The sequence below is a fragment of the Hyphomicrobiales bacterium genome (assembly GCA_039989895.1).
GTDB lineage: Bacteria > Pseudomonadota > Alphaproteobacteria > Rhizobiales > JACESI01 > JACESI01.
In genome coordinates this window covers 1-57,671 of record JBDXGY010000004.1, presented here as the reverse complement: position 1 = coordinate 57,671, position 57,671 = coordinate 1, and the positions used below count along the sequence as shown (strand labels likewise).

The 57,671-nt window shown below is 46.5% G+C and carries 52 protein-coding genes (1 of these 52 running past the window's edge); 34 read left to right on the top strand and 18 right to left on the bottom strand.

Annotated elements, in window-relative coordinates; all coding sequences use genetic code 11:
- A protein-coding gene (gene miaA, locus ABJ081_03640) for a tRNA (adenosine(37)-N6)-dimethylallyltransferase MiaA (protein MEP6355753.1) crosses the window boundary here: on the top strand, positions 1–878 show its 3' portion. 37 nt of this gene lie to the left of the window's left edge; the window shows 878 of its 915 coding nt (coding positions 38–915); its start codon lies off the left edge, out of view; the stop codon is at positions 876–878.
- Here miaA and ABJ081_03635 read toward each other — a convergent pair.
- Positions 875–1,393: a cytochrome P460 family protein gene (locus tag ABJ081_03635; GenBank protein MEP6355752.1), complete on the bottom strand. Its 519-nt coding sequence runs from the start codon at positions 1,391–1,393 to the stop codon at positions 875–877. The two genes, miaA and ABJ081_03635, sit on opposite strands and share 4 nt — an antisense overlap.
- Before the next feature lie 159 nt (positions 1,394–1,552).
- Between ABJ081_03635 and ABJ081_03630 the strand changes: the two genes are divergently transcribed.
- The 4 genes from ABJ081_03630 to ABJ081_03615 all read left to right on the top strand — a co-directional run bounded on the left by ABJ081_03630 (position 1,553) and on the right by ABJ081_03615 (position 5,275).
- Entirely contained in the window at positions 1,553–2,017 is a 465-nt protein-coding gene (locus tag ABJ081_03630; protein ID MEP6355751.1) for a MarR family transcriptional regulator, read from the top strand.
- A gap of 182 nt (positions 2,018–2,199) precedes the next feature.
- Positions 2,200–2,622 (top strand): L,D-transpeptidase, encoded by a 423-nt coding sequence (locus ABJ081_03625; GenBank protein ID MEP6355750.1) that lies wholly within the window; start codon positions 2,200–2,202, stop codon positions 2,620–2,622.
- A gap of 354 nt (positions 2,623–2,976) precedes the next feature.
- A complete protein-coding gene (locus tag ABJ081_03620) occupies positions 2,977–4,731 on the top strand; it encodes an acetolactate synthase 3 large subunit (protein MEP6355749.1) in 1,755 nt (584 codons plus the stop codon).
- 22 nt (positions 4,732–4,753) lie between these two features.
- Positions 4,754–5,275, top strand: coding sequence for a hypothetical protein (locus tag ABJ081_03615; protein MEP6355748.1), 522 nt, complete (start codon positions 4,754–4,756; stop codon positions 5,273–5,275).
- A gap of 28 nt (positions 5,276–5,303) precedes the next feature.
- Here ABJ081_03615 and ABJ081_03610 read toward each other — a convergent pair whose 3' ends face one another.
- Positions 5,304–7,058, bottom strand: a complete 1,755-nt coding sequence (locus ABJ081_03610; GenBank protein ID MEP6355747.1) for a methyl-accepting chemotaxis protein — start codon at positions 7,056–7,058, stop codon at positions 5,304–5,306.
- Positions 7,059–7,347: 289 nt separating this feature from the next.
- Between ABJ081_03610 and ABJ081_03605 the strand changes: the two genes are divergently transcribed.
- From ABJ081_03605 to ABJ081_03570, 8 genes are all read left to right on the top strand, one after another.
- The gene (locus ABJ081_03605) at positions 7,348–8,250 is read left to right on the top strand and encodes a DMT family transporter (protein ID MEP6355746.1); all 903 of its coding nucleotides are present in this window, start codon (positions 7,348–7,350) and stop codon (positions 8,248–8,250) included.
- A 1-nt stretch (position 8,251) separates the two neighbouring features.
- A complete protein-coding gene (gene ilvN / locus ABJ081_03600; protein MEP6355745.1) occupies positions 8,252–8,833 on the top strand; it encodes an acetolactate synthase small subunit in 582 nt (193 codons plus the stop codon).
- Positions 8,834–8,907: 74 nt separating this feature from the next.
- On the top strand, positions 8,908–9,651 hold the full coding sequence (locus ABJ081_03595) for a pyridoxine 5'-phosphate synthase (protein ID MEP6355744.1): 744 nt from the start codon (positions 8,908–8,910) through the stop codon (positions 9,649–9,651).
- Positions 9,652–9,759: 108 nt separating this feature from the next.
- Complete coding sequence (locus tag ABJ081_03590) at positions 9,760–10,425, top strand: TetR/AcrR family transcriptional regulator (protein MEP6355743.1); 666 nt, start codon at positions 9,760–9,762, stop codon at positions 10,423–10,425.
- 11 nt (positions 10,426–10,436) lie between these two features.
- The gene (gene ilvC, locus ABJ081_03585) at positions 10,437–11,456 is read left to right on the top strand and encodes a ketol-acid reductoisomerase (protein MEP6355742.1); all 1,020 of its coding nucleotides are present in this window, start codon (positions 10,437–10,439) and stop codon (positions 11,454–11,456) included.
- A 150-nt stretch (positions 11,457–11,606) separates the two neighbouring features.
- Positions 11,607–12,017, top strand: a complete 411-nt coding sequence (locus ABJ081_03580; protein ID MEP6355741.1) for a hypothetical protein — start codon at positions 11,607–11,609, stop codon at positions 12,015–12,017.
- Between the two features lie 92 nt (positions 12,018–12,109).
- The gene (locus tag ABJ081_03575; protein ID MEP6355740.1) at positions 12,110–13,357 is read left to right on the top strand and encodes a sodium:proton antiporter; all 1,248 of its coding nucleotides are present in this window, start codon (positions 12,110–12,112) and stop codon (positions 13,355–13,357) included.
- A 4-nt stretch (positions 13,358–13,361) separates the two neighbouring features.
- Positions 13,362–14,285 (top strand): PhzF family phenazine biosynthesis protein, encoded by a 924-nt coding sequence (locus ABJ081_03570; protein ID MEP6355739.1) that lies wholly within the window; start codon positions 13,362–13,364, stop codon positions 14,283–14,285.
- Between the two features lie 42 nt (positions 14,286–14,327).
- Here the strand turns inward: ABJ081_03570 and ABJ081_03565 are convergent, their stop codons facing one another.
- The gene (locus tag ABJ081_03565; GenBank protein ID MEP6355738.1) at positions 14,328–14,603 is read right to left on the bottom strand and encodes a hypothetical protein; all 276 of its coding nucleotides are present in this window, start codon (positions 14,601–14,603) and stop codon (positions 14,328–14,330) included.
- Between the two features lie 540 nt (positions 14,604–15,143).
- Here ABJ081_03565 and ABJ081_03560 point away from each other — a divergent pair.
- Both ABJ081_03560 and ABJ081_03555 read left to right on the top strand, forming a co-directional pair.
- A complete protein-coding gene (locus tag ABJ081_03560) occupies positions 15,144–16,694 on the top strand; it encodes a 2-isopropylmalate synthase (GenBank protein MEP6355737.1) in 1,551 nt (516 codons plus the stop codon).
- A gap of 145 nt (positions 16,695–16,839) precedes the next feature.
- Positions 16,840–18,372: a hypothetical protein gene (locus ABJ081_03555; protein MEP6355736.1), complete on the top strand. Its 1,533-nt coding sequence runs from the start codon at positions 16,840–16,842 to the stop codon at positions 18,370–18,372.
- Between the two features lie 31 nt (positions 18,373–18,403).
- On the opposite strand, the gene ABJ081_03550 is transcribed toward ABJ081_03555, so the two are convergent.
- On the bottom strand, positions 18,404–19,666 hold the full coding sequence (locus tag ABJ081_03550; protein ID MEP6355735.1) for an ROK family protein: 1,263 nt from the start codon (positions 19,664–19,666) through the stop codon (positions 18,404–18,406).
- Positions 19,667–19,820: 154 nt separating this feature from the next.
- Here ABJ081_03550 and pgi point away from each other — a divergent pair, with 154 nt between their 5' ends.
- Entirely contained in the window at positions 19,821–21,446 is a 1,626-nt protein-coding gene (pgi, locus tag ABJ081_03545) for a glucose-6-phosphate isomerase (protein ID MEP6355734.1), read from the top strand.
- A gap of 3 nt (positions 21,447–21,449) precedes the next feature.
- On the opposite strand, the gene ABJ081_03540 is transcribed toward pgi, so the two are convergent.
- A complete protein-coding gene (locus tag ABJ081_03540) occupies positions 21,450–22,421 on the bottom strand; it encodes a DMT family transporter (protein MEP6355733.1) in 972 nt (323 codons plus the stop codon).
- A gap of 108 nt (positions 22,422–22,529) precedes the next feature.
- Between ABJ081_03540 and ABJ081_03535 the strand changes: the two genes are divergently transcribed.
- Together ABJ081_03535 and thiD are read left to right on the top strand one after the other, a co-directional pair.
- Positions 22,530–24,848, top strand: coding sequence for a xanthine dehydrogenase family protein molybdopterin-binding subunit (locus tag ABJ081_03535; GenBank protein ID MEP6355732.1), 2,319 nt, complete (start codon positions 22,530–22,532; stop codon positions 24,846–24,848).
- The gene (gene thiD, locus ABJ081_03530; protein MEP6355731.1) at positions 24,845–25,642 is read left to right on the top strand and encodes a bifunctional hydroxymethylpyrimidine kinase/phosphomethylpyrimidine kinase; all 798 of its coding nucleotides are present in this window, start codon (positions 24,845–24,847) and stop codon (positions 25,640–25,642) included. Before ABJ081_03535 ends, thiD begins: the two co-directional genes overlap by 4 nt.
- Positions 25,643–25,667: 25 nt before the next feature.
- Here thiD and ABJ081_03525 read toward each other — a convergent pair whose 3' ends face one another.
- A complete protein-coding gene (locus ABJ081_03525; protein ID MEP6355730.1) occupies positions 25,668–26,447 on the bottom strand; it encodes an SDR family oxidoreductase in 780 nt (259 codons plus the stop codon).
- A gap of 149 nt (positions 26,448–26,596) precedes the next feature.
- Between ABJ081_03525 and ABJ081_03520 the strand changes: the two genes are divergently transcribed.
- From ABJ081_03520 to ABJ081_03510, 3 genes are read left to right on the top strand one after another with little or no spacing between them, the layout of a single operon-like run.
- Entirely contained in the window at positions 26,597–27,433 is an 837-nt protein-coding gene (locus ABJ081_03520; GenBank protein MEP6355729.1) for a UDP-2,3-diacylglucosamine diphosphatase, read from the top strand.
- Between the two features lie 43 nt (positions 27,434–27,476).
- On the top strand, positions 27,477–28,505 hold the full coding sequence (locus tag ABJ081_03515; GenBank protein MEP6355728.1) for a glycosyltransferase family 1 protein: 1,029 nt from the start codon (positions 27,477–27,479) through the stop codon (positions 28,503–28,505).
- A gap of 11 nt (positions 28,506–28,516) precedes the next feature.
- The gene (locus ABJ081_03510; GenBank protein ID MEP6355727.1) at positions 28,517–29,509 is read left to right on the top strand and encodes a threonine/serine dehydratase; all 993 of its coding nucleotides are present in this window, start codon (positions 28,517–28,519) and stop codon (positions 29,507–29,509) included.
- On the opposite strand, the gene ABJ081_03505 is transcribed toward ABJ081_03510, so the two are convergent.
- On the bottom strand, positions 29,506–30,531 hold the full coding sequence (locus ABJ081_03505) for a protein phosphatase CheZ (GenBank protein MEP6355726.1): 1,026 nt from the start codon (positions 30,529–30,531) through the stop codon (positions 29,506–29,508). The two genes, ABJ081_03510 and ABJ081_03505, sit on opposite strands and share 4 nt — an antisense overlap.
- A 113-nt stretch (positions 30,532–30,644) precedes the next feature.
- On the opposite strand from ABJ081_03505, the gene ABJ081_03500 reads away from it, so the two are divergent.
- The gene (locus ABJ081_03500; GenBank protein MEP6355725.1) at positions 30,645–31,805 is read left to right on the top strand and encodes an MFS transporter; all 1,161 of its coding nucleotides are present in this window, start codon (positions 30,645–30,647) and stop codon (positions 31,803–31,805) included.
- Here the strand turns inward: ABJ081_03500 and dgcA are convergent.
- Positions 31,775–32,761: an N-acetyl-D-Glu racemase DgcA gene (gene dgcA / locus ABJ081_03495; GenBank protein ID MEP6355724.1), complete on the bottom strand. Its 987-nt coding sequence runs from the start codon at positions 32,759–32,761 to the stop codon at positions 31,775–31,777. The two genes, ABJ081_03500 and dgcA, sit on opposite strands and share 31 nt — an antisense overlap.
- Positions 32,762–32,943: 182 nt before the next feature.
- Between dgcA and ABJ081_03490 the strand changes: the two genes are divergently transcribed.
- From ABJ081_03490 to ABJ081_03475, 4 genes are read left to right on the top strand one after another with little or no spacing between them, the layout of a single operon-like run.
- The gene (locus ABJ081_03490) at positions 32,944–34,092 is read left to right on the top strand and encodes an ABC transporter permease (protein MEP6355723.1); all 1,149 of its coding nucleotides are present in this window, start codon (positions 32,944–32,946) and stop codon (positions 34,090–34,092) included.
- 2 nt (positions 34,093–34,094) lie between these two features.
- Entirely contained in the window at positions 34,095–34,883 is a 789-nt protein-coding gene (locus tag ABJ081_03485) for an ABC transporter ATP-binding protein (GenBank protein MEP6355722.1), read from the top strand.
- A 29-nt stretch (positions 34,884–34,912) separates the two neighbouring features.
- Positions 34,913–36,385, top strand: a complete 1,473-nt coding sequence (locus ABJ081_03480; protein ID MEP6355721.1) for an MlaD family protein — start codon at positions 34,913–34,915, stop codon at positions 36,383–36,385.
- A gap of 27 nt (positions 36,386–36,412) precedes the next feature.
- The gene (locus tag ABJ081_03475) at positions 36,413–37,033 is read left to right on the top strand and encodes an ABC-type transport auxiliary lipoprotein family protein (GenBank protein ID MEP6355720.1); all 621 of its coding nucleotides are present in this window, start codon (positions 36,413–36,415) and stop codon (positions 37,031–37,033) included.
- 153 nt (positions 37,034–37,186) lie between these two features.
- Here ABJ081_03475 and ABJ081_03470 read toward each other — a convergent pair whose 3' ends face one another.
- Positions 37,187–41,521, bottom strand: coding sequence for a hypothetical protein (locus ABJ081_03470; protein MEP6355719.1), 4,335 nt, complete (start codon positions 41,519–41,521; stop codon positions 37,187–37,189).
- Positions 41,522–42,000: 479 nt separating this feature from the next.
- On the opposite strand from ABJ081_03470, the gene ABJ081_03465 reads away from it, so the two are divergent.
- From ABJ081_03465 to ABJ081_03445, 5 genes are all read left to right on the top strand, one after another.
- Positions 42,001–42,372: an Hpt domain-containing protein gene (locus ABJ081_03465; GenBank protein ID MEP6355718.1), complete on the top strand. Its 372-nt coding sequence runs from the start codon at positions 42,001–42,003 to the stop codon at positions 42,370–42,372.
- Positions 42,373–42,515: 143 nt separating this feature from the next.
- A complete protein-coding gene (locus ABJ081_03460) occupies positions 42,516–42,836 on the top strand; it encodes a 2Fe-2S iron-sulfur cluster-binding protein (protein ID MEP6355717.1) in 321 nt (106 codons plus the stop codon).
- Positions 42,837–42,852: 16 nt separating this feature from the next.
- A complete protein-coding gene (locus ABJ081_03455) occupies positions 42,853–43,875 on the top strand; it encodes an NAD(P)/FAD-dependent oxidoreductase (GenBank protein ID MEP6355716.1) in 1,023 nt (340 codons plus the stop codon).
- A 310-nt stretch (positions 43,876–44,185) separates the two neighbouring features.
- The gene (locus tag ABJ081_03450; GenBank protein ID MEP6355715.1) at positions 44,186–44,806 is read left to right on the top strand and encodes a cytochrome P460 family protein; all 621 of its coding nucleotides are present in this window, start codon (positions 44,186–44,188) and stop codon (positions 44,804–44,806) included.
- 112 nt (positions 44,807–44,918) lie between these two features.
- Positions 44,919–45,551: a hypothetical protein gene (locus tag ABJ081_03445; GenBank protein MEP6355714.1), complete on the top strand. Its 633-nt coding sequence runs from the start codon at positions 44,919–44,921 to the stop codon at positions 45,549–45,551.
- Positions 45,552–45,675: 124 nt separating this feature from the next.
- On the opposite strand, the gene ABJ081_03440 is transcribed toward ABJ081_03445, so the two are convergent.
- The 5 genes from ABJ081_03440 to ABJ081_03420 form a co-directional block, all read right to left on the bottom strand.
- On the bottom strand, positions 45,676–45,924 hold the full coding sequence (locus ABJ081_03440; protein MEP6355713.1) for a carboxymuconolactone decarboxylase family protein: 249 nt from the start codon (positions 45,922–45,924) through the stop codon (positions 45,676–45,678).
- A 181-nt stretch (positions 45,925–46,105) separates the two neighbouring features.
- Positions 46,106–46,717: a DUF922 domain-containing protein gene (locus ABJ081_03435; GenBank protein MEP6355712.1), complete on the bottom strand. Its 612-nt coding sequence runs from the start codon at positions 46,715–46,717 to the stop codon at positions 46,106–46,108.
- A gap of 145 nt (positions 46,718–46,862) precedes the next feature.
- Positions 46,863–47,936, bottom strand: coding sequence for a TIGR01620 family protein (locus ABJ081_03430; protein MEP6355711.1), 1,074 nt, complete (start codon positions 47,934–47,936; stop codon positions 46,863–46,865).
- Positions 47,933–49,387, bottom strand: a complete 1,455-nt coding sequence (locus ABJ081_03425; protein ID MEP6355710.1) for a YcjX family protein — start codon at positions 49,385–49,387, stop codon at positions 47,933–47,935. The genes ABJ081_03430 and ABJ081_03425 overlap by 4 nt, the downstream gene beginning before the upstream one ends.
- A 26-nt stretch (positions 49,388–49,413) precedes the next feature.
- Positions 49,414–49,944, bottom strand: coding sequence for a histidine phosphatase family protein (locus ABJ081_03420; protein MEP6355709.1), 531 nt, complete (start codon positions 49,942–49,944; stop codon positions 49,414–49,416).
- Between the two features lie 308 nt (positions 49,945–50,252).
- On the opposite strand from ABJ081_03420, the gene ABJ081_03415 reads away from it, so the two are divergent.
- From ABJ081_03415 to ABJ081_03405, 3 genes are read left to right on the top strand one after another with little or no spacing between them, the layout of a single operon-like run.
- Positions 50,253–51,644 carry a flagellar hook-basal body complex protein gene (locus tag ABJ081_03415; GenBank protein MEP6355708.1) on the top strand — a complete coding sequence of 464 codons (1,392 nt, stop codon included), beginning with the start codon at positions 50,253–50,255 and terminating at the stop codon, positions 51,642–51,644.
- A gap of 58 nt (positions 51,645–51,702) precedes the next feature.
- Positions 51,703–53,544, top strand: coding sequence for a flagellar hook-associated protein FlgK (gene flgK, locus ABJ081_03410; protein MEP6355707.1), 1,842 nt, complete (start codon positions 51,703–51,705; stop codon positions 53,542–53,544).
- 6 nt (positions 53,545–53,550) lie between these two features.
- Positions 53,551–55,071 (top strand): hypothetical protein, encoded by a 1,521-nt coding sequence (locus tag ABJ081_03405; GenBank protein ID MEP6355706.1) that lies wholly within the window; start codon positions 53,551–53,553, stop codon positions 55,069–55,071.
- A gap of 108 nt (positions 55,072–55,179) precedes the next feature.
- Here the strand turns inward: ABJ081_03405 and flaF are convergent, their stop codons facing one another.
- From flaF to ABJ081_03385, 4 genes are all read right to left on the bottom strand, one after another.
- On the bottom strand, positions 55,180–55,545 hold the full coding sequence (gene flaF, locus ABJ081_03400; GenBank protein MEP6355705.1) for a flagellar biosynthesis regulator FlaF: 366 nt from the start codon (positions 55,543–55,545) through the stop codon (positions 55,180–55,182).
- Complete coding sequence (gene flbT / locus ABJ081_03395) at positions 55,505–55,921, bottom strand: flagellar biosynthesis repressor FlbT (protein MEP6355704.1); 417 nt, start codon at positions 55,919–55,921, stop codon at positions 55,505–55,507. Before flbT ends, flaF begins: the two co-directional genes overlap by 41 nt.
- Before the next feature lie 224 nt (positions 55,922–56,145).
- Positions 56,146–57,303 (bottom strand): flagellin, encoded by a 1,158-nt coding sequence (locus tag ABJ081_03390; GenBank protein MEP6355703.1) that lies wholly within the window; start codon positions 57,301–57,303, stop codon positions 56,146–56,148.
- Between the two features lie 200 nt (positions 57,304–57,503).
- Positions 57,504–57,671 (bottom strand): flagellin (locus ABJ081_03385; GenBank protein MEP6355702.1); only part of this gene is annotated, 168 nt, incomplete at its 5' end.

Below are 57,671 nucleotides of genomic sequence, written 5' to 3'. Positions count from 1 at the left end.
CGAGCGGCAAGTCGTCATTGGCATTATTTGAAGCCGATCGCGTAAAGCGTGCAGGTTTGTGTCCAATTATAGTCAATGCGGATTCTATGCAAGTTTATCGTGAATTGCGCATTATTAGCGCGCGACCAAGCGTAGACGATGAAGCGCAGGTGAAGCATGTACTTTATGGATTCGTGTCCTCAAAGGAAGTTTTTAATACTGGCCGCTGGCTGGATGAAATGGGCGAGCTTCTGGCGGGTTTGGCTGAAGATGAACTGCCGATCATTGTTGGCGGAACAGGGCTTTATTTTAAGGCGTTGCTTGAAGGATTTGCGCGCATTCCCGACATAGCTGATGAGGTGCGTGCTGGCTTAAGGGCGCTCTTTTTAGAAGAGAATGCGGAAAAAATGCATCAAAGGCTGGCGGCTGTTGACCCCCAAATGGCTGATAGCTTAAAGCCGACGGATGCCCAGCGCATTTTGCGGGCTCTTGAAGTCTATGAGGCTACAGGCAAATCGATTTTGCATTGGCAACAAGAGGCGCAAGCTTCGCCACTTTTATCAGCGAAAGACTGCCGCAAAATTATTGCCTTGCCTGAGCGCGATGTTCTTTATGAGCGTATTAATGCTCGCTTTGACGCGATGGTGGGTGAGGGCGCGCTTGAGGAGGTTGCAGCGCTTGCCAAATTGCAGCTGGATTGGGACCTGCCAGCTATGAAGGCAATTGGCGTGCCGCAATTTATGGCCCATCTTGAGGGCACAATGCCGTTGGAGGATGCTATTCTTGATGCAAAACAAGAAAGCCGCCGATACGCCAAGAGGCAAATGACATGGCTACGCAATCAGATGGGAGAAGATTGGCAGCGTATCGACGTTGATGATGAAAACAAGCGGAACTAGCGACCTATATGCTGGCCAATATGTTCGAATGAGAAGAGATGGTCTTGTTCTGCCAATGGCGCATGACAGGCTCGGCAGCTATTGAGGTCTTTTTTTGCATCAGTTCCATCAGGTTTAAAGGCTGCAAAATCCCAGTCACCGTTTTTATGTTCTTCGCTGAAATCCTTGCCCCAGCCTTCCTGTTTTTCCATAACTGCTATGATAGCAAGTTTGCCACGGATGCGTTGGCCAAGTTGGCTTTCTATGACATCACCATTTTCGTCTTTTTTTGCTTTATAAACTTCGCCGATGACGATTGACCCATTAGGAAACTTGCCAGAAGCATCCCGACCCTTCATGGCAATATCATTGGCATATAGATGAATTATCTGGTCGTCATTTTGGACTCTATCCAGATTGAGATAATTCGTGAAAGTGGATTGATAGTCAGCAGGCAATGCAATTTTTGTCTCTTCTGCCTGTGCTGTTGTGCTCATAATCAGTGCTGCTAATGCGCTTACAATTGATAACTTCATTTTTTATTATCTTTCTTTGTCGGTGGTTGCATTTTACCGTTATTTTATATTGAGCGATTATATCGTGTGCGATATATTAGGGAAGGTTTGGCTCTATTGTCAATGATGATATAGGCAATTCAACCGTGATGATTGAATTATATTTTTTGGAAGAGGCCTATGCCGCGAACTGTTCTCAACGACGATCTACCTAAAAGCGCAAAAGAGCTTATTTGTTTTTCTATCTATTCCGCAGGCCATGCTTTTAATCGGGCTTATGCGCCTTTGCTTAAGAAGCTTAATCTTACTTATCCGCAATATATTACTTTGACCGTGTTGTGGGAAAAGGATGGCGTGAGCGTTGGCGAACTTTGTGAATATCTCAAATTGGAATCAAGCACTCTTACACCTCTTCTTAAACGCCTTGAAGGTTTGGGTTATGTTGAGAGAAGGCGCGGCAAAACAGATGAGAGACAGGTGTTTGTGTTTTTGACGCATAGCGGATCAGCGCTCGAGAAAGAGGCTGGAGATATTACCAAATGCATCATTGGTCAAACGGGCTATGATTTTGAAACCCTTGATGAGATGGTGAGCTTAATTACATCCCTCAGAGATAATATTATGAGCGCGAAACCAGACGGGTGAGGCTTGGAAGCGCTTAGATGGAATGAATTTAAGCATATCTTGAATAAACACTTAGTCTTCGTGAATTCATTTTTCAGGAGCTAAGTATAAAAAAATAATTTTTGTGTAAGTCTATATTTAAAATGATTTTTATGCATTATTGTATGTGTGGCGGATGTAGTAAGCGTAGTTTTGAGGTTGATATGAGATTATTTATTATAGCATTCATGATTGTATTTGGTTTTATGAGCGCTCCTTCTTGGGCGGCGAGAGTAGAAGCTAAAATTGATCTTTCACAGCAAAAGATGAAAGTTTATCACGGGGGGAAACTGAAATATTCATTTTCTATCTCTTCTGGTAAAAAAGGATTTAGAACACCAACAGGACGATGGGGTGTTACGCGGATGCATAGAAAGTACTTTTCTAAAAAGTATCACGGTGCACCAATGCCAAATTCGATCTTCTTTTATCGCGGTTATGCAATTCATGGCACCAATCAAGTAAGCCGTTTGGGTCGGACTGCATCACACGGTTGTATCCGTTTGGCGCCAGGTAATGCACGTGCCTTGTTCAATCTGGTAAAAGCTAATGGTCGCCATAATTTTCGGGTAAATATTACTCACTAGTGTTGTCTTGCATCAGAGGTTTCATTTGATGCAGTTGAACAAACTCTTGACACATATCCTTGTGGGGATTAACCCTTTGTGTAACGTGAAACTTGAGTAGATCAGATGACTAATTTTATTCTTGTGGTGATTAAGCACATTGCCGGAGAAGCTTTTTAAGCTTCTCGGAACGGTGATGTGCGGAAAACAGGCTCCCAAAAGGGAGCCTTTTTTGTTGCTTGCCTATTGAATGAGATGAGCATTGAATGGAATAAAGAAAGTGGCGCACGGGAGCGCTGAGGGAGAATGAAGATGAGTGCCGATACTGCGATGAGCGATGCCATTTTAGCTGGGGCTGCGGGTTCTGGCGTCGAAATGACTGGTGCTGAAATGGTGCTGCAGGCATTTCGCGATAATGGTGTGGAGCATATTTTCGGTTACCCCGGTGGTGCTGTGCTTCCGATCTATGATGAGATTTGCCAGCAAGACGATATTGAACACATATTGGTGCGCCACGAGCAGGGCGCAGGGCATGCGGCGGAAGGCTATGCGCGCTCAACGGGAAAAGCCGGTGTAGCGCTGGTGACTTCAGGGCCCGGTGCAACGAATATGGTGACCGCACTGACAGATGCGATGATGGATAGTATTCCGCTTGTTTGCATCACAGGTCAGGTGCCAACCCATCTCATCGGTAATGATGCATTTCAAGAGTGCGATACTGTTGGCATCACGCGTCCTTGCACCAAGCACAATTGGCTGGTGAAAAATGTCGATGATTTGCCTGGTATCTTGCATGAAGCCTTTTATGTTGCAACGACCGGACGGCCTGGTCCTGTTGTGGTTGATATTCCAAAAGATGTGCAATTTGCCAGTGGGCTTTATACAAGCGGCCAGCGGCGCTATCATAAAAGCTATAAACCACAGCTTGAAGGTGATGCAAATGCGATCCGCGCGGCTGTTCAAGCAATGGCTTCAGCGAAGATGCCTGTGCTTTATACCGGTGGCGGGGTTATCAATTCCGGCGACGGCGCAACAGCAAAATTGCGTGAGTTAGTTGAGCTGACGGGTTTCCCCGTCACATCCACATTGATGGGCCTTGGCGCTTATCCGGCCTCCGGTGACAACTGGCTTGGTATGCTTGGTATGCACGGCACTTATGAAGCCAATATGGTGATGCATGATTGCGATGTGATGGTTTGTATCGGTGCGCGTTTTGATGACCGCATCACAGGACGCACAGATGCGTTCTCGCCAAATTCCTTGAAGATCCATATTGATATGGATCCTTCATCGATCAACAAGAATATCATGGTTGATATTCCAATCGTTGGCGATGTTGAATATGTGCTGGCGGCTATGATCCATATTTGGAAAGAAGAGCAGCGAAAAGTCGATGCTGCCGCTTTAAAAAGCTGGTGGAAACAAATTGATAAATGGCGTGCGCGCAAGTGTTTGAATTACAAGTCAAACAGCGATGTTATTATGCCGCAATATGCCATCGAGCGACTTTACGAAATGAGCAAGGGGCATGACACCTATATCACCACGGAAGTGGGCCAACACCAGATGTGGGCTGCGCAGTATTTTGGTTTTGAAGAACCAAACCGCTGGATGACATCAGGTGGTCTTGGCACGATGGGCTATGGTTTCCCAGCTGCCATGGGTGTGCAAGTCGCGCATCCTGATAGCTTAGTTATTGATATTGCTGGTGATGCGTCCATTCAAATGCTGCTTCAAGAAATGTCGACCTGTGTCCAGTTTGATTTGCCGGTGAAGATTTTCATCCTCAATAATCAGTACATGGGCATGGTGCGCCAATGGCAGCAGCTTCTACATGGTAATCGCCTGTCCAATTCATACAGCAATGCGCTGCCTGATTTTGTGAAGCTTGCTGAAGCCTATGGCGGCGTTGGTATGTCTTGTGACAAGCCGGATGAGCTGGATGATAAAATTAAAGAGATGATTGACTGCGATAAGCCTGTCATTTTCGATTGTCGTGTTGCTAATCTTACCAATTGTTTCCCGATGATCCCGTCTGGCAAAGCGCATAATGAAATGCTGCTCAGCGATGAGGTGAATGACGAAGACATCGACAAGGCAATTGATGAAGGCGGTGCAACACTGGTTTAAGTGTGTCGTGCGGGAGAGCTTGATGAAACATCCCATAAGAAATTATTCAATATTGATCGTGCTTGTGGGTGTTGCTTATTTGCTGGCCTCCTATCTTGCACCTGTATCAAAACGTGTGTTAGTGCCGACGACCAATGTCACCATAGTCCCGCCTGCGAACTATAAAGTGTCATTCAGGTTTCCTGGTGTTGAAGATGTCAAAACGGATGGCTCCTTTACGGTGAACTCTTTCCCGATACAAGCAGTTGGATCTCTTGGGGAAATGTTTGCATCTGTTGAACGCGCAACGCCGACGCTCAACAATAGAGGTATTGTTGTTGAGGGTACCGAGACGATTACTTGGAACGATAATGAGATGATCTTGTTTCGAGGTACACAGAAGGATGACGCCGGTGTTCTTTATGAAAAATGGATTGCCGTTTATATAAAAGAACGCCCGATCATGGTCGCCTTTCAAGAACCTCGTCCGGGCAAGCTATCAAAACAGCAAGTGATCGATGCTTTTGCGTCTGTGATTGTTGGTGATGATTTTGGTGAGAGATAGGGTGCTTAAATACCTTGCAGCACTTCCCTTAAGCTGTTTTGATAGAATTTAGGTATTCTTGAATTTCCCCATTAAGATGGGTTGACTCACCATCTAACTGTTGCGCTGCTCCCATAACATCTATTGCTGATTTACCTGTCTCATCAGCTGATGTCGTTACTTCGCCCATGGTTGATGCGATTTCGTGAGCGCTGTTTGATACCTGCAAAACGTTGCCGTTAATTTCTTCAATGGCGAGGCCTTGCTGTTCAACGGCAACCGTTATTGTTTCAATTGCGTCGTTTGCATTGGTGATGCGACCAACAATATCTTCAATAGCGGTGGCGGTTTTCTCTGTCATATTCTGCATGGTACCGATTTGGCTTGTGATTTGTTCTGTCGCCTCGGCTGTCTGATTGGCGAGTTGTTTCACTTCTGCGGCAACAACAGCAAAGCCTTTGCCTGCATCACCGGCACGGGCTGCTTCAATTGTCGCATTGAGGGCAAGCATGTTTGTCTGCTCTGTGATTGAGCTGATCATTTCGACGACATCATTCACTTTTTTTGCGTTTAGAACCATTGTGGCAGTTTGTTCTTTAACGTCTTGTGCGCCGGAAACGGCTTCTTTTGTAACAGAGGTTGCGCGTTGTGTTTGCGCTCCAATTTCTCTGGTTGACGCGCTGAGTTGTTCAACTGCTGAACTTACCGATTGAGCATTGTTTGACGCCGTTTCGGTCATGGAAAGGATTTGTTCGCTTTGGGCTTTCGTTTGTTGTGACGCACTGGACATGGTTTCTGCCGTGCCATTTAACTGTTCGGTGGCATCTGCAACAGTGCTTAAAATATTGCCGATATTTTGATCAAAGGCATTGTTTAACTGTACAATTTTATTTGAGCGTTCTATGCTTACCTGTTGTGTTTCAGTTGCTTCTGCTTCAAGGCGTCGAGCGTCAATAAGTTTGAGGCGGAATTCTTCCAAACCCTTTGCAATGCTGCCGATCTCATCATGGGATGTAGCGGTGACCTTTTCCCCAAGTTCACCTGCTGACAAACCGTTGATTGATACGACAATATTTTTCAATGGTTTTGATATGCCTATGCGGATCATCAAAGTTGCAATGATTAAGATGCTTGCGGTGAGTGACAGAGATACAATGATAAGCCAATATTCTGTTTGGTGTTCATGTTCCTCAGCTTTTAATGCTGCCTCACTGGTAAAGACTGCTATTTCATCGAGAGCTTTTTTTATTTCATGGTCAATCTTCTCTGCTTCAGCGTCGATTTTCTCACCATATTTTAGAGCTTTTTTGATATCATCTGTAGCGAGTATTTTGACGAGATCATGAACATGAGTTTCAAAAACATCATGTTCTTTTTCAATCTGTTTTAATAAGGTCAAAAATGCTTTGAGTTTTGCTTCAACTTTAGGAGTATTGGCATGTGAGAGGATGGCTTGTGTGAGATGCTCTGCTTCAATAAGTTCGTGTTTTACTTTTTTCCCATATGAGAAGAAAGCTGTCTTGGCTTTTTCAAAATGGGTCTTGTCTACCGTGAAAAGGCGAGATTCTGCTGTGTATTTAAGCATCCGTTCAAGTTGAATGGTCTGTTCAAGTTGATTGGTGGCTGCTTCGGTGACGTGTGTGGTAAGTGGAATGTCTTCTTCTGCGATAGCCGTAAGTTCAATGCCTATTAATTTGACTTGGCTGTATGAAAATAACGCAAGGCCAATTAAAGCTATTAGGCCTAATCCAACGACTAGATAAATTTTTGTACTAATCCCGATCTTAGAGAAGAAGTTTTGCATATTTATCTTTCGTTTATCTGTTACTTTAAGCGTTAAATGAATGTGGCTTTGCCAGCTGTATTCGCATGCTCAACGAAAGTTCTTATTAATTCTTTAAAATATTTGTTCATTCGGCAAAAATTGATTTGTTTCCAGATGAATTCGCTATAGCCGTATTTTATTAGACTGCGAGTGCTGGAATTATGCGCAATAATGAGACTGGCAGCTTTATGGTGGATGTCACTGAATGTTGTCTGGATTTATTTTTTCAATGCTCTGCCCATAGAACGCTGTTGCAGGAGAGATCACCGTGACAAGACGGACACCTCAGGTTTACGATTATCTGCTTCTGTTTGCGTTGGCATCGGTATGGGGAGGGGCCTTTGTCTTGACCAAAATAGCGGTCGATGAAATTCCACCTGCAACCCAAACGGTCTATCGCCTTTTTCTTTCGGTGGGCTTGCTTTGGGCGATTTTCTTGTGGTTGAAGCAGGCTTTGCCGCGTGACTTTAAAACCCATGTTCTTTTGTTGTTGGCAGGATTGCTGAACACGGCAATGCCTTTTTTCTTTATTGCGTGGGGGCAACAGGTGGTCGCGCCAGGGCTAACTTCTGTTTTGATGGCTTTTATGCCACTGGTGACGCTTATCGTCGCCCATTTTTTTACTGATGATGAAAAGTTTTCCTTACCGAAGGTGGTTGGTGTTTTTTTGGGGATCATCGGTGTCGCCGTATTGGTTGGTCCTTCTATTCTCGTCGGCTTTGGAGGTGATATCTTGCACCAAGGCGCTATTCTTTTGGCTGCTGGCTGTTATGCGGGGAATGCGGTTGTGACCAAGTTTTTGCTTCATCTCACCAAGACGCAATTGATTACACTGAGCATCACCTATGGGTTTGTGCCTATGGTTTTATTTGCTTGGTTGATTGAGGGACCTTTTACGCTGGGTTATAGTTTTGCGCCGCTGGCGGCTGTTGCTCTACTTGCTATTTTCCAAACGGTTCTGGCGTCTTTTTTGATGGTTATGCTGATCAACAGGCAGGGTGCTAACTTCTTCAGTCAGATTAATTTGTTGATCCCGCTGTTTGGAGTTTTCTGGGCCTTCTTGATTTTTTCTGAACAACCCTCCATTAACTCAGGGCTAGCGCTTTTAATTATTCTTTTAGGCGTCTTTGTCGCAAGCAGACGTTTTAAACCAGATTCAACAGGGGCATAATATGTCTAAATCAGAACCGAAATCAGCTTACTTCCTCGTGGACAAACCTGAAGTTGAAGTGACGCATACACTTTCAATTCTTGTGGATGATGAGCCAGGGGTTCTGGCACGCGTGATTGGATTGTTTTCAGGACGTGGTTACAATATTGAGAGCTTGACCGTGTCTGAGACAGAACACGAAAGCCAATTATCTCGCATCACCATCGTGACCAAGGGAACACTGGGCGTGCTTGAGCAGATTAAAAGTCAGCTTGCGCGCATTGTGCCGGTTCATGCGGTCAAAGATTTGACGGCTATTGCTCACGAACGAGGCCATGACAAACCGCTTGAACGGGAATTAGCGCTTGTGAAGGTTAAGAGCAACGGTGAAAATCGTCTTGAAGCCTTGCACATTGCGGCGGCCTTCAAAGCAGAGGTTGTGGATGCGACGAGGGACCATTTCATTTTTCAAATGACGGGCCGCTCACCGCGCGTGGCTCAGTTTGTTGAGGTTATGGCCCCGCTTGGGCTTGTTGAAGTGTGTAAGACCGGTGTCGCGGCTGTCAGTCGTGGGGCAGGGGGCATGATGGATGACGAGGCATAGAATAAAGCTTTGATATTTTTAGATGTGAGACACGGCCGCTTGCCGCTGATATCATCTCTGTGAAGGGCCTTTGAATGCGTACCGAATTATCTGTTAATGTGAATGCTATAGCCTTTTTGCGTAACAGGCGGGAACTGCCGTGGCCGAGCGTAGTTGATTTAAGCCGCATCGCATTGGAAACGGGTGCTTGTGGTATCACAGTTCACCCGAGACCCGATGAGCGTCACATTAAACGTCATGATGTTGATGATTTGGCAGCGCTGTTGAGTGAACCGCAATTTGCCAATAAAGAATTTAATATCGAAGGCTATCCCGATGAGCGGTTTTTGGCATTGTGCGAGCTTATCAAACCGCAGCAAGTGACTTTTGTTCCGGATGATCCAGCACAGGCAACATCGGATCACGGCTGGGATATTCCTGCCAATCAAGCTTTACTTGAAGAGACGGTTGCGCGCATGAAAGAGCAGGGCATGCGGGTGGCTTTGTTTATCAATCCTGATGAGAGCATTCCAGAACATGCGAAAGCAGTGGGTGCTGACCGGGTTGAGCTCTTTACTGGGGCTTATGGGTTGGCAGTCTTTGGTAGCTTAGAGGCTATGAAGGCTGTCAGTATATTAGCAAGTACAGCACGTATTGCGCATGCGCTAGGGCTTGGAGTTAATGCTGGCCATGATTTGACGGTTGCGAATGTGCCGACACTCGTTGAGGCAGCTCCGATGATTGCAGAGCTTTCTATTGGTCATGGGTTGACGGCTGATGCTTTGACTTATGGTATGGCAGCTACGGTTAAACGCTTTTTGAAATCTTGCGGACAATAAGACGACACAAAAGACAAATCAGAAGAGAGTCCAACGTGTAGAAATTTTCACTTGCGTCACTGTTTGGAGTGGGTTAGAAATCGTACTGTACCGTACGGTACTGATATTGTGAGTGACCCCTTGAATATAGCCACACCCAGTTTTGAGCAGGAATTATCGAAGCGGCAACGTGAAGTGCTGGCGGCAGCGCTTGATTTGATGGTTGAGGCAGGGGATGCATTGACAATGAATGCGGTAGCAAGCCGCGCCAATTGTTCAAAAGAGACATTGTATAAATGGTTCGGTGACCGCGATGGTCTGTTGACCGCAATCGTACAATGGCAAGCCTCAAAAGTTAAAATCGACTTGCCCAAGGGCGAAGGCCTGACGTTGAAAGGCTTGCGTGAAAGCTTAGAGCAGTTTGCTGCTCGCTGGCTTGCTGTTTTATCGAGTGATGTTTCCATTGCCTTAAACCGTACAGCGGTAAGCCATGCGGTTTCTTCAAAGAGTGATCTTGGCACCATTGTTTTGACCAATGGGCCTTTTGCTATGGCGCATCGTTTAAAGCCCGTTTTAGAGATGGGACAGCAAGCCGAGCTTTTGGAATTTGACAATATCGATGAAGCGTTTCGTGCGTTTTTCGGTCTTGTTGTCCGTGACATGCAAATACGTGCACTGCTGGGGGATGAAGTCACACCCTCTTTGGTTGATATAGACCAAGATGCTGCGCGCGCCACAAATCAATTTTTTGCGCTTTATGGCGCATCGAATTTTACAGAACTACACGCCAAATAGGGAGAATAACCATGCGCGTTTATTATGATCAGGATGCTGATCTCAATCTTATCAAGTCAAAAAAAGTCGCGATCATCGGCTATGGTTCACAAGGTCGTGCCCATGCGATGAATCTTAAAGATTCCGGTGTTGCCGGTATCATTGTGGCTCTTCGTGAGGGCTCTACGACAGCACTTAAAGCAGAAGCCGATGGCTTCACAGTCATGAATGTGGCTGACGCTGCAGCTGCTTCCGATCTTATGATGATGGCCGCTCCTGATGAGCTTCAAGCTGATATTTATAACGACCATATTGCCGCGAACATCAAAGATGGTTCTGCCGTGGCATTTGCTCATGGTTTGAATGTTCACTTTGGGCTTATCGAAGCGAAAGACACAATTGATGTGATGATGATCGCACCAAAAGGCCCGGGCCACACAGTGCGCGGCGAATATGAAAAAGGCGGCGGCGTGCCATGTCTTGTTGCGGTTGATCAAGATGCAACTGGCAATGCGCTTGATCTTGCGCTTTCCTATGCCTCAGGCGTTGGCGGCGGTCGTTCTGGCATTATTGAGACAACATTTAAAGAAGAGTGCGAAACTGACTTGTTCGGTGAGCAGGCCGTTCTTTGTGGTGGTTTGGTTGAACTTATCCGCGCTGGCTTTGAAACGCTGGTTGAAGGTGGTTACGCGCCAGAAATGGCTTATTTCGAATGCTTGCACGAAGTGAAGCTTATCGTTGACCTTATCTATGAAGGCGGCATTGCCAACATGAACTACTCAATCTCAAACACAGCTGAGTGGGGCGAATATATGTCTGGTCCGCGCGTTGTGACACCGGAAACAAAAGCCGAGATGAAGCGCATTTTGACAGACATTCAAACGGGTAAATTCACCTCTGAGTGGATGCAGGAATGTAAAGCTGGTCAGGCACGTTTCAAAGGTATTCGTCGTTTGAACGATAGCCACCAGATTGAAGAAGTTGGTGAGAAATTGCGTGGCATGATGCCATGGATTAAATCCAACGCTTTGGTTGATAAGTCTAAAAACTAGTTCTTTTATAGGATTATCGTTGAAAAGGCCGGCTTTTGTCGGCCTTTTTGTTGGATGGCAAGATTACATTAAGTCGAAATTAAACGTTTTCAGTAATAATTTACCATCGATTTTGCAATATTCCCCTTAAAAGAGCGGTAGGGTTATCAGATGTCCCAACCAGAAGAAAAAAGAACAAGCCAACGTACACGTACTTTGAAAAAGGGTACGATTTTGTTCAATAACCGCTATTCGTCAGCGAGTTGTATGATCCGTAATGAATCTGAGGCGGGTCTGCTTTTAAAGATATATGACAACCATCTGATTCCATCGCATTTTGAATTAAATGTTCATCCCAACCCTCTTAGCCGATCCGTCCAGGTTATGTGGCGTACTGAAGAGTTTATGGGTGTGAAATTTACTGATATTCTAGAAGGGGATGCACCGAGTGTGCCGGATGATATCAATCAATCAGATGTTGTCCCTGAGCCGACGCCGCCTGAGCCGCAGCCTATTGATGGCGAGCCATGGAAAGGCCAAGAGCGACGGATAAGTAATGTTCCTGATCGCCGTGGTTCATAAAAAGTCTATTTTTCACCAGAGGCGATCTTTATAATTGCGTGATGCTCAATCGCGAACTATCACTGTTGTATTGATATTTCTGCGGGGTCGCCATGCTTACATTATTTGAAATTATTGCTCTTATTTTAGTCGTCTCAGCTTGTCTAAGCTGGTTTAATAACGCCTTCATCAAGTTGCCGCATACGATTGGCTTGCTGGTGATGGCGCTGGTTACCTCTTTTCTTTTGCTTGGACTTGAAGCGCTCTTGCCGCAACTTGGTGTGACGGATGCGGTGCAAGCGGCAATCGGGCAGATAGATTTCTTTGAAACTGTGATGAACGGCATGTTGGCTTTTCTGCTTTTTGCCGGTGCGTTGCATGTGAATTTGAATTTGATGCGGGAGCAAAAATGGCCGATTGGCCTGATGGCGACATTTGGCGTTGTCCTATCTACTTTCATTGTTGGTACATTATTTTATTTCGCAGCAAGCCTGTTTGGCGTGCCTATATCGTTTGCATGGGCGCTTGTGTTCGGTGCGTTAATCAGCCCGACCGATCCGGTGGCCGTGCTTTCGCTTTTAAAGTCGATCACTATTCCCGACACGCTTGAGGCCAAGATTGCCGGTGAAAGCTTGTTCAATGATGGTGTAGGTGTCGTTGTTTTTACCATTATTGTGGCGGTCGCGGTTGGCGCCGACGGCGGCAATATTGATGCGCTTCATATCGCGGAGCTTTTCTTTGTTGAAGCGGTTGGCGGGGCGGTTGTTGGTCTCGTTATCGGCTATCTCGTTTATAAAATGATGGCGAAAATTGATCACGAGATGGTTGAGGTTCTTTTGACGCTGGGTCTTGTGGCGGGCGTCTATGCACTTTGTTTGCGGCTTCATTTGTCTGGACCGATTGCGGTTGTGGTTGCGGGGCTTTTCATTGGCAACCAAGGGGCCGAGCGTGCCATGAGCGAAGACACGCGCGATGCTTTGTTCAGCTTTTGGGAAATGATTGATGAGATATTGAATTCCGTTCTCTTCCTTCTTATCGGTCTTGAAATTCTGGTGATCCAGATTGATCCTTCATTCGCGTGGGTTGCCGTTGCAAGCATTCCAATTGTTTTGTTCGCACGTTTTGCGGCGGTCTCTATACCGATTGTCACTTTGTCGCTCGGTTTTGCGTTTTCGCGTGGAGTGATTCCGGTGCTGACATGGGGCGGCGTGCGCGGTGGTATTTCAGTGGCGCTTGCCTTGTCCTTACCGGCGGTTGCCGCGAAACCTCTTATTATGACAGCGACTTATGCGGTGGTGATCTTCTCAATCATTGTGCAAGGGCTGACGATAAAAGAAGTTGTGCGGCGAACGGTTGGATAAGCTAATGAATGAGGTGAGGGAGCGCCCATACGCCATTCTGGATGTGTTCACCGAAATACCGTTTAAAGGAAACCCACTAGCTGTGGTGCTTGATGGGCAAGGGCTTTCAGATGAGATGATGCAGGTGATTGCGGCGGAGTTTAATCTCTCCGAGACTGTGTTTGTCTTTCCGCCACATGATGCATCGAATGCCGCGTCTATCAGAATTTTTACACCAAGCGCTGAATTACCTTTCGCGGGACACCCAACGGTTGGCACGGCTGTGCTCTTAGCCAAACAGAAAATCGGCGCCGTTGATTTGCCAACGGATGTGGCCATCGCTTTAGAAGAAAAAGTAGGGTTGGTGCGCACTGGTGTGGTGGTGAAACCGGGTAAGCTTGGTCATGCAATATTCACGCTTCCAGATAGTCCTGCAGCAGTGGCACCTGCCGTCTCGCGGGTGCATATTGCTGAAGCGCTTGGTATTCATGAAGATGATATTGGCTTTGATAAATATCAACCGGGCGTTTATAGCGCAGGTGTTCCTTTTACGCTGGTGCCTTTGGGTAGCCTCAATGCGATAAAGCAGATCAAGCCCAATCCAGCGGCGTGGGAGAGAGCCTTTGAAACGGCGGAGCGGGACAATGCTTTTGTTTATGCGCGTGGTGGTGAAAGCGACAATGCGGCGTTTCATGCACGCATGTTTTGGCCGAAAGCTGGTATTGCCGAAGACCCAGCAACTGGATCTGCGGTTGCTGCTCTCGCAGGTGCTATCATGGAATTTGAAAACCTGTCTGACGGTCACTATTCTTTCTTGATTGAGCAGGGCTTTGAGATGGGGCGGGCGTCTGACATTATGCTTGAGATTGATGTTGAGGACGGCGATTTTTTCGCCGCCCGCATAGGAGGATCAGCGGTTATTGTGGCTGAGGGTACTCTTTATGCCTGAAGCTGGCTGTGCTCTTGAAATCGGCTCTTGGTTTCAAGTCTTTTAGGAACCTATCAATGCTTTGATGTCTTTGACATCTTGCATGCAGCCTTCTGCATCACCTTGTGAATTACGTGCTATTGCGGATTTGCGAAGAGCATCGACCTTGAACATGATCGCCGGTCTTAATTTCGTATTCTCAAGGAGAGAATTAATCGATTGCAATTCTGCTGTGCAGCTTGGTTCTCGTGAATGAATTGGCGTTGTAAAGGCTGCAATTGATAGTGCTGCGGCGGTGATTGCTGAGCCAACAAGTGGGTTTTTTGCAATTTTATACATTGTCTATTCCTTCTTTTTGATGGGCGAGCCTCTCTAGGGGCTCTAACCGCACATTGTTTTGCGGTGTTGCGCTAGGAAGCCTTTTGCGTGTGGCGGGCACGGGGCTGCAATGTGTTGCTGATTTGGCAATTAGAAGGATTGCGATCTCTTTTGATTAATGGAGATTTTTTGCGTGAGGTTGATAAGAAATGTTCACGCCTTAACGATTTCGTTGTCTTTTCGGGTTCAACTGGGTATAGAATTTGGCAATGAGACGTTGATGAGGACCAGCCTGTGGCTTGTTTGAACTTTAAATCAGAACTGTTGGATGGCGCGTTATTAACGCGTTCAAACGCGTTTTCACGTTCTCTACGCCTTCAAAACCTCCTCCTTATGCGCCCCTGAGCGCCGGCAGTCAGCTTTTTAAGAGGACAAGCTCTCAGGGGATAAAATTCACTGGCGAGTTTGTGTGCGAAATGCCACTTTTCACCAGCCTTCATCCAATGTATTAGACTTTAACGCTCGGTGATAAATGAGCGTGGACTAGCAGGAAATAATCCGATGACGCAGAATAGCGCTGACAACCGTATTTTTATTTTTGACACAACCTTGCGAGATGGCGAACAATCGCCGGGCGCAACCATGACACTGGAAGAAAAACTTCAGGTGGCTGAACTACTCGACGAGATGGGGGTCGATATTATTGAGGCAGGGTTTCCTATTGCCTCTGATGGTGACTTTGAAGCCGTATCCGAGATTGCAAAGCGTGCGAAAAATTCGATCATTGCCGGTCTTGCGCGCGCAATTCCCGGTGACATCATGCGCTGTGGCGATGCGGTAAAACATGCTGCGCGTGGGCGTATTCATACGTTTGTCTCCACATCGCCTATCCATTTGCAGTATCAAATGGGCAAGAATGAAGAAGAGGTGCTGGAGATTATTAGCGAGACGGTGACGCTTGCACGTTCGCTTTGTGACAATATTGAGTGGTCCGCGATGGATGCCACGCGCACGGGGCATGAATATTTATCCAAAGCGGTTGACGCTGCGATTAAAGCGGGGGCAACGACGATCAATCTCCCCGACACGGTGGGTTTTGCCACGCCAGACGAATATTGCGAGATGTTCCAAACTATTCGTGAGAATGTGCCTGATTCTGATAAGGCTGTGTTCTCGACCCATTGTCATAATGATCTGGGGCTTGCTGTTGCCAATTCATTGGCTGGTGTGGCGGGTGGTGCGCGACAGGTTGAATGTACCATCAATGGACTTGGCGAGCGCGCAGGTAATGCGGCTTTGGAAGAAGTCGTGATGGCGGTTAAAACGCGCGGCGATGCTTTGCCCTATCACACAGGCATTGAAGCCACGCATTTGATGAAAGCGTCAAAGCTTGTGTCGGCTGTTGCTGGTTTTCCGGTGCAATATAACAAAGCGATTGTCGGCAAAAATGCCTTTGCGCATGAAAGTGGTATTCACCAAGATGGCATGCTTAAAAACTCTGGTACTTTTGAGATTATGACGCCAGAATCGGTTGGTGTGAAAGCGACCTCGCTGGTGATGGGCAAACATTCGGGTCGTCATGCATTTAAAGATAAGCTCACCGACCTTGGCTATGAGTTAGGCGACAATGCTTTTCTCGATGCATTCAAGCGTTTCAAAGATTTGGCAGACAAAAAGAAAAATGTCTATGACGAGGACATTGAAGCGCTGGTAGAAAGTGAAGTGGCAACCGCCGGTGAAACAAACAAAGTTGTGGCGCTGACTGTTATTGCTGGCACAGGCGGTCCGCAAAAAGCAATCATTACCCTTGATATGGATGGGCGGCATGAGACGATTGAAGCAACGGGCGATGGCCCTGTTGATGCAACGTTCAATGCAATTAAAGCAATATTACCTCACGAATCGACTTTGCAGCTTTATCAGGTGCATGCAGTGACCGAGGGCACTGATGCACAGGCGGAAGTATCTGTGCGGCTTGAAGAAGATGGCCATCAGGTGACAGGTCGTTCGGCGGATACGGATACTTTGGTTGCCTCAGCAAAGGCGTATTTGTCTGCTCTTAATCGTTTGGCAGTGAAAAAAGCACGTCCACAGGCTTTAAAAGCGAGCTAGAACAATTGTGATTGCGCGCTGCATAGCGTGTGATCACGATTATTTAACTATAATTTATTTCTCATTCTCGTGACTTCGCTTCATTAATGAGGTTGAAATCTCAAGACATTATTATGCCTTGTGCTTGTAAAACGAAGGTTTTTAGATGAAAAAGTGGTTTAAAAATATTTGCGTTGCAGTGGCAGCGCTTGTTTTACCAAGCACAATCGCGACCACAACTTCCGTTCATGCGGTCGAGTTTGGTGTTGGGCCTGCGCCTGTTCAACAGTTTCAACAACTCACAAACCATCAGCAATTTGCTCGGCAACAGCTGACAGCGACCATTAAACTCTATGATGACCATTTGCGCGTTAAGGCGACGGGTCAATATCTTGATAAAATTGATACCAATAATATTAGACAAGATTCACAGGTCTCCTCGATTGCATCCACGGGTATTGGGCTTATATCGCTTACAATTGGTGACCAGTTGGGTGTGATTGATAATGCGGCCGAGAAGGCGCATTTCACGCTGATTAATCTGTTGAATACAGATCCAGAAGCTGTCTTCCGCACGCCGCGTTCGAAAAGTGGCTGGTATAAGCATTTTATCAATGCTCATACGGGTGAGGCGAGGAATGCGAGCAAGGATGTTTTCTCTACAATAGATACAGCAATTCTCGGTGTCGGCGCCTCGATGGTCGCGCGTTATTTTGATACCAAAGTTTTGAATGACCCTATGGCAGCTAGAGCTGTTGCGCTTGCTAATGAACTGGTTGAAAGCATCAATTGGGCGCAATCTATACGTTTTACACCCCGTGCTGGTATGCATCAGGTGTTTCGTGGTCCAGATGAGATGATTGAAAATCGTTTCTGGTCACTTCCATTCGATGAATATGTCGTTTTACCCTGCATTGGTCGTGCTGTTGAGGTGGCTCAAGGCCGCAGAGGAGCGGCGAGTATCTTATGGGATCAATATTTTTCCGACATCAATGCACTGCCGCAAGCGCAGTTTGGAGACCTATCGCTTCTGTCTGTTAATGGTAAAAACTTCACCTCCCATTTCACGCATCAGTTTGGATTTTACTTCTGTGGTGAATTGGCGAATGATCCGGTTTACAAAGCAGAACTGAACGAACTGCGCCAGGCGGATATGAAGTGGTTTGAGCAGGCAGGTAAAGGATCGTTTCCAAAACATTGGTGGGGGCTTGGTGCTGGTTCTGAAATCAAGTTTGACCAAGAAACAGGCAAAATCAGATATTCGGGCTATGGTGTTGCGCGCATTGGAAGAAATCCAAATCTGACGTTTTCGCCTGCAATCATGGCAGGCTTTTTGCCAGTTGAGAATTCAACTGCACCTTCAAACGGTACTTCGGGCTCTTCACCGCTGATACCGGTCAAATCAGAGCAAGGGTCTCGTAATGGTCATTCTGATATTATTGCTGATTTGATCAAACTTCATAATCGCGATGAGTGCCGTTATGATTTTGCTGGGCTTGATTTCTTGTGGCGTTGTACTGCGCGCGATACGTCATTACGGGTGCGACACATCGAAGGTGTTGATTTATCTACATATATGCTTGGTTTGGCTTGGTTCGACCCAGCTGTGGGTAAAGAGTTTTTTGATGATTTTGGCGTGAAGTCTCGCCCATCATATTCTGAAGCGAGAGAATTGCGGACTGAGCTTTTTAACCGCTAGAGAAAAATTCTCATTATTTACTTTTGAACTTTTAAGTAGAGCTCATTGCGTGGCGGGCAGCAACATCTGCAACGCTGACCCGTCTAGCGAATATTTCGCGGTCAAGGTGCGTGGTCGCCAGCGCTAATAGTCCTGCTTTTATTAAATCACGCTCGTCATCCAGAACCGTTATATTAGGCCTATGGCCATTGCGTGTTGCATGAAAAAGAGCGCTATCGATAGAAGGTTTCAATAAATCAAACTGAGTCACGCCTGGACCCGTTATGAGAATATCGCGTGGATTGACCAGCATGACGAGATTACTTAAGCCATCGCCGATAGCTTTTCCTGCCAGATTGAAAGCAGCAAGAGCCGCTTTGTCACCATTACGCGCAGTCATAGCAAGTTCATCCATCTCTTGTTGAGAGGGGGTTATGTCCTTGGGCGGTGTATCCTTCAGTTGTTCATTCGCTGTTCTGTATATACCGAAATCAGAAGCATAAGCTTCAATGCATCCTTGGCGTCCGCAACGGCACAGCGCACCGTCATCTTGCCAAAGCATATGGCCAAACTCGGACGCGGATCCATGAGAACCTTCAATCAGTGCACCATTCACATAAAGACCTAACCCGATCCCTGACCCGAGATACATAACGGCGAATGATTCTGTGAGTGTTTCATGTTCCACATGCAGAAGGTGGGCAATTGTATTGGTATCATTGGCAACAATGCAGGGGCAGCCAAACTTTTGGGTTAGAGGTGCGCCAACGGCGATATCTCTAGCGGTGAAGGCAGGGCTCCATATAATTTCACCTTTGTCAGCATCAACCGACCCCTGACATGCAGCACTGATGATTGAGAGTTGTGCGGCATCGATGTTTTGGCTTAACAGGAATGAAGTCGCTTTTTCTACGAGGACCTGACTGAAAGTCTCGCGACTTACATCGGCGGTATCAATATTCATAGCTTGATGTGCTTTAATGGCGCCGCAAAAATCAGCCAGCCAAAAAGACATTTTGTTGTGTGTGATGCGAATGCCAAGGACAAGGGCTGCTTCCGCAGCAAGTTTTAGTTTGACCTTGGGGCGACCGCGCATGGCATTGCGCGTTTTGGCGGTCTCTTCCTTATCCATTTCTATCAGTCGTTCGGACAGCATGTCATTGGTGATCGCAGAAATGGTCGCTGGGCTGAGTTTTGTGTTTTCTCCAAGCTCAATGCTTGCTAAAGCGCCATGGGTGCGCAAGGCTTCCAGAACCAGCGAGCGGTTTTGCTGGCGAACCAGCTCAGTATCTGCCTTATTACGAATTATTTTCATGCCCAAATTTCTCGTTTTACCATCGCTCGTGCAACAATTTTTTGCTGAGTGCGCAAGTTGCAGTTGCAATTGTTGTCACCTGATAGTTTATGATCAGAATTGTAATTGTTTAATAGCTATTAATTGGTCTAAGGTCTAAGAGGCACTTCATATGATGAATAGTACAATGATACCTGCGTTAGAGCGGCTTGCAAAGGCAATACGTACAGATCATTTGCGGGATTTATTCGAGCGTGACCCCCAAAGATTCAAGAATTTCTCTGTTCATGCGGAAGGTATCCTGCTTGATTATTCTAAAAATCAGATCAATCAAGATGTGATGGATGGATTGTTTGCGCTTGCGCGTGAGCGCGGGGTGGCTGAAAGGCGACAAGCCATGTTTGCCGCTGAGCCCATCAATGAAACCGAAGGGCGCGCTGTGCTTCATATGGCGTTGCGCGCACCACGGGACGCTGATTTTAGTGTCGATGGCAAATCCGTTATGGGTGATATCCACGGCGTTCTAGAGGCGATGGAAGCCTTTTCTAATGATGTGCGCAAAGGCACGATCAAAGGGGCAACGGGCAAGGCTTTCCGTGATGTTGTGAATATTGGCATAGGTGGCTCTGATCTTGGGCCAGTTATGGTGGTCTCTGCCTTAGAGCCATATCATGACGGACCGCGCTGCCATTTTGTATCGAATGTGGATGGCGCTCATATGAGCGACACCTTAAAAGACCTTGATCCAGAGACCACACTTGTTCTGGTGTGCTCCAAAACCTTTACCACCCATGAAACCATGACAAATGCTGCTTCTGCACGTGCATGGCTGAGTGAGGCCTTGGGTGAGGCGGCGGTTAAAGACCACTTTGCTGCAATTTCGACTAATATCGCCAAGGCCGAGGAATTCGGTATCAATGCTGAGCGTATTTTTGGTTTCTGGGATTGGGTAGGCGGGCGTTATTCTGTTTGGTCGGCCATCGGCCTTTCTGTGATGTTGGCGGTGGGACCAGCTCATTTCCGTCGTTTTCTTGCGGGTGCTCATGCGATGGATGAGCATTTTGTTGAAGCACCGCTTGAACAAAATTTACCCGTGATACTTGGTTTACTTGGGGTCTGGTATCGTAACTTTATGGATTGCCCAACCCATGGTGTGATGCCTTATGATCAGCGCCTTTCGCGGTTCTCAGCTTATTTGCAGCAGCTTGATATGGAAAGTAACGGCAAGCAAATGGGCTTGGATGGTGTGAAAGTTTCTCATCAAACCGGCCCCGTTATTTGGGGTGAGCCGGGGACGAATGGTCAACACGCTTTTTATCAATTGATCCATCAAGGGACGATGGTCATTCCTTGTGATTTTCTTCTGGCGGCGAATGCACAAGAAGATTTAGGGGACCATCATGCCATCTTGAGCGCGAATTGTTTTGCGCAAGCTGAAGCTTTAATGTTGGGCAAAACAATTGAAGAAGTGCGCGAAGAGTTGAGCGCAACCGGGATGAGTGACGATGAGATTGAAGCGCTCGCACCGCACAAAGTTTTCCCCGGAAACCGACCAAGCAATGTTCTTTTATACGAGACGCTTGATCCATATCGGCTTGGTAGTCTGATTGCGCTTTATGAACACAAGGTTTTTGTGCAAGGCGTTATTTGGGGCGTGAATTCTTATGACCAATGGGGCGTTGAGCTGGGCAAACAGCTTGCCGTACGGCTCTTGCCTATGGTGCGTGATGGTGCGCCCGTTGAGAATAAGGATTCTTCTACATCGGGTTTGATAGCAGCTCTGCATCAACTCAAAAACTGAGTATCATTGGTTGTACACACGGCTCTCTTTTGCTCGCGCCAGTTCTTTGCCGCGTTTGGCTTCGCGGTTGAGGGTATAGAGCGAGGCAGCAATAATGATGGCAGCACCCGCCAATGTGTTGAGGTGTGGTATTTCAGCAAAGAGTAACCAGCCAAGCACGGATGCATAGATCAGACGAGTGTAATCAATGGATGAAATGGCCGTTGCTTCACCCACTTTATAGGCTCTGATGTTGCACATTTGAGCAAAGACTGAAAACAAACTCAAAACACCGAGTAAGAGCCATTCTTCCCATGTGGGCATGATCCAATAATAATAGGTGGGCAGAGCCATTAGGACGCCGACCAGAACGGCTTGATAGGATAGAATGGTGATTGGCTGGTCTACTTTTGTCAGTTTTCTGATGATCACCATGACAAGACCAGCCGCTGCTGCACCCGCCAATGCGGAAAGCGACCAGATATTAAATCCTGAAAAAGAAATCCAGCCATCTTGTGGCGTTATCATCACTAGAACACCGATAAACCCGATGAGAACCGCAGACCAACGCCTTATGCCAACAGTTTCTTTTAAAAAGAGGATGGCAAAGATGGTGATGAACATCGTTTTTGAGAAGCCGATGGCTGTGGCTTCCGATAAGGGCAGATGGATGAAGGCTGAAAAGCCGAGTGTCATGGCAAGCGTTGCGAAGATGACACGTAAAACCTGTAAATCTGGTCGTTTGGTGATTAAGGAACCGGGCAATCCACGGATAACGACGGGTGAGGCGAGGATGATCATGCCAAGTTGGCGGAAAAACAAGATTTCAAAAATAGAAATACGCTCGCCAATTGTTTTGATGATGGCGACGCTAATGGAAAACATTAAGGCAGCAACAAGCATCCATAGTCCACCTCTGACATTGCCGTTCTGACGTTGCCACCAGATAAGCAGCGGAAATTTTGATAAAGGTGGAGGCGGGGGTGAGGTATCCATTTAATCTGTCTTGATCGTTAAAAACACAATCGTCAAATTATTTCATTGCCGCAGGGCGAAAAAAATATAGATTCATGAAAACTACCAATGGATATATGAGAGATTTCCATGAACGAATTGGCGCCGATTAAGTTTGGTCAAAAAACAAGTATCGGTTCATCCGCATTGCGCAAGGAAGATGACCGTTTTGTAACAGGGCAAGGGCGCTATTCCGGTGATCATACGCCTGAGGGTGCGCTTAGCGGTTATATGGTGCGTTCTTCCCATGCTCATGCACGTTTCTTGATTGGTGGTTTGAAAGAAGCTCGGGCGCTCAGTGGTGTCCATCTTATTCTAACGCATGAAGATATCGCTGATCTTGGGTCAATGCCCTGTATGATACCGCTTGGAGAGAATAGCGAGGGCGCTGCCTATCGTGAGCCACCTCGACCTGCTTTAAGCGATGGTATTGTGCGCTATGTGGGCGACCCGATTGCTTTTATTTGTGCTGATAACAAACAAATTGCGGCGGATGCAGCAGCGCTTCTCGATATTAAATATGAGCCTTTGGAGGCCGTGGTCGGTTCTGAAAACGCACTGGCTAATGGCGCGCCCCGCGTGTGGCCGGGTTTTGGCAAAAATAATATAGCAGCTGAGGCAGCGGTGGGTGACAAGGCCGCTACTAAGGATGCTTTTGAAAAAGCCCATCATGTGATCGAACTTAAAGTTATCAATAATCGACTTGTTTGTAATTACATGGAGTCGAGGGTTTGTGTTGCTGAATATGATGCGCGTGTTGATTTGATAACAATGACGCTTGGAACCCAAGGGGTGCATTCTATTCGAGACAGCCTTGCGAAGACCATTCTCAAGATGGACACATCAAAATTGCGGGTTATCACGCCGGATGTTGGTGGTGGATTTGGTACAAAGGGGTTTATGTATCATGAATATCCACTGTGCGCGGTGGCCGCACGTCGTTTGAAGCGGGCTGTGAAATGGGAAGGGGATCGCTCAGACCATTTTGTTGCCGATGCCCATGGCCGCGACAATGTTTCAACTGCGCGTTTGGCTCTAGATAAGCAGGGCAAGTTTCTGGCGCTTGATGTGGCAATTCTGGCTGATATGGGCGCCTATCTGTCTCAGTATTCGGTTATCATTCCGTGGTTTGGGGCGTCGATGGCAACCGGTCTTTATGATATTCCCGTACTTCATGCTCATGTGACAAGCGTTTTTACCAATACAACACCGACTGATGCGTATCGCGGGGCGGGGCGGCCTGAAGGAGCTTATTTACTGGAGCGGCTTGTCAATCATGCCGCACTTGAAATCGGTATGGATGCCAATGAGCTGCGGCGGCTCAATTTCATCAAGCCGGAACAATTTCCTTATACAACCCCATCAGGGCGATGTTATGATGTGGGTGAATTTGACGGCCATTTAACGCGTGCCATGGAAGTAGCAGACTGGGATAGTTTTGAGGCGCGGCGGCTTGAGAGTGAAACGCGCGGTAAGCTGCGCGGTATAGGACAAGCATCTTATGTTGAGGCTTGCGCGTTTGCTGGTTCTGAACCCGCTTTCATCGATCTGAATGATGATGGCACAGTGACGCTTCTCATAGGCACACAGTCGACAGGGCAAGGCCATCAAACAGCCTATGCGCAATTCATATCGGCGCAGCTTAATCTATCGCTTGATCAGATCCATGTGCGTCAAGGTGACACCAATGAGCTTGCCAAGGGCGGCGGTACTGGCGGGTCGCGTTCTATCCCGATTGGTGGTGTGTCAGTGGACAGGGCTGCGGTTGATTTGTCGAAAAAAATTAAGGAAGTCGCCAGTGATAAATTGGAAGTGTCTACCGGTGATCTGGAATTAACGGATGGTGAAGTGTGGGTGGTTGGTACCGACCGTTCTCTCTCTTTTGCAGATATTGCAACCATTAGTGATGAGGCGCTTCAAGGCATTGGTGAAATCCAACAGCATGAGGCAACCTATCCAAATGGGACGCATATTTGCGAACTTGAGGTTGATGTGGAAACCGGCTGCGTCGAGATTTTAGGCTATACGGCGATTGATGATTTTGGCGTGACGGTGAATCCATTACTTTTGGCGGGGCAGGTGCATGGTGGTATTGTGCAGGGTATCGGGCAGGCGCTACATGAGCGCACGGTTTACGATGAAAGTGGTCAATTATTGTCTGCTAGCTTTATGGATTATGCCATGCCGCGTGCTGATGATCTGCCTTATTTATATTTTGAAACCCGCAATGTGCCTTCTACCACTAATGCGCTTGGAATAAAGGGGGCGGGCGAGGCTGGTTCGATTGGCTCTTGCCCATCGGTTATGAATGCTCTGGTTGATGCCTTGCACCATGGCTACGGGATCAAGCACATCGATATGCCAGCTCTGCCGCAGAGCATATGGGCTGCTATTGAGGCTGCGAAATGACATCTATTGCGCTGACAATAGCAGGGTCTGACTCTAGTGGCGGAGCAGGTATTCAAGCAGACTTGAAGACATTTTCCGCCCTTGGCGTTTATGGCGCAAGCGTGGTGACGGCTTTAACCGCTCAAAACACGCAAGGGGTGCGTGCTATCCATGATGTGCCGCCCGATTTTGTGCGTAGGCAGATGGATGCGGTATTATCGGATATTGCGGTTGATGCGATTAAAATCGGAATGCTGTCTAACCCTGCGATCATTGAGGTGGTGTCAGATGGGCTTGCCGATTTTGATCAATTGCCGATTGTTCTTGATCCGGTGATGGTGGCAACATCGGGTGATCCTCTTTTGACGTCACAGTCAATTGCTGTTTTGAAAGATACACTCATGCAGCGTGCGGATATCATCACCCCCAATTTGCATGAAGCCGCTGTTTTGACCGGATTGCCGATGGCGACAAATGATGATGCGATTGAGAAACAAGCTCGATTGATGCTTGATTTTGGTGTGCGTGCTGTTTTGCTTAAAGGTGGGCACGGGGGAGGAGATGAAGCGCGCGATTTTTATTGTGATGGGGGTGTGAGCTTCTGGCTTTCTGCGCCGCGCTTTGAGGCGCAAAACACGCACGGAACAGGCTGCACATTATCGTCGGCAATTGCAGCGGGTTTTGCAAAGAAACATTCAATGCAAGAGGCATTGAATGCGGCGAAGCATTATGTGACGGAGGCTATCAAAGGGGCTGATAACCTAAGCATCGGTAAGGGGCATGGTCCCACGCACCATTTTCATGATATTTGGTGATGAAGATGCTGCTTTGATTTGCTCTTTAAAATGCTCCGTTAAACAGACCGCCGTCTAACAGAATGTTTTGGCCAGTGATATAACTCGCGTGGTCAGAACATAAGAAACAGCATGTTTTGCCAAATTCTTCCGCAGTACCAAAGCGGCGCGCGGGGATGCCATCACGCGCGTTTTGGGCGGCGACTTCAAAATCTATTCCTGCGGCTTTGGCCGATCCTGCAATGCCGCCACGCAAGCGGTCGGTATCCATTTTTCCGGGCAAAATGTTGTTCATAGTTACATTGTGGGCTGTGAATGTGCGGCAGACACCGGACATAAAACCCGTGAGGCCAGCGCGGGCGCCGGATGACAAATCAAGCCCCTCAATTGGCATTTTTACCGAGAGCGATGTGATGTTAACAATGCGACCAAATTTGCGCTCTATCATGCCGTCTATAACCGCCTGTATGAGTTCAATCGGTGTGATCATATTTTGGATCACGCCATCAATCATCGCCTCGCGGTTGAGTTCTTTATAGTCTTTGCGCGGTGGTCCGCCATTGTTATTGACCAAGATGTCGGGATTGGGACAAGCCTCCAGCAGCAGTTGTTGACCTCCCTTTGTGCCAACGTCGGCAGCGACTGCTATAATTTTTGCGCCTGTTGCAGCGCGGATCGCGGCCGCTGTGGCTTCCAGCGTATCTTGTGAACGGCCATTGATAATGACTTCGCATCCCTCATGCGCCAATGCTTCTGCGCAGCCTCGGCCCAACCCCTTGCTCGATGCGCATATAATTGCTCTACGGCCTTTTAATCCCATGTCCATAATATAGTTTTCCCTCTTCCCACACGTCTGTTCAATCTATACTATAATTTGTGATGTGCGTGCATTTTTGATCGTCATAATTTTGATATACGACTCTGCCACTAGCTCATTTCATCGCCTTTTCAGATTTAAACACTGGAAACAGATATATGGAACAAGAAACAGAGATTAAAATGCCGGATGTGAAACATTTTCGAACCCTGTTTATTTCCGATGTGCATCTTGGCTCAAAAGGATGCCAGGCTGATCTGCTGCTTGATTTTCTGAGACATCACAGTGCCGATAAAGTTTACCTTGTCGGTGATATTGTCGATGGTTGGCGATTGAAGAAAAACTGGTACTGGCCACAAAAACATAATGATGTTGTGCAAAAGCTTTTAGAGCTGGCTCGTAAAGGGGCGCAAGTCTTTTATCTGCCTGGCAATCATGACGAGTTTTTGCGCGATTATCTGGGAACCCATTTTGGTGGTGTTACGGTTGTTGATCGTGTTGTTCATGAAACAGCAGACGGTCGTCGTTTGCTTGTGATACATGGCGACCAATTCGATATTGTTGTGCGTCACGCGAAATGGTTGGCGACCCTTGGTGATGGGGCTTATGTTTTTACGATCAAAATGAACACACATGTGAATAAGTTGCGCCGCGCTTTTGGCCTTTCATATTGGTCATTGTCTGCTTGGGCCAAGAGCAAGGTGAAGGGGGCGGTTAATTTCGTAGGCGAATTTGAAAAAGCCCTTTGTCATGAGGCTGAGCGTACTAAGGTTGACGGCGTTGTTTGCGGCCATATTCATCACGCAACCATGCATCATGATTATGGTATCGAATATATCAACACGGGTGATTGGGTTGAGAGCTGTACACTTGTTGCAGAGAACCATGACGGAACAATGGAGATTATTCGTTGGACTGAATTGAAAAATGCCGTCAGCCCGATTAACACAAATGATGATCAAGAGATGAAAAAGCGCAAAGTAATTGCTGCTTAGGATTAGGACCTATTAATTCGTAAGTGCGAATGAGATCAAAACTATGAAGCTCGTTATTGTTACAGATGCGTGGCACCCGCAGGTGAACGGGGTTGTTCGAACTCTTGACCGCACACGCGAAGAACTCGTGAAGCTTGGTCATGAGGTCGCGATTGTTTCACCGCAGAGTTTTTTCACTGTGCCGTGTCCGACCTATCCTGAAATCAGGCTCTCGGTTGCGACAAAATATGATATGGCGTTAGAGATAGAAAAATATGCCCCTGACCATATACACATTGCCACTGAAGCGATGTTGGGCATGGCAGCGCGGGGCTATTGTCTGTCTAAGGGGTTAAATTTCACTACCAGTTATCACACGAGGTTTCCAGAATATTTGAGTGCACGAGTGCCTATTCCACTACACTGGAGTTATGCTTATTTGCGCCGGTTTCATAATTCCGGCATAGGCTGCATGGTCGCGACCAAAACACTTGAACAAGATTTAATGTCACACGGTTTTAGAAACCTGAGGCGCTGGTCGCGCGGTGTTGATGCTGATTTTTTTAAGCCTGAACGCCGCATAGATCGCGGCTTTAAAGGTCCAGTCCAGCTTTATGTGGGGCGGGTTGCAGTTGAAAAAAATATTGAAGTATTTTTACAAACAAATGTGCCCGGTACAAAGATGATCGTTGGTGACGGGCCAGCGCGATCTGAGCTGTCCAAACGCTTTCCAGATGCAAAATTTCTAGGTGTTAAAACTGGCGATGAGCTCGCTGACATTTATGCTTGTGCGGATGTTTTTGTTTTTCCAAGCAGGACTGATACATTTGGCATTGTTCTTTTGGAGGCGCTTGCAAGTGGCGTTCCTGTGGCGGCTCATCCTGTGATGGGGCCGATTGATGTTGTGGGTGAACATCATGACATTGGTGTTCTCAACAACGATCTTAATGATGCTATACGCGGCGCGCTGAAAGGGGATCGAAACGCATGCAGAAATTTTGCGTTGCAACGATCTTGGACCAAGACAGCAGAGCTTTTCATCGATAATATAGAGACAAGCCGCGCCACATGCTTTTCTTCATTTACGGCATAAGGGATTTATAAATGATGCGTATACCTCCAACATATAAAGATGTTGTTGCTGCGGCAAAACGCTTTGACGGTTTTGCAATCCAAACACCGCTTTTGACATCTCCTTTATTAGATGAACGCTGTGGTGGTCGTATTTTTTTGAAGGCGGAAAATCTTCAAAGGACGGGTTCTTTTAAATTTCGAGGTGCAATGAACGCTATTACCGCTCTTATGGAAGAGGGTAAAGATTTGCGATCAACAGGTGTCCTTGCTTGTTCTTCTGGTAATCATGCACAGGGTATTGCTGAAGCCGCTAGATTGCGCGGTGTTAAGGCTACTATAATTATGCCGCAGGATGCACCGGTTATCAAAGTGATGCGCACACGGCGTTCTGGTGCTGACGTGATTTTTTATGATCGCGCCTGTGAGGATCGCGATGTTATCACAGCAGAGAACGCAGCACGGCTGAAGGCGGAGCTTATCCATCCTTATAATCATCCTTTGGTGATTGCCGGACAAGGGACAAGCGGGCTTGAATCTGCCAATATGTTTGAAGAACAAGGTTTGGCGCCCGATAGGGTTTTGGCTTGTACGGGTGGTGGTGGTTTATCTGCCGGTATAGGACTTGTTATTAAAGAGCGCTTCCCCAAGGCGCTATTTCATACTGTTGAACCGATTGATTTTGATGATTACAAGCGCTCTTTATTAGCTGGAGAAATACTTGAAAATGAGAAGACGGTTGGATCGGTGTGTGATGCAATACTAACGCCCTCGCCAGGTGATATTAGTTTTTCAATTTTGAAAGATTATGCCGATGAGGGACTTACTATCAGCGATGAAGAAGCATTATCAGCCGTTGCATTCGCATTTCATGAATTAAAAACAGTCGTGGAGCCTGGTGGCGCTGCGGCGCTTGCTGCTTTATTGAGTGGCAAGGTTGATGTTGCTGGTCAAACTGTTCTTGCTGTTCTATCTGGCGGCAACATTGATCCGGGTATGTTGATGAGAGCGCTAAGTGAAGCTTAGTTAAAGTTTGCTATGCGATCTTCAAGTAGGGCCATTTCTTCTGAAGTGGCATCTTGCGAAAGTGGCGCGTCTACTACTTCATTTGAATCTTCATTTTGAATTTCAGCTTGGGCGTCGCTCAACTCTTCGGATGTGTCAACTTCAAAAGCAGTGACATCATCATCAGTTTCGGTTTCAGCTTCGGTCACCATTTTTGGTATTGCTTCGGCAACCACCGGGCTATCAAAGTCATCTTCTATAACGAAAGGGTCATTATCTTCAGAATCTGAGGCTTCATCACTCCACTGGATTTCGTCGTAATCCGGTTTATTGATATCAGCACCCTGTGCTTCGCTCATAACGCTATCTACAAAGTCTTGTCCTTGCGCTAACCCAGGCATGGCAGGGCCGTTGATGAGGGAGGCGACTTCATCTTGTATCTCAGGTTCTGCACGATAGTTTTCGAGTTCACCTTCATCCCATAGACTAACCATGGAATTAAGGCTGGTTTCGAGGACTTCAATTAAGCTCACGACTTTGCGAAGTCTTTGACCTGTTAAATCTTGGAAAGAGCACGCCATATAGATTTCTGTTGCAAATTCATCGATCTTGTCACATTCAGCATCCGAACCACCGCGTTCGCGTATTTCCCATCCCAAGCCTTGTATCTGTTCGGCTGAAGAGAGAATTGTCGAAGTTGCCGTTTCAGTCTCATCCAAAACAACATTCAATGCTATTTGCGCATCCGAGATATTGGGTGATGATTTGTCAGTGTTTGCGATTTCTGTTTTTATCTGCTCAATTTTTTGCGTCATATCAACAATATTGAGGCGCATTTGGATGGCGTCGCTTGGTTCATGTTCACGGCTGATATAGGATTTTACGCCTTCAATCGCACTCAATACTTTATCCGTCTCGGAAACACGATTGCGTCTAGCATATTCAGCAAGAAACCAACGACCACGTGCCGTTTCCATAACGGCTTCTTGTATCGCTTGATAATCTTCTTCTGAAATGTCGTCTGTGGGAACTAATTCACCCATGCTCATCACCTGATAATCAGTGTATTTTCGTGTAATTATCTTTCCAGTTAGACATGAAAAGAGTTACTTAATGGTAATGTTTATAAGATTCGCCCCAAAATGAATGGTTTCCAGTGACATCTGCGGCAAAAATAGCAATTTTTGTGGGGGCGATTTTCTTAAGTCTAGGTATTTATCTACCTTTTTTTCCACTTTGGCTCGAATCAGAGAATTTTTCGAGCAAACAAATTGCGTTTCTTTTGAGCGTTCCTTTGGCGGTAAAAGTTGTGTTTACGCCTCTCGTCACTGCACTAGCTGGTCGTTTGCCCCAGCGTCGACAAGCCGCAATCGGCTATTGTGCGATTTCATTTATCGCTTTTTCCGCCATCGCATTTATCGACGGATTTTGGCCGGTCTTGATCTTGCTTGGCGTTTTCGGTGTCTTTTGGCATGCTTTGATCCCATTGGGAGACTCCTTTGCGCTCACGGAAGTGCGGTTGAATGAGGCTAATTATGGTGCCATTCGTCTTTGGGGGTCGATCACCTTCATTCTTGCCAATGTAGGGGCTGGCTATGTTTTAGGGTTGGTTGGTACGCCGAGTGCGCATTTGTTGATTTGCGCAATGCTCGCAGTTGCTCTTATGGTTTCGTTTTTCTTGCCAAGTTACGGCGTTCCAATCGACGAGCGACCTAAAGCTGGATTGAGGCTTTCAGCAGAGCTTGGCGCTTTTTTCAAAGACCGGTCTTTCGTGGCCATGTCTTTCAGTGCTGGTTTGCTCCAGTCATCTCATGCGTTGATTTATGGTTTTGGAACGATTGACTGGATTGCGCGCGGATATTCAACCCGTGAAATCGGCGCTTTTTGGGCGATAGGAGTGATTGCGGAAGTTTTGTTATTCACACAAGCGACGCATCTTTTTAAGCGAGTGGCGCCTTATATTTTATTGATTCTTGGTGGTGGGGCTGCGATTTTGCGATGGTTGCTTCATGCCGAGGTGGATGGATTTATCGCGATCTTGGTGTTGCAATGCCTGCATGGTCTGTCTTTTGGCGCGACCCATCTGGGCATGCAGTCTTTCATAGCGGGTCGTGTTAGCGAGAGTGATACACCAGCGGCCCAAGGTGTGATGGTGCTTGTTGCTGGCGTGGTTATGACCCTGCTGACACTGATTTGTGGCAGGCTATACTTTGCTTTTGGCACAGATGCTTTTTTGGCAATGGCAGGCGTCTCTCTAATCGGTCTTATGCCACTGTTTTTATTGCGCTATCCCCAAAGATCAAATGTGGGCGGGTGAAGCAGGCTGCCTTTGAAATGAAGTGCATTTGGATAGTCTTCAGCAAGCAAGAGTGGGCCATCAAGGTCAACCCATGTAGCCCGTTGCGCAAGCAAGACGGCGGGTGCCATGGCAAGGGATGAGGCAACCATACAGCCGACCATGATGACCAGCCCTCGCTTTTCAGCTTCTTCTAAAACAGCCAATGCTTCGGTTAGGCCGCCGGTTTTGTCGAGTTTGATATTCACTGCATCATAGCGCTTTGCAATATGCTCCAGCTGTTCACGGGTATGCAGGCTTTCATCTGCGCAAATTGGAATAGGGGATTTAACGTCTATGAGATCATTGTCTTGTGACGCGGGCAGGGGTTGTTCAATGAGGGCAACCTTGTTTTCAATGCACGAGTTCAAATGAGCATCCCAGTTATCAAAGTTCCAGCCTTCATTCGCATCAACGATGAGTTTGGCGTTCGGCGCGCCTTTTCTAACGGCGCAAAGGCGTTCGTGATCTTCGTCTCCGCCACCCAGCTTGATCTTCAAAATTGGGCGTGTGCTTGCCTCTTTCGCTGATTCATACATTTGCGCTGGGGTTTCAATACTGAGAGAAAATGCGGTGTTGCGCGGGGTGAGCGGGATGCCAAGTCGCTTAGCTGCAGCTATGCCGCTGCGTTTTGCTTCAAAGTCGATCAAGGCGCAATCAAGAGCATTGCGTGCAGCACCGGGGGGTAGCGCCTCATTTGCGGCTTGGCTTGTTTCAAATTGCGCGGGAGTTTCAGCAATACCATTGAGTTGTCCCAATACGCTTTCCACGCTTTCACCGTAGCGTGGGTAGGGGGTGCATTCACCAAAGCCTTTATGAATGCCATCGCTGATTTCAACGATCACGGTATCAGCACTGGTTTTAACGCCACGCGAAATGCGAAATGGCTTGGCAAGAGGCCAGCTATGAGGGCGGGCAGTTAAGACGAGTTGCGACATATATGAGCGTCCTAAGGTTTTATAGTGTCTTGTTTTTAGAGAGTTAGTTATCACAGCCAATTCTATATTTGTGTTGTAGCCCTACGCTGGTGTGATAATTTTCTGTGAGTACGCGATCTTGTTATAAATTAAAATATTTGTTTATCTATGTGATCGGATAAAAAGCGTTATATACATTAATTATGGCTGATCTACTTGATGAAAATGCTGGCTCTATTGTGCCAGCCGGCACTCTAGGCGGCAATAGCGTGTCACGCGCTATTGGCGAATGGACAGTTGCGCATGCCAAAACGATTGAGCGTGTTGTGAAATCTATAGAAGCGCCAGCATCAACTAATATCGCTATTTCTCTCAAAGACATCAAAGAACTTGATACATCGGGTGCATGGCTTCTTTTGAAGTTACGCACGCAGTGGATGCAAAAAGGCGGGAGCGTTGATTTTGTTGATATGACGCAGGAGCATCAGCACTTGTTGACGGCTATTGCTGATGCCGCTGATAAAGTTAAGCTTCATACAGAGCCGCGAAAGAGAATAAGCGGTTTTATAATCATGACCCGCCAATGGCTTCGCGATGGTTGTGCAGATGCTTTGAGGCTCGTCTCGCTGCTTGGTGCTTTGGCGGCAGCCTTCGGCCGCCGTCTTGTCACGCCTGGTGCTTTTCGCTTTCCAGCGCTTGTTACGCACATGATGCGCACTGGACTAACGGCTGTTCCCATTGTGGCTTTAATGTCTTTTGTCATTGGCGCGATTATTGCTCAACAAGGGGCATATCAGCTTAGCTTTTATGGCGCGGAGCCTATGGCGGTCGATATGGTGTCTGTGTTGGTCACACGCGATATGGGCGTGCTTTTGACAGCGATCATGGTTTCTGGGCGCTCCGGCTCTGCCTATACTGCAGAAATAGGCTCGATGAAAATGCGTGAAGAAATTGATGCGCTAAAAGTCATCGGCTTGGATCCGGTCGATGTTTTGCTATTTCCACGCATTCTCGCCTTGATTTTAGTTTTACCGTTTTTGACGGTTATTGCTGATTATGCCTCACTACTGGGAGCGCAAATTGCTCTTTGGGTTTATATTGATATGTCATGGGAAATATTCTTGCATCGTATGCGTGATGCGGTGCCGTTGCCTTATTTTATGATGGGTATCATCAAAGCTCCGTTCATGGCTTTGATCATCGGGCTTATTGCTATGTCTGAGGGGTTAAAGGTTGAGGGCAGCTCTGAATCCCTCTCGCGTCATACGACGATCTCTGTGGTGAAATCGATCTTCATGGTCATTGTGGTTGATGGTATTTTTGCCGTTATTTCGGCAAGTCTGGGGTATTAACGATGGCGATTGCAGAGCAACATTTTCAAACTGATCAGAAAGTTGTCATTGAAGTTGAAAGGCTCAAAGTTGGTTTTGGTGACACCATTATTCTGGAAGATCTTGATCTGGATGTTTATCAAGGGGAAATTCTGGGCGTAGTGGGGGCATCTGGCACGGGTAAATCTGTGTTGATGCGCACGATCTTGGGTCTGAATATCAAGCAGGCGGGTACCGTACATATTTTGGATGTTGATTACGACAAAGCGAGCTTTGAACATTGTCGGATTATTGATCAAAAGCTGGGTGTCTTGTTTCAGCATGGTGCGTTGTTTTCATCGCTGACAGTGATGCAGAATATTCAAGTGCCGATGCGTGAATATCTTGATTTGAGCCAATCGCTCATGGATGAGCTTGCTTTGATGAAAATGCAGCTTGTGGGATTGGCGCTTGATGCCGCCAATAAGTTTCCTGCTGAACTTTCAGGGGGCATGATAAAACGCGCTGGACTGGCTCGGGCACTTGCCATTGATCCAGCGGTGATTTTTCTTGATGAGCCAACCTCTGGCCTTGATCCAATAGGCGCTCAAGAGTTTGATAAATTGATTCTCAGTCTTCGTGAAACACTGGGTGTGACGGTGTTTATGGTGACCCATGATTTGGATAGTCTTTTTGCAATTTGCGATAGGATTGCAGTTTTGGGTAAAAAACGTGTATTAGTTTCGGGCAAGCCTGAAGAAATGCTTGAATTCGAAGACCCTTGGGTCAATGCATATTTTAATGGAGATCGCGCCAAACGTGCTTATCGATGATTTGAATTTGAACAGACGCTAGGAAATTGATGGAAACCCGCGCAAATTACATTGCTATTGGAATTTTTACGCTTCTCGCCTTTGCTATGGCGTTTGGGTTTATCTATTGGCTTGTCCGCTATAACGAGACAGGCGAAGCACGCCTTGTGGAGCTTGTCATTCCTGGTAATGCGGGTGGATTGAAACGCGGTAATGGGGTTTTGTTTAACGGGCTGCGCGTTGGTAGTGTTGTCTCTGTAAAGCTAAGCCAGACTGACCCTTCCAATGTATATGCAGTTTTGAAAATTAACAGTGAGACCCCGCTGCGTGAAGATACGAGCGTGACCATTGCTAGCCAACCTTTAACAGGACTCGCCAATGTAGCCCTTGTCGGCGGATCAGCGGATAAAGACCTTATTCTTCAACGCGAAACCATCCCCTCCTTAACTGCCAGACAATCATCGCTGAATGATACATTGGAAGCGGCAGGAAAAACGGTTCAATTGGCAAATGAAATGCTTGCGCGTGTCGATGACTTGATCAAGACGAATGAAGGCTCAATTAATAAAACGGTCTCAAATGTCGAGGCATTCAGTACGGCTATTGCTAGTAATTCTGAGAGCATTGATAGTTTCTTGAAAAATGTTGGTAAGGCATCTGAATCGATTGGTGCTTTAAGCACTACGCTTGATGGCGTTTCAAAAAATGTCAATTTGATTGTTGAAGCTATTGAGCCTGAGCGTCTTAAAAGCACGATTGCCAATGTGGATAAGATCACTGGTGATTTCGCGCGTAATTCTGGTGAGATTGATACTATTGTCGATGATGCCAAAACGGCAGTGAATGATTTGTCTGGCATTATGTCGGGCCTTAATACCACTGTTGCAGCCATAAATGGTGCACAGTTGGCTCGCACGCTGACGAATGTAGAAAATTTCTCTGGTAATTTGAATGAGACTTTGAAGAAGGTTGATGGGTTGGTTGGTGCGCTTGATGAGGAACGTATCAACAAAGTTGTGGCCAGCGTTGAAGGCTTCACATCAAGGCTTGATAAAACGGGCACTGAAATTGACTCTATCATTGCAAATGCGAAGAGCGCGACAGAGAATGTAACAGATTTCACAAACACACTGAGTGACAACAAAGATAATTTCAACAAGATCATCAAAGACGCAACAGTTATATCAGAACGTTTGATCAAGACGAGTGAAGCCGTGACCAAACTTGTTGGACGGGTTGATGGACTTGTGGATGCGGATGGTCGCGGATTTGTGCTTGAGGCAACTGATGCCGCCAAATCTATACGCCGGATCGCCGAAAACTTTGAGGCACGCGCGAATGCTATTTCTGGTGGCTTGGAGAGGTTTTCAACACGCGGCTTGAGTGATATTGAGACATTGGTGACACAGAGCCAACGGGCTGTCAGCCGGCTTGAAAGCGTTGTGCAAAATTTTGAGAATAATCCGTCTCAGTTTTTATTGGGTGGTAAAACCGTACCGGAATATAAGCGCCAGCGGCGGTAAATGAATTATGATTGAGGCAATGTATACGTGTTTATATCTGACAAAATAAAGATAATGTCTCCTTATCGGGCTTTTACATCCGGCGTTTTTGCCGTGGTGCTTTCTGGTTGTGCGCTGGTTGTGCCTCCAGTAGCGCCTGACGTTTATGATCTTTCTATAAGTAGTTCTGTTACACAGGTGGCAGGCTCAACCGGCGGTCAAATTCTCATTGCCAACCCAAAGGTTTTAAGTTCGCTTGATAATGACCGTATTGTTATTAAGCCTTCCGCTGCCCAGATATCGTTCTTTGGTGACGTACGCTGGAGCGATCGTTTGCCGCGCCTTGTGCAGCTTTATTTCAGCCGAGCATTCTCGAAAACAAATGGTGCTCGCGCTGTAGGACTTCCAGGTGATGGTCTATTAGTTGACCATCAATTGTTGTTCGATGTGAGTGCTTTTCAAGTTGAAGTAGAAGGCAATAGTGCGGTTGCTCATGTCGAGATTGCTGTGCAGATCTTGAACGATAAAAATGGCAAAGTAATCGCGACCAACCAGTTCTCAGCGAAAGTGCCAACCAGTGATGATCCTGTGAATGGCATCAATGGTTTAAATAAAGCGCTTGATGCTGTGGCTGCTGATCTTATCAGTTGGGTTTACAAACGCATTTAGGCATCTGCACTTTCATTTTCTCACTTTTGTCATGCCCTGAGTTGATCTTGGCATTTATTGCACTTGAGCTTTCGCATTGGATCATCGGATCAAGTCCGATGATGACGCGTGCGAGACAGGAATGATGCGCTTGGAGTACGTGGGGCTGAGCCCTTATTTGAAGCGGCCTGTGGCTTGAGCGAGTATTGTGTAGAGACGACCAACATCTGAATTGAGATATGCTTCTGTTTGGCGATCGCCATCTTGTCTACGCGATATCTCAAGAATAAGAATTTCAAAGTCGTTGATATAGCGGTTTACGTTATTGCCGAAATCTAAACTCGATGAATAATTGCGACGAATTTCATCTCTCAACTGTACACCTTCAAGGGTACGTAGACGGCGAGTGAAGACATTACGCTCACCGCGTTGGTAACGTTCCCAAAGCTCAACTGTAGCATCGCGGTCTAAGACGCGAGCAATATCAACTGAGAGTGAATAGAGAGATTCAATAACATGCTCAGGTGAACGATCTGCTTGACCTGATGTCGCTGGTTTCTCAGGTTCGACTGCGGGTGTGGCATCTGGTTCATTAGATGCTCTGCGCAGCAAATCTTTGACCCAACCACCGTTGTCGGCTGCGTTTGCGTCAGGCTGAATGTCATATGGTGTTGCTCTTAGAGTTCCGGCCTTGCGTTCGCTGGGAGCAAATGCAGACGGGCGTGCTTCTAAAGCGCTTACTGGTGGTATTGGGTGTGCTTTTATTGTTTCCGCTTTGGCTGTGCGTTCAATTTGCGTGGGCACTACTGCTGGCGGTGGTGTTGGATCAGGTAGAGGCGTCGGGGCAATGGGTTTTGTTTCTGCAACGGTTGCCTTTGTAACAGGTGCTTGGGCAGCTGGTTTAGCTGAAATGGTCTCTTTTTTTGCCGCTGTGGCTTGTGCAGGTGCCTCTGGTTGGCGGCTACGTTGGGCATTGACGATCTCGCTAAGATCATTCAATGCACGCACCTGATCGCTCACCAAACGACGCATTGCTGCTGTGCTTTCTTTTGTTTCTTCCGGTAGATCAAAAATGCCGCGTTTAATTTCGGCTCTCGTTGCCTGTAAATCAGTTTGGAGTGTCTGTGCGGTTTTGCGCATTTCTTCCGAGGCACTGGCAAATCGATTGGTTGCTTCATGAACGGCTTCATTCAATTGTGCGTTTGCGCCTGCGCGCAATTCTTCAAGCTGATTGACGATTTGTTCTGATGCTTTTTCTGCCGTAGATGACAGGCTGTAATTCACCATTCTTGCGCGGTCTTCGGCTTGTTTGACGGTGTCATTCATGAGTGTAGAGAATGATGCCATTAATTGTTCGATGTCCGCGCTTTTTGTGACCAAACCTTGTGAAAGATTTTCTATGATGCTTTGGCGCTCTTCCACGGTAGTGTCCATGTTGTTGCTCGCTGACATCAGCATTGCAGCCGCATCGGTGAGGGCGCTGCTTTGACCATCGAAGCGTGAGGCAAGAGCTGCTGTATCACGAATTGTGAGTTCAGATAGCTCGCGCAATTTACCGATCTCAAGGGCAAGGTTCTGGTTTGCTTCTTCAGACTGGTTTGTTGCTTGAGCAACGGCGTTGCGGATCTCTACTGATCTGTTTGTAAGGCCAGCCTCTATGGTTGCAAGGTTTTGATCTGCTGCAGTTAGCGCATTGCGCATATCTTCATTTGTTCCATTGATACGGGACAAGAGCGTGTTCACATCACCAAATTGACCTGTGAGATGGTCGACTATCTGATCAGTTTGCGATTTAAGGCTTTCCATCATATTGGTCGTCACACGTGAGATATTCGATGTGACAGAGGTGCTTTTCTCATCCAATGCATTGAGAAGATCTGCACCGTCTTTGTTGAATAAATGTGTTAGAGACTCTGTGCGTTCACGAAGCATTGTCTCTAGGTCGCTGGCATGTTGGCCGAGGGACTGTTCTGCTAACGTTGTGCTTGATTTCAATGTGTCTTGTAGGCGCAGTGTTGTGTCTTCAATTGTACTTGCAGTCTCATTTGCCTGTGCACGTATGCCAGTTGTGAGATTTGATAGAGCACCAACGAGCGTCTGTCCGGCTTCGTGGGTTTTAGCAGCGAATGTACTGGCTGCTTCATCAGCGGCAGCAGTGAAGTTCTTACTTGAATTTTCAGAAATCTCCATAATACGCGTGTGGGCTGCTTCTGCTTTATCGACTAATTTTTCGCTGGCGTTAGCAAGATCAATTTCGACAATCTCGTTCATGCGTGTGGCTTTGGTTTCCAAAGTTCCGTTGAGTGTATCCAAGTTTGTCGTCAGGCTATCTATATTTCCAGAGAGCGAAATATTGATCGAGTCAACGCTATCCAACAGCTTGCTTGTAACTTCTGTTGCTTGACCCTCGAGGGCCTCTACAGAGGAAGTTAATTGAGTATTGATTGTGTCAGTTAGATTATTTGTTTCAGTCACAAATGTATCTTTTACTGTATCAATGCGGGCTGTAAGAACCGATTGTAGATCATCCTGACTTTCTGAGAATGTGTTCGTTAATTTCTGGGCTTGATTTGCCAGTGTTTCACCAATTTGTAGGTGTTGTTTTTTAAGTGTTTCGTCCAGTGAAGTGACGTGGCCACCAATAGCGTTGGTAATCTCTTGTGAATTAGCATTAAGACTATTTGAAGCCTGATCGACGTGGCTTTGAAGTGTGCTGGATAATGCGTCCGTGTTGGTTGTGAGTACACTGTCCATTTGGCTGACACGTTCATTTAAAATGTTAGCCAGATTTGTCCCTTTTTCATCAATGACCGTATCAATCTGAATAAGACGGCTATCAATTTCTTTATTCAGACTAGTTGATTTCTCATCGATGCTTTGGACAAGTTCTATACCTGATGTGGCAAGTTGCTTGTTCAAGGCATTACTGCGTGTGGTGAGAGCCTTGCCAACCTGTTCACCCACTGAGGCCAGGCTTGTATTTATCTCTTCTTGGGTTTCAGTGAATTTCTTATTCACTTTCGACGTTGATTCTTCAATGTCACCCAGGAGGTTGATTGACCGGGTTTCGATCAGTTTTGCAATGCCATCGCCTGATGTTGTTATGCGTTCTGCGAGTTGAGCGCCATCATTAGTAAAGAGATTCTCGATACGATCACCAGCGGTTGCGAAGTTTGATGCCATTGCATCGCTCTTTGTGGAGAGTGTTTCCGCTACTTTGTTACTTATATTGTCGATGTTGTCAGTGATTTCTGAACTGCGCAAAGACAGATCAACCATCATTGCAGCGGTTGTCGAGTGCATTGACTCTTTAAAGGTATCTGTCTGTGAGGATATGCTCGTTGCTATTTGCTCGCCTGTTGAAGACAGTGCTTGTGTGATTTCACTTGAGTGCCCATGTAATGTATCACTCAATGTATTGCTTGCATTGGCCAGATCCGCCAACACTTCTTCACTCGATGTTTTGAAAATATTATTTGTATTGCTAAGCTGCTCAATTGTGCTTTCGCTTGTAGATTTAAGCTCGTTCATTAATGCGCTGCTTTGAGTTGCCAGCGTAGAGACCAAGCCGTCACCAGTTGAACTTAATTCATTTGCCACTTCTTGCGATGTCATCGATAATTTTGCGGCCACATCGTCGCCAACGGTTTGGACTGATCCAGATATGCCTTGGATGTCAGCTGCAATCTTTTCACCAACAGACAAAAGGTCTTGTGATAGATCCATTTTAGCTGTGTTTAATGAAGTGCTGACGCGATCGGCATTGCTTATGATGGCTTCACGTTGATTGGATAGCTCATCAATAAGGCCACGTATGCGTAGTTCATTGTCGGAGTAAGAGCGCTCAATAGACAACATCTCATTGTGAACAAGCACTTCCAATTCGCCAGCACGTGCTAATACACGCTCAACGCCGTCGCCCATTGCAGCGACTTCACGGCGCACGGCTTGGCTAACATTTGCAACAGCATCTGCTGCCATGTTTTCAGGTTCTGAAAGACGCAGAGCGACTTCGGACATGGAATGCGCGGCAAGGCGTAATTCTTGCGCACGCCATACGAAAGAGGCCATTACGAAAAAGATCAAAATTGGAACGAATGTAGCAACCAACCATGCAATAGCTGGAGCCTGATTAATCAGAGTAATTGCTTCTTGGGGGTTGGTAAGTGTGGCGATGGAGACATTGAAGTATTTCGTGCCCAAAAAGACTGAGCCAACGAGCCAGATAACAGAAACTAAAAAAGCCCACCAGAAAGGGCTGGAAGAGGGGCGACGTTGGAGATTGTAAATAATTTTACCCATCGCACGGCGGTCATCATTGGCAGGGGGCTTTTTGGCAGATGATGCTAATTTTGCTTTATCGCGTGGCAAGTCATCAGAGTCTGACTTCAAAGACTGATCGTTAGAGCCTAGTTCACTTTCTGGGCTCTCGAAATCTAGCTTAAGAGCATCTTCAACTGCATCAATTGCTGCTTGGGCTGTATCAATCGCTTTTGGAGCTTTCGCCATAATTTTATGCCTTAAAAATTTATTTTTGGAAACGACACCTTGTTTCCATTCGTGCGTGGTATCAAAAATTGGCTAAAGTGTCATGGGAATGCTAGTTTATTGGTTAAGATAAAAGCTCATATATTTCATACCGTAAAAGGTATTTTTACCTTAGTTACCCTGCACCTATAGCCCTATTTTTTGTTATTACCGCTTATGCATATTAACCTTTTGTTAAGCATTTGAAAACTGCCTATGTGAAAAGTTGGAAATTGTTCAAAGTTATAGTTAATGAACTGCTCCAATCACTCGGATGGCGGTATTATCAAGAAAATGGCATCTGATTTGATTTAAATTTTACAAAATAAAAACCATCTTTATAGAAACTAACCGTGGAACTTCGTTGACGGTCGATTTTTTAAGTTAGCGTTAGGTGATGAGTGCGAACCTAATCATCTACAAATGCGGCTGGGGCCCAAAACAGGTGGTGGAATTAAGCGATGATGGCAATGAGTATAGTAACGCAAGACAAGATGCATCATGATGTTGAAAGACGTCCAATAGATTTGGTTCATTTGGCCAAGCAAACATTAGGTGATCGCTCACTAGAGACTGAAGTCTTACGTTTGTTCATGACACAGGCAGATGTGTACATGAAGCGTGTTGAACAGGCGAATGATGACGATACTCGTTTTGCTGCCGCACATACGATTAAAGGTTCGGCTCGCAATATTGGTGCTTGGATTGTTGCTGATGCTGCTGCCGAGGTAGAGACAGCTAAAGAAGCTAAAATCACTGCTGATATTGCCGCATTGAAAGAAGCTTTGAGCGAAACGTGTTTCTTTATTAGCGGTATTCTCGAAGAAGCCTAAGTCTAGACTTAATAAACAGAAATTTGCCTAAAGAGGTATCTTAGCGTTCACGATCATGCCAGATTGGCCGGAACTGGGTTGACACTTGGGCTAGTATCCTTATCTCCGTTGTGAGATTGAGTTAAGTGGGCGTGGAGCAGCATATGGCAAAAATTACTTTTATCACACATGACGGCGTAAAGCATGAAGTGGATGCGGATGACGGGAGTACCGTTATGGAGGCCGCTATTAAGAACGCTGTGCCGGGCATTGACGCAGAATGTGGCGGAGCGTGTGCCTGTGCGACATGTCATGTTTATGTTGATGACGCATGGTTGGAAAAACTAGGCGCTGCTGACTCCATGGAAGAGGATATGTTGGACTTCGCCTTTGATATTAAGCCAAGTTCGCGCCTTTCCTGCCAGATCCGAGTGAGCGATGAGGTGGATGGTTTGGTTGTAAACGTCCCTGAAAACCAGGCCTGATATTAGGAAATTTACTATGGATAAGATTGAAACGGACGCGCTGATTATTGGCGCAGGGCCAGTTGGTTTATTTGCTGTTTTTGAACTTGGTCTGCTTGATATAAAGTGTCATCTGGTGGATATTCTCGATAAGCCCGGCGGCCAATGTGCAGAGCTTTATCCAGAAAAACCAATTTACGATATCCCTGCGTTTCCTGTCGTTTCTGGGCAGGAGCTTGTGGATAACTTGATGGATCAAATCGAGCCTTTCGATCCAAAGTTTCACCTCAACCAGATGGTTGAAGAGTTGCGCCGCGAAGATGATGGCAGTTTTTTTGTTAAAACCGATGTTGGACAGGAATTCAGTGCCAAGGTTGTGATTATTGCCGCAGGTGGTGGGTCATTCCAACCCAAACGCCCGCCTATTCCACAGATTGAGACGTATGAAGGCACGTCTGTATTTTATTCTGTACGCGAAATGGAAGCCTTTCGCGGTGAAGATGTGCTGATTATTGGGGGCGGAGATTCCGCTCTTGATTGGACTTTGAGCCTGCAGCCTATCGCGAAAAGCATTACATTGATGCACCGACGTGACGCGTTTCGGGCAGCACCTGATAGCGTCAACAAAATGCATAAGCTGGCTGAAGAGGGCAAAGTGACCTTTACTTTGGGGCAAGCCACCGCTCTCGAAGGTGAAAATGGGAAGGTAACTGCAGCTCTTGCTAAGAATGCCGATGGCGAGTTTAAAATACCATGCACTCGCATATTGCCGTTTTTTGGTCTCACAATGAAGCTTGGCCCAGTGGCTGATTGGGGTCTTAATTTGAATGAGAACCTGATTAGCGTTGATACTGAAAAGTTTGAGACATCAGAGCCGGGTATTTTTGCAATCGGAGATATCAACACGTATCCTGGTAAGCTGAAGCTAATTTTGTCAGGCTTTCACGAAGCTGCTCTCATGGCTCATGCCGCGAAGAAAGTTATCTCGCCTGATGAACGCATCGTGTTTCAATATACGACCTCTTCAAGCAATCTTCAAAAGAAACTAGGTGTTAAATAAGCTGGTTTTGAATGGTTTAAACGAGTTCGTTTTGTGCATTTTCAATTTGGCGTTTTTGCATTAAAAAATCGTTTTAAGCCCTTAATTGATTGAAGATTAGATGTTGCATGCGAAACAAGCCTTTGATGCTATACGATCTTTCGATCACGAAAAATTTTATAGCTAAAGTTCGCGAAAAATGAAATCTATCGGGTTCATAGGTTCACGAATAGGCATTTACGGTCGTCAGAATTTGCAATGGCATCAATTCAAACAACTACTCTTTTCATGTAATAGCCTCAAAGAAATAGAATAAAAATAGGATAAAGCGATGAAAACAATTTTAAAATCAACCGCCGTTCTGGCAGCTAGTCTGGCATTTGGCCTTTCAGCATGGGTTGCGACACCCATCCAAGCGCAAGATCAAAATGCCGCTTGTACATTCCCAAAAGCTCCTGATGATTTTGAACAAGCAGAAATCGATAAGCTTTACGAATGCATCCAAGAAGATCTTTATGGTGCCTATGCTAAGGCTGGTCACGAAATTGGTGCCAATCTTCGTGATTGGAAAGTGACGCAGACTGGTATTGGCCCATCCTTTGCTGGCCACGGCAACCGCTTTTTGAAAACATATTCAAACGACATCGCCTATGATGAATACATCAAATGGCGCGACGAAGGTGGCTTCGCACTTCCTGTCGGCTCAGTTCTTGCTAAAGCAAGCTGGAAAGTGAACAAAGAAGGTAAGCCACAAAAAGGCCCGCTTCTTATCATGACAAAACTTGCTAAAGGCGAAGCTGATGAATTCGGCAATTGGCTTTATTCAGGTGTCAACGGCACTGGTAAAAACTTCAAAGTTAGCCAGAAATTCTGCCACGATTGCCACGGTGTTTATGAAGACCAAGACTCCCTCGGCTACCCTGCTGAAGAAGTTCGGATTAACGCTGAATAGTCACAGTCCACATAATGAATTAAGCTTAGGCCAGAGACATTATTGTCTCTGGCCTTTGTGTTTGAAAGCCGCCAATATGATATCAATTTAGCAACTAGTTTTATCTGGTCCATTGTCACTTATTATTAGCAAAATCAAAAATATCACCGGTTCGCCTTTTTTGGTGTGGCTTGTGCTTGCTTGGCCGTCGTTGCCGCTGGTTTGGGATCTTTATGACAACAACCGTTACTATGCAGAGATCATGCACCTTACAGGTGTGTTGTCGGTTCAATTGCTGGTAGGGACACTCGCGATTTCGCCAGTTTCTCTGCTTTTGAAGCGATGGGAAATTGGCAAGCATATTGGTTTATGGCTTATCAAAAACCGACGTTATTTTGGTGTTGCAGGCTTTGCTTATGGCTTGCTGCATTTGGTCTTTTATATTCGTGAGACGTACAGCCTCTATGTTATCTATTTAGAGTTTTTTGATATCGCGATTTTCTTTGGTTGGCTGGGCTTTATCTTCCTGTTGCCTGCCTTCCTGACATCAAATGCCTATTCAGTGAGACATCTCGGTGTACAGTGGAAGCGGCTACAGCAGCTTAGTTACCTTGCCATCGTCGCAATCTTTATTCATTGGATCTATTTTGATTTCTTTTGGGATGAAGTGCTGACTTGGGTGGCAATTCTAGGTGTTGCAAAAACAATCCATATCGTTTTGAAGAACATCAAGAATGTCTTTCCTCAACTCGGCAACCTATCATGAAACAAGATAGTTAAACCAATTTCGGGAAACGTTGATTGCAACGTTTCCCGAGCGTTTATTGTCACCATTATTCTTCAAATTACCGATACTAATAGTGTCAGTCATGGCATTTGAGGGAGTGCGTTTAGTCGAGCACTTTGTTCGCGCCGTGTGTGATTGCAGCGCCAGCACGAAGAGCGGCTGCAACGAAAGTCACCTCTGCCAGTTCTTCTTCTGTTGCGCCTGCTTTACGGGCAAATTCGCTGTGTATTGTCAGGCAATATTCGCACTGCGTTGTCAAAGCAACGGCTATAGCTATGAGTTCTTTGGTTTTTTTATTTAAGGCTCCATCAGCCATGACGGCTGCATCAAATGCACCAAAGGCGTTCATCATTTCGGGTTTTAGCCCTGCGAGAGGTGCTAATTTATTCAGTTCGTCAGATGCGCTCATTTGTTGTTCCTTTTTATGATCATCAGATATCAAAGCGCAGAGCTGCATAAAATCGGCGCTTTAAGGGTTATAATATTGTGGAGCCATCTATTTTAACAGAAATAAGTATATTTAGTTGTGAAAACTATTTTCTTTTTAAAAGGCGTCCGTATTCTCTTTTGTCAAACTTAAGCTGTGCACGTTCGTGCTTGTTTTGCAGTTTACTTGTTGATTTTTTTAAGGCCGCCTCAACTTTGTCACAGCTGGTGTGTGAGCGTTGTTTTTTCATTTTCTTTTGTATGCGGTTGGCATAGTCTTTGGCGATGGCTGCGTGCTGAAGTTCATGGGTCTTGACGTCACTAAACAATTTATCCCAGCTCAATTTATCAATCTGGTCTGCTTTGTTGTAATTCACCCAGTTTGGTAGGTGAATGACAACATCTGCAGTTACACGTGCGCCTTTGACATGGCAGCGTTTGCCGCGAATTTGATATTCCACCTCGGGTGTTAACTTGATGGCTGCGACACCGAGTGTTGCGTCATGCAGTCCCTTGGCTTTAATGGGAGATTTTTTTTGAAAGTCTTTGAAAATCTGCTGCCATTTTTTTCCTTTAATCTCAAAGAATTTAAATTCTTGATTGAAAAGGACATCAGCATTGGCTGTCGTTAGAGTTGCTATGAATATAGCACTGGCCAAGACAGCTATGGTCGCAGATTTTGCGGCTTTAAAGGATGATCGGATATTACGGTTAAACATTATTTCTTTGTTTCACTTACTCGTTGTCAGCCTTCATATTATAGTAGTTACGCAGATATGATGCTGCAAGTATAAGACTGAGAAATTCTCTGTTTAGCTAATAAAGTGATTGAATGTGATGTGCTTTGTTATTCCTCAACCTTAATCACTTAGGCGCATCTTTTTTGCCATTCAGTCCGATTAGAGCATTCATATAGACAGCGATACTTGGTCTTTTTGTGGCAAGAAAAGGAACAGGTCGGCATATATCATGTGCCGCCAGACCAATGCGGGCAGTGAGAAGTCCGTTGACGACGCCTTCGCCAAATCGCGCTGATAGACGCGCTGCAATACCCGAACCGACGACTTGCTGCATCAGTCCATCGCCTATCGAGATCGCGCCTGTTAGTGCGAGGTGGCTTAGGACATTACGAGTTAGGCGAAAGAAACCAAGTGTGCCGGGCCTACCGCCATAAAGCGTGGAGAGGGCGCGGATCAGGCGCAAGTTCTCGGCCAAGACATAGATGATGTCCACCAATGCGCGCGGCGAGACAGCCGTAACAATGGCCACGCGTTTTGCTGAGTTCATCACAAGTTTATTCGCTTGGTCATCGAGATGTTTTAAAAACTCCCGTTCAACGAGAGCAATACGCCCGCGCCCATCGATGATATCGTCTTTATGGGCGTGAAGGGCGGCTCTGCCTGCGGCCATATCGGCGCGGCCTTCATAAAGGATCGTGATCTCACGCTCAATGTCCTCTGCAGGTGCCTTGTCGTTTTTTTCGTAAGCTACGTTTGCGCGTTCACGAAGGGCACTGATGCTGCGAAGACGCGAGAGCGCAAACACTTCTCGCAAAATAACTGCGAGGGCGGCAATAATGACGATGAGTGTCAGGGCTGCGCCAAACCAGCCAAGCCATTCGTGGCGAGAGAATAGGTCACGGATCAATTGATCAACGGCGAGACCTATGGCGAGTGAGGCAAGCATACCAAGGGCTGCAAAGAAAATTGATAGCCAGCCAATCCCACGTTTGGGCTTTTTGTTTATTTCAATGCGCTCATCAAGCGTCTCAACGACGTCATTGGTTAGGGTGACATCTTCTACATTGAGTGCTTTGGGTTTGGCTGCTGGAGATTCTGTCTTTGTTTGCCTCTTTGTTTTTGTCGATTTGCTTACCTTTTCAGGCTTGCCATCACTGATATCAAATGAGCGAGGTTTTGGACGCGCTTTTTCGGTCATGACAGTTTATCCCCGATCAGAAAGTCCATCACCTTATCCAGCCGAATATGCGGCAGGGAGAGAGTCAGGCCTTCGGCCGTTTTTTGTAAGTTTGGTGGGCGGAAGCGGACAAATTGAAGATCGGGCGAGCTGGCCTTGTCGTTAGATGTCATCATGGCTTTGAGATCAATATCGAGGCTGCCTGGAAAGATTGCTTTTTCTGTTTCGCCGTCAAAAGTCTCGCCGTCGATTGTTTCGCCCTTCATTGGGGTGCCGACAATGCAATTCAATGTTTCACCATCTTGTTTGAAAACAGCTTCTCGTGTCGCTCGAACAGAAGACAAAGCCACAACATCGATGGAAGCGCCTTTGAGGGTTGCGCGGTTGATTGCATTATTAATGATCTGGCGCAGCAGGGACTCCAGTTTGTCGTGTTCGGTATGGTGCAGATGGTCGGCCTTGGTAGCGGCGAAAATGATGCGATCTATGCGGCGTGATAAAATGGATGACAACCATGAAGCTTGACCAGGCTGAAAGCAGTTCAAAATTTCGGAAATGGCTCCCTCTAGATCGCGCACTGCTGCTGGCCCCGCGTTTAGTGCTTGCAGGGCATCAACGAGGACAATTTGCCGGTCAAGGCGCACAAAGTGGTCGCGGAAGAAAGGTTTGACCACAATTTGTTTGTAGGCTTCATAACGCCGTTGCATGAGGTGCCACAAAGAGCCGTTTGGCGCAGGCCCTTCGGGTACGTCTAGTGGCACAAAGGTGACAGCAGGCGAGCCCGCCAGATCACCGGGCATGAGAAAGCGGCCTGGGGGCAACATAGACAAAGCGTTTTCATCAAGGCGACAGGCGTTGAGATAGTCAGTGAAGATTGCGGCCTTATCCTGCGCGAGCTTTTCATCGCCCGCTTGCAGCGGATCAATGGTGTCATGAGCTGCCAGCCATTTTTTGGCGGTCTTCACTCGATTGGGTAACCGGGCAAGCTCTAGGGCTTCGCGTGACCATGTTTCATAGTCTTTCGCCAGAAGCGGTAGATCGAGAAGCCATTCGCCAGGATAATCGGTGATATCGATGTGTAGGCGCCCGCCGCCAACTGCGCGGGAAAGGAAACTGGCTGATTCATATTCAATGGTAAGGCGCAGCTGGCTGATACGGTTGGTGGATTGAGGCCATTCCAGCCCATCAACAAGATGCTCCACGTGATCTTCATAGGAAAACCGAGGGACAGCATCATCAGGTTGCGGCTGAAGATAAGCGCGCGCAATGCGGCCTTCAGCTTGTGGCGAGAATTCAGGCAGGCGTCCTTGATGCAGCATATTGTGGATGAGTGCTGTGATAAAGACGGTCTTGCCTGAGCGCGACAGGCCGGTGACGCCAAGCCTGATGTTCGGATTAACGAAACCGGCAGCGAAGTCTCCGAAATTTTCAAGAGCGATGCGTGCATCATCTCCCAGGTTAGTGAGCTTCAACGTTTTCCTTCCAGTCCATCTTCTGATCAGGATTCTTGAGTGTTGTTGAGGGACTTAGGTACCATAAATGACGACAGTGTGCCTATATTCCAAGCGATCTCGCTCCACTCATCTATAGGCAGATTTATAAGTGCACATCCTGTTGTTGGGAAGGCTACGCGCAATAAACCTGCTTGGCTGCGTTCTTCTTCCTTTAAAAGGCGAAGAGAAATGTCATGCAAACCTGGATTATGACCAATAACCATCGCGGTTGTGGTGGTCTGACTTATTGTCGCAAGTGAGTCTCGAAGGGTATCAGATGAAGCGAGATACAACTCTCCTGGAAAACTCAATTTAGGATCGATATCAAGTGTTGTTTTTATGTGTTTCGCTGTCGTGCGTGTTCTGACTGCTGGAGAACAGATAATTTCGTCTAGTTCCACACCTTGCTCGCCAATCCAGCTGGCCATCCGGCAGGCATCGTCATTGCCACGGTCATTCAGCGTACGATCAAAGTCGTCCATGCCAGGTGTTGCCCAAGAAGATTTAGCATGACGGAGGATAAGTAAAGTTCGCATCCTAACATTAGTGCTAAGTGATGATTGGTTGTCAATACTGGGTGTTAAGCGCTGGGCGTTAAGCGACTATAGGCTGGGTATAAAGGCATTATTGGCAGCGTGAGGGGCGGCAAGTTTTGCCGATTAGGGTCGGTTTTGCCGAGTGCTTCATAGACGCTGGAAACCATAAATTCCGTAAGTAATTGAAATTATTTATAAAATTTAATTTAATTTTCTGGCACGACCTTTGCGGGTAGGAGCGCAAGAAGCGTTTTAGCGCAATTTTCATAGTCGGTACGTAACGAGTAGTCAGAAAAGGTAGAAATATAATGGGTGTATTTGGTGCAATTAATACAGCGGTAAGTGGTCTGAGAGCGCAGGCTTTCGCGCTTGAAAATATCTCGGGCAACATCGCTAACTCACAAACCACTGGCTTTAAACGCCAAGACACAAGTTTTGCGGAATTAGTGTCAGATACCGACTCAAGCCAGCGACTCCAAAATTCAGGTTCAGTCTTGGCGTCTTCAAGGGCGACGAACGACATTCAAGGTAATATCGTTGGTGCAGATCAAGAAACATTCATTGCCATTCAAGGGGACGGTTATTTTGCTGTTCGTGATTCATCGGGATTGAATAATGGTGAACCTATTTTTAATGGCCCTGAACTCTACACACGTGCAGGTGATTTCCAAATTTCTAATAGTGGCTTCTTGGAAAATGGCGCGGGGCTTTTCCTGAGTGGTTTTCCTATTAATGCAACCGGCGGTGCCGTTGATACATTGATCGCGCAACCCATTCAAATTTCGACCGACCCGATAGCACCAGTTGCGACTTCTGAAATTAATTTCAGGGCTAATTTGCCAATTGATCCTGATACAGCGGCATCTATTGATGGTGATGCAGCTTCTGGTTTGCTTGATGCGACGTTGCTCGCTGGGGCGACTTCTGGTCCGGCTACCATTAGCAACGCAGATGAAACGACATTCCTCAATAGTTCAATTGCTGGAGGCACCACGACTGTTCTTGATGCGCGCGGTGAAGCAGTCAACGTTGAGTTCCGTTTTGCAAAAACCGATTCATCTGATCCTGCGGTAGGTGGCGATGATACCTATAATCTCTACTTCCGTTCTAATACAGACGGCGTCACGGAGCCGGCGTTCACTCGAGTCGCACAGGATTATGTCTTTGGTCCAGATGGCCAGCTTGATCCGCAAATTGCACCAGTTGTTATTTCAGGCTTTTCCGTTGATGGATTAGATATTGGTGATTTGACTCTTGATGCTGGTTCTTCTGGTTTCACACAGGTGGCAACCCAAAGTGGTGTAGGCACTGTTTCTAATACTTCGATTAGTTCAAATGGTAGCCCATTGGGGTCGTTTAGTGGTGTTAGCATTTCCGATTCTGGTAATGTCTCTATTTCATACACCAATGGTGCCAATCTTGATATTGCCAGAATTTCCATTGTCACTTTCGATAACGATTCTGGTCTGGAACGAGTCGATGGTGGTGGTACTTTTGCAGCAACCGTTGCCTCAGGCGTCCCCATCACGGATTCATCGGCTGGCGGCACGATTATCGGGTCTGCATTGGAAGCTTCCAATACCGATATTGCAGATGAATTTACCAAACTGATTGTCACTCAGCAGGCCTATACCGCGAACTCGCGGATCATCACAACTGGTGATGAGATCTTGAGTGAAGCGATCAACCTTATTCGATAGACCTTGACTAGAATTCTGCGCGCAAATGGTTGTGCGCAGAACTTAAAGGTGAGCTGAAATGAGCATCTCAAGTACCCTCAATAACGCAATTTCCGGTCTCAATGTCACCCAGCGTGATCTTGATGTGGTCGCAAATAATATTGCTAATTCGGAAACTGAGGGTTTCACACGGCGTACTCTTTCACAAACTGAGACCGTCACGAACAGTATTAATTCGGGCGGTGTTCGTGCGACCGGTGTCGATCGCATTTTGGATGAGCAGGTTCAGTCGCAATTGCGCGAACTGGGTGGCATCAATGTCAGTAATCAGGTTACAGCTGATTTTCTTGGTCGACTTGATGTGGCGTTCGGTGAACCTGGTAGCGCTGCGGCTATCGATACATCTTTTAATGCTGCTCTTTCTTCTTTAGAAGCATTGTCGACAACGCCGGATGCTTCAGCGACACAATTTCAAGCGATCACTGATTTGCAGGTTTTTGCGGGTCAATTGAACAGCCTGTCCAATACCATTCAATCATTGCGTCAGGAAGCTGACATCGCACTTGACGATACAGTCAGGCAAGCGAATGAAGCGATTACCAATATTGCTGAATTGAATGCACGGATTATTGCTCAGACAAGCTCGACCTCTGAACCTGTTGCGCTTTTGGATGAGCGCGACCGGTTTGTTGATGAACTGGCTCAGATTATTGATATTGATGTTACAAATCTGCCAAATAACGGCATCCAGATTAGAACAGTATCTGGCATTGCGATTTTTGATAATGTTCCAACGCAATTTGAGTTTAATGCAGCAGGTACTGTTGCAGCTAACAGCAGTATCGAGAATGGCCTTCTTTCGTCAGTCTCTCTTACATCCACTAGCGGGTCGTTTTCTTTTGATATTCTAGCAAGCAATGGTGTGCGCAACGGCGCTTTGGCTGCTTACGCTGAATTGCGCGACACGACCCTTGTTCAGGCGCAAGCACAGCTTGATGCATTTGCGGCAGAATTGTCATTGGCTGTGTCCAATACAACTGTGGCCTCAACACCTGTAACAGACGGTTTGGCAATTGATACGGCCGGTATTGCTGATGGCAATACAGTGGCTTTGGGTTTTACTAGTAGTACAGGTGTGGCACGTAATGTCACTTTGGTGCAGGTTAGTGATCCCTCGCAATTACCTCTTGATCAAGGTTTTACGCCAAGCACCAATGATATTGTTATCGGTGTAGATTTTTCATCGCCAACTGCTGTCAGCGACATACAATCACAGATTGACGCCTTAGCGCCGGGTAATGGTGTTATCGTGGCAGCTGGTGGGGCCGCGACTTTTCAATTTAGCGCAACCTTACCCGCAAGCATTGACGGACTTGAGGCCAGCATAACGAATTCATCGCTGACTGATGGTCTTCCTTTTGCACTTTTTGAAGACCGTCAGACTGGCGAACCATTTACCAATGCGCCGGGGACTTCCGTTGGTCTTGCAGGACGCCTTGCGGTGTCAGAAGAATTGATTAGTGATCCTTCGTTTTTAGCAAGATTTGATAGTTCTTCTTCCAGTTCTGGCGATTCATCGCGGGTCAATTTCATACTTGAACAAATTCGAGGTGAAGTTACAGAGTTTTCACCTTCTACGGGTATTGGAGCGCCGACAAATCCGGTGAACTCGACGGTCGAAGATTTCCTTCAAACTATCATTTCAAACCAAGGTCAGCGTGCTGTCGCGGCTGAACGAAATGCGGAAATTTCTCAGGTTTCATTTAATAATGTTCAAGATCGTATTCAGGCTGAGTCTGGCGTCAATATTGATGTTGAGATTTCTCGATTGATTGAACTTGAACAGGCGTTTCAGGCGAATGCCCGTATTCTAACGGCGGTTCAAGATTTGATTGATACGTTGTTTGGGGCAGTGAGGTAACGGGCGATGGCAATTTCTTCAACCCTTCGGTCAGGCGCTGATTTTATCCGTTCTGAAACTTTGATTCAAAATCAGTCACAGTTAGCGGATTTGAATCGTCAACTGGCTACGGGTGAGCGAGCAACGACTTATGGCGACCTAGGCTCGTCACGGGTTCAATCGATCTCATTGCGTTCTGATATTAATCGACTGGAAGCTTTCCAAGACTCTATTCAGCGTGTTGATATCCGTGTTGATATTACTGTATTGTCGCTTGAGCGCTTGGAAAGTATTCGCAGCGAAGGCCGCGACGCGGTTACACCTAATAATTTTGTTGATCTGGGTAACGGCAACACATTTGGCCAGCAGTTAACCGAAGTGCTTTTAACTGAGACTGTGGCTTTGTTGAACTCCCAAGCGGATAACCGTTATATTTTTGGAGGCAATGACGTTAGCTCACCGCCGGTTGTAGATCTTGATTTGATCTTGAATGGTGATGCAACGAGAGCAGGTTTGCGCGATGTAACAGATGAGCGCCTGCAAGCCGATCTTGGCGCAAATGGATTGGGCCGACTTGATATTGCCATTGATCCAGCCGCACCTAACGTTGTGACTTTGAATGAAGAAGTGGCAACCGATTTTGGGTTTGATCTTGCCGGTATTGATAGTGATCTAAGCGGCGTCAATGCTGTGTTCACATCTGGTGAGCCTGCTAGTCTTGAGGTTGATTTTGCCGCACAACCAGGCTTGGGCGAAACCATTCGCGTTTTTGTTGATTTGCCTGATGGGACGCAAGAGATCGTCGAGCTGACCGCTGGTGGCGATGCAAATGATTCTGGCTCCTTTGCCCTTGGTCCAACGAGTGCTGTGACAGCAGAAAATTTTCAAAATGCTTTGCGTGATGAAATTAGCGAGCTGGCACGTACAGACTTAAGTGCCGTGTCGCGTTTAGTCTCGGCAGATAATTTCTTCAATACAGAAGCAGGGCGCCAACCGCAGCGTGTTGATCTTTCAGGCGGCGGCACACCAGAAACCGCCACAGGACTTGTGGATGGCACAGAGACCGATACGGTGCTTTTCTATACTGGTCAAAACGATGCGGATGATCCACGTATTGGATTGACAGCCCGTGTGGATGAAACGATCAATGTGAACTATGGTTTGCGGGCGAATGAAGAAGGCTTGCGCAGTAATCTTGCTACTTTGGCGGCATTCAGTATTGCTGATTTTACCAGTGGCAATTTGGAAGATAATCAAGCGGCCTATGCTGCATTGGCGTCACGGGCAAGTAATGAACTCGCTATTCAAGTAGACCAGCCTTCTATCCAAAGTGTTATTCAGGAAGTCGCGGGTATACAGGCGGTTTCTGGAAATGCAGATGCGCGCCACACGATTGCAATCAATGCTCTTGATGGTATTCGCGAAGATATTGAGCGCGCTGACCCAACTGAGGTTGCATTGCAACTCTTGGGCCTGCAAACTTCAATTGAAGCAAGCTTCTCGGCTTCATCTCGGATTAGCCAGCTGTCGTTACTGGAATTTATCTAAGCTGTATCTTCTTTATATTAAGACAGAACCACTTCGAAATTTGGACAATAAAAAAGCCGCATAAAGCGGCTATTTCATTTTGTGGTGATAAAGTAGACAGGCTGCTCGTTAGGTGCGTAGGCCGGCCGCTAATTCACGATTTATATTTGCCAAAACTTCTAGATCTTTGCTGTTTGGTTTGCCACGTAGTTCATTGGTTCGCTTGAAGACGAAAATGCCAAGGTTTGAAATATTATTGCGTAAGTTCAGGGGTAATTCACTGTCTGGATCAGTCGCATTGGAAACAAATATTGTCCAAAGTTTCTGATTGTAACTCAGCGCTTCTCTCAAGTCTTTTTTGTGTTCGTCCCAGTTATTCATAATAACCTGGAATTTCGCGGCTGCTTTTGTAAGGATTAATGCTTCAAGCTCACGTGGGGTTGTGGCTGTTTTTTCAATCGCCTGATAGGCTTGTGTTGCTGTCTGTCCGTGCATGATTGAGTAACTCATCCTCTTTAAGAATCAAAGACTTAGCGTCCTTCAATCCTTTGTACAGGCTACCCGTTAAAATATTGTTATTTATAGCAGAAATCTCAGGTGCAAGACTAGGTGCTGCCTGCAAAATATCGGTCACGAGTTTGAAGTAACCTTCGTGATGTTTTTCAATATCTTGATTGAGATACATCATTTGCACAGCCAAATACACGAGCCTTGCAGGGCTGGTTGCCATCTCTGCTGTCATAATGTCTTTTTCACGTAGGAGAGGGGCTGCACCGTCGAGTGTGAAACGGGTTCGGCTATCACCATTGGTGATGACTGCCTGACCTAAAATTATTTTTTCACCAGGTTTAAGTTCGACTTTTAGTGGCATAATATAACCTTTTGCGTGACTCACTTAAGGTGTAAAACTATACACTCAATGCAAAGCCTGCGCTATTTTAAAGCAAACTCGGCACCATTTTAGAGTGTAAAAACCCGAGTATCCCACAATAAAATCAGTTGACAGGCCCTATAAAAACAAAAATGGGAGCCAAAAGCTCCCATTTTATTATTTCTTTTGCTTCGATAAAGAAGCGAGAAATTTTATGATTCGTTTTATCCGAAGAGTGACAGAACGCTCTGATCGGCCTGTGTCGCGAAAGATAGCGATGTTGATGCAAGCTGCTGACGTGTTTGAAGTGTCAATAGATTTGCGCCTTCTTCGTTCAAATCAGCCAATGTTAAGTCACCAGAACCGGCTTCAAGAGTATTGATGAGGGCTGATGTGAAATCTTGACGAATCTGAATTGTAGAAAGGTCAGAGCCTAGTGATGCAGCCGTTGAGCGTAGAGTTGAAAAGGCGCCATCGAGTGTGGATAAGATGCTGTTAATTTGAGCATCTGTAGCAAAATCACCACCTGTGCTTGGTGCAAATGCAGTCGAGCCGCCTGCGGCGTCCACTGTTGTTCCTGCTGCCGCACCATTATTTGTAATCGTGATGTTACCAAAATCTGAGGTAATACTGCCACTTGCAACTGAGGTGGCGCTGTCGGCAAGTGTGGCATTAGCTGCAATGGCGTCGTTAATCTGCGTCTCTGCTTCTGCCGGGGTCAATGCTCCACCTGGGCCAGCGGCACCAGCTGTGAAGTCAACATCAACGGCTTGGCTACCAACCTGAATTGTTGCTGACTGGCCTTCTGTAAATGTGAGGCTACTAAGGCTAAGACTTGCTGGTGTCGCGGCAACTACTGCACCTGCTTGAGTTTCAATACCAAGGCTTGTGGCTGCATCTGTTAAATTAAAACCTTCAACGTTCAAGCGTGAAGAGCCGTCTTCGTTGAAAACAACCTGAAGGTCATCACCTTCTAGCAGATTTGTTCCGTTGAAAGAAGCGTCATCCGCTAAAAGTTCAATTTGGCTAATAATATCATCGAATGCTGCCGCTGCTGTAGCGCGTGCGCCAGGGTCTTCAGTTTGCAGAGCTGCATTTGCTTGCGCTCTTGCGGAAGATAGCAAATCTTCAATAGCAGAAATAGCGTCATCAGCGACTTCTACCGTCCTGATTGCCTGTTGTTCTGCGTCGAGAAGCGTTGAGAGATCAGAGGCTCTATTATTCAAAGCAGATGCTGTGAAAAAAGCGGTTGGATCATCAAGAGCAGAATTGACACGGTTACCGGTCGCAAGACGTTCTTGGGTTGATGAAAGCAGATCAGCCGTTGCTTGAAGTGATGTCAGGCTAGTTCTGACTGCGGAAGAAAGGTTGATTTCTGACATTTTGCGGTCCTTTTCTGGGCGCACTCGTGGTTAACAATGCTTAACGTTTGTCCCAATTTCGCCAATCATGGTGAATAATTGGTTAACATGCGTCATTTGCCCAAAAAAAAGCGAGGACTAATGTCCCCGCTTTTTTCTATTTTTTGCTTTTTTGCGTTTCTTTTTGCGTATTCTGTCTAGATCTGACTTTCTTGTTAGACCTAGAAGAGCGACAAAACCGACTGGTCTGACTGTGTCGCGAAGGACAATGAAGTCGATGCAAGCTGCTGACGTGTTTGAAGTGTCAGTAGGTTTGCGCCTTCTTCGTTCAAGTCAGCCAATGTCAAGTCACCAGCACCAGCCTCAAGAGTATTGATGAGGTTTGATGT

What these genes read in the sequence shown, in the direction of transcription:
- ABJ081_03420 (MEP6355709.1), bottom strand. Translation starts at nt 49,944, where the DNA reads ATGCGAACTTTACTTATCCTCCGTCATGCTAAATCTTCTTGGGCAACA.
- ABJ081_03560 (MEP6355737.1), top strand. Translation starts at nt 15,144, where the DNA reads ATGACGCAGAATAGCGCTGACAACCGTATTTTTATTTTTGACACAACC.
- ilvN (MEP6355745.1), top strand. Translation starts at nt 8,252, where the DNA reads ATGTCTAAATCAGAACCGAAATCAGCTTACTTCCTCGTGGACAAACCT.
- ABJ081_03460 (MEP6355717.1), top strand. Translation starts at nt 42,516, where the DNA reads ATGGCAAAAATTACTTTTATCACACATGACGGCGTAAAGCATGAAGTG.
- ABJ081_03630 (MEP6355751.1), top strand. Translation starts at nt 1,553, where the DNA reads ATGCCGCGAACTGTTCTCAACGACGATCTACCTAAAAGCGCAAAAGAG.
- ABJ081_03465 (MEP6355718.1), top strand. Translation starts at nt 42,001, where the DNA reads ATGATGGCAATGAGTATAGTAACGCAAGACAAGATGCATCATGATGTT.
- ABJ081_03570 (MEP6355739.1), top strand. Translation starts at nt 13,362, where the DNA reads ATGAATGAGGTGAGGGAGCGCCCATACGCCATTCTGGATGTGTTCACC.
- ABJ081_03430 (MEP6355711.1), bottom strand. Translation starts at nt 47,936, where the DNA reads ATGACCGAAAAAGCGCGTCCAAAACCTCGCTCATTTGATATCAGTGAT.
- ABJ081_03470 (MEP6355719.1), bottom strand. Translation starts at nt 41,521, where the DNA reads ATGGCGAAAGCTCCAAAAGCGATTGATACAGCCCAAGCAGCAATTGAT.
- ABJ081_03525 (MEP6355730.1), bottom strand. Translation starts at nt 26,447, where the DNA reads ATGGACATGGGATTAAAAGGCCGTAGAGCAATTATATGCGCATCGAGC.
- flaF (MEP6355705.1), bottom strand. Translation starts at nt 55,545, where the DNA reads ATGCACGGACAGACAGCAACACAAGCCTATCAGGCGATTGAAAAAACA.
- ABJ081_03635 (MEP6355752.1), bottom strand. Translation starts at nt 1,393, where the DNA reads ATGAAGTTATCAATTGTAAGCGCATTAGCAGCACTGATTATGAGCACA.
- ABJ081_03405 (MEP6355706.1), top strand. Translation starts at nt 53,551, where the DNA reads ATGGCAATTTCTTCAACCCTTCGGTCAGGCGCTGATTTTATCCGTTCT.
- flbT (MEP6355704.1), bottom strand. Translation starts at nt 55,921, where the DNA reads ATGCCACTAAAAGTCGAACTTAAACCTGGTGAAAAAATAATTTTAGGT.
- ABJ081_03625 (MEP6355750.1), top strand. Translation starts at nt 2,200, where the DNA reads ATGAGATTATTTATTATAGCATTCATGATTGTATTTGGTTTTATGAGC.
- ABJ081_03535 (MEP6355732.1), top strand. Translation starts at nt 22,530, where the DNA reads ATGAACGAATTGGCGCCGATTAAGTTTGGTCAAAAAACAAGTATCGGT.
- ABJ081_03415 (MEP6355708.1), top strand. Translation starts at nt 50,253, where the DNA reads ATGGGTGTATTTGGTGCAATTAATACAGCGGTAAGTGGTCTGAGAGCG.
- ABJ081_03580 (MEP6355741.1), top strand. Translation starts at nt 11,607, where the DNA reads ATGTCCCAACCAGAAGAAAAAAGAACAAGCCAACGTACACGTACTTTG.
- ABJ081_03620 (MEP6355749.1), top strand. Translation starts at nt 2,977, where the DNA reads ATGACTGGTGCTGAAATGGTGCTGCAGGCATTTCGCGATAATGGTGTG.
- ABJ081_03455 (MEP6355716.1), top strand. Translation starts at nt 42,853, where the DNA reads ATGGATAAGATTGAAACGGACGCGCTGATTATTGGCGCAGGGCCAGTT.
- ilvC (MEP6355742.1), top strand. Translation starts at nt 10,437, where the DNA reads ATGCGCGTTTATTATGATCAGGATGCTGATCTCAATCTTATCAAGTCA.
- ABJ081_03390 (MEP6355703.1), bottom strand. Translation starts at nt 57,303, where the DNA reads ATGTCAGAAATCAACCTTTCTTCCGCAGTCAGAACTAGCCTGACATCA.
- ABJ081_03575 (MEP6355740.1), top strand. Translation starts at nt 12,110, where the DNA reads ATGCTTACATTATTTGAAATTATTGCTCTTATTTTAGTCGTCTCAGCT.
- thiD (MEP6355731.1), top strand. Translation starts at nt 24,845, where the DNA reads ATGACATCTATTGCGCTGACAATAGCAGGGTCTGACTCTAGTGGCGGA.
- ABJ081_03490 (MEP6355723.1), top strand. Translation starts at nt 32,944, where the DNA reads ATGGCTGATCTACTTGATGAAAATGCTGGCTCTATTGTGCCAGCCGGC.
- ABJ081_03515 (MEP6355728.1), top strand. Translation starts at nt 27,477, where the DNA reads ATGAAGCTCGTTATTGTTACAGATGCGTGGCACCCGCAGGTGAACGGG.
- ABJ081_03615 (MEP6355748.1), top strand. Translation starts at nt 4,754, where the DNA reads ATGAAACATCCCATAAGAAATTATTCAATATTGATCGTGCTTGTGGGT.
- ABJ081_03485 (MEP6355722.1), top strand. Translation starts at nt 34,095, where the DNA reads ATGGCGATTGCAGAGCAACATTTTCAAACTGATCAGAAAGTTGTCATT.
- ABJ081_03505 (MEP6355726.1), bottom strand. Translation starts at nt 30,531, where the DNA reads ATGGGTGAATTAGTTCCCACAGACGACATTTCAGAAGAAGATTATCAA.
- ABJ081_03555 (MEP6355736.1), top strand. Translation starts at nt 16,840, where the DNA reads ATGAAAAAGTGGTTTAAAAATATTTGCGTTGCAGTGGCAGCGCTTGTT.
- ABJ081_03565 (MEP6355738.1), bottom strand. Translation starts at nt 14,603, where the DNA reads ATGTATAAAATTGCAAAAAACCCACTTGTTGGCTCAGCAATCACCGCC.
- pgi (MEP6355734.1), top strand. Translation starts at nt 19,821, where the DNA reads ATGAATAGTACAATGATACCTGCGTTAGAGCGGCTTGCAAAGGCAATA.
- ABJ081_03440 (MEP6355713.1), bottom strand. Translation starts at nt 45,924, where the DNA reads ATGATGAACGCCTTTGGTGCATTTGATGCAGCCGTCATGGCTGATGGA.
- ABJ081_03540 (MEP6355733.1), bottom strand. Translation starts at nt 22,421, where the DNA reads ATGGATACCTCACCCCCGCCTCCACCTTTATCAAAATTTCCGCTGCTT.
- ABJ081_03480 (MEP6355721.1), top strand. Translation starts at nt 34,913, where the DNA reads ATGGAAACCCGCGCAAATTACATTGCTATTGGAATTTTTACGCTTCTC.
- ABJ081_03520 (MEP6355729.1), top strand. Translation starts at nt 26,597, where the DNA reads ATGGAACAAGAAACAGAGATTAAAATGCCGGATGTGAAACATTTTCGA.
- flgK (MEP6355707.1), top strand. Translation starts at nt 51,703, where the DNA reads ATGAGCATCTCAAGTACCCTCAATAACGCAATTTCCGGTCTCAATGTC.
- ABJ081_03595 (MEP6355744.1), top strand. Translation starts at nt 8,908, where the DNA reads ATGCGTACCGAATTATCTGTTAATGTGAATGCTATAGCCTTTTTGCGT.
- ABJ081_03550 (MEP6355735.1), bottom strand. Translation starts at nt 19,666, where the DNA reads ATGAAAATAATTCGTAATAAGGCAGATACTGAGCTGGTTCGCCAGCAA.
- ABJ081_03450 (MEP6355715.1), top strand. Translation starts at nt 44,186, where the DNA reads ATGAAAACAATTTTAAAATCAACCGCCGTTCTGGCAGCTAGTCTGGCA.
- ABJ081_03435 (MEP6355712.1), bottom strand. Translation starts at nt 46,717, where the DNA reads ATGTTTAACCGTAATATCCGATCATCCTTTAAAGCCGCAAAATCTGCG.
- dgcA (MEP6355724.1), bottom strand. Translation starts at nt 32,761, where the DNA reads ATGTCGCAACTCGTCTTAACTGCCCGCCCTCATAGCTGGCCTCTTGCC.
- ABJ081_03610 (MEP6355747.1), bottom strand. Translation starts at nt 7,058, where the DNA reads ATGCAAAACTTCTTCTCTAAGATCGGGATTAGTACAAAAATTTATCTA.
- ABJ081_03510 (MEP6355727.1), top strand. Translation starts at nt 28,517, where the DNA reads ATGATGCGTATACCTCCAACATATAAAGATGTTGTTGCTGCGGCAAAA.